71 protein-coding genes are annotated in these 54,259 nt (G+C 42.2%); 15 read left to right on the top strand and 56 right to left on the bottom strand.

The window, feature by feature from the left end; genetic code table 11:
- Positions 1-13: 13 nt before the first annotated feature.
- Genes WC407_RS13465 through WC407_RS13420 form a run of 10 tightly spaced genes read right to left on the bottom strand, consistent with a single transcriptional unit; the run spans position 14 to position 10,401 of the window.
- Entirely contained in the window at positions 14-1,750 is a 1,737-nt protein-coding gene (locus tag WC407_RS13465; RefSeq protein ID WP_373023194.1) for an ATP-binding protein, read from the bottom strand.
- Positions 1,747-3,282, bottom strand: coding sequence for a long-chain-fatty-acid--CoA ligase (locus WC407_RS13460; protein ID WP_373023193.1), 1,536 nt, complete (start codon positions 3,280-3,282; stop codon positions 1,747-1,749). Before WC407_RS13460 ends, WC407_RS13465 begins: the two co-directional genes overlap by 4 nt.
- Positions 3,279-4,502, bottom strand: a complete 1,224-nt coding sequence (locus WC407_RS13455) for an OmpP1/FadL family transporter (protein ID WP_373023192.1) — start codon at positions 4,500-4,502, stop codon at positions 3,279-3,281. The genes WC407_RS13460 and WC407_RS13455 overlap by 4 nt, the downstream gene beginning before the upstream one ends.
- Positions 4,503-4,505: 3 nt before the next feature.
- Entirely contained in the window at positions 4,506-5,354 is an 849-nt protein-coding gene (gene nfo / locus WC407_RS13450; protein ID WP_373023191.1) for a deoxyribonuclease IV, read from the bottom strand.
- Complete coding sequence (locus WC407_RS13445; protein ID WP_373023190.1) at positions 5,344-7,176, bottom strand: P-loop NTPase fold protein; 1,833 nt, start codon at positions 7,174-7,176, stop codon at positions 5,344-5,346. Before WC407_RS13445 ends, nfo begins: the two co-directional genes overlap by 11 nt.
- A gap of 59 nt (positions 7,177-7,235) precedes the next feature.
- Positions 7,236-7,466, bottom strand: a complete 231-nt coding sequence (locus WC407_RS13440; protein WP_373023189.1) for a type II toxin-antitoxin system MqsA family antitoxin — start codon at positions 7,464-7,466, stop codon at positions 7,236-7,238.
- Positions 7,463-7,741: a DUF4258 domain-containing protein gene (locus tag WC407_RS13435; protein ID WP_373023188.1), complete on the bottom strand. Its 279-nt coding sequence runs from the start codon at positions 7,739-7,741 to the stop codon at positions 7,463-7,465. The genes WC407_RS13440 and WC407_RS13435 overlap by 4 nt, the downstream gene beginning before the upstream one ends.
- Before the next feature lie 39 nt (positions 7,742-7,780).
- On the bottom strand, positions 7,781-8,926 hold the full coding sequence (locus WC407_RS13430; RefSeq protein WP_373023187.1) for a pyridoxal phosphate-dependent aminotransferase: 1,146 nt from the start codon (positions 8,924-8,926) through the stop codon (positions 7,781-7,783).
- Positions 8,913-9,413, bottom strand: a complete 501-nt coding sequence (locus tag WC407_RS13425) for a hypothetical protein (protein WP_373023186.1) — start codon at positions 9,411-9,413, stop codon at positions 8,913-8,915. Before WC407_RS13425 ends, WC407_RS13430 begins: the two co-directional genes overlap by 14 nt.
- Positions 9,385-10,401: an aldo/keto reductase gene (locus tag WC407_RS13420; protein WP_373023185.1), complete on the bottom strand. Its 1,017-nt coding sequence runs from the start codon at positions 10,399-10,401 to the stop codon at positions 9,385-9,387. The genes WC407_RS13425 and WC407_RS13420 overlap by 29 nt, the downstream gene beginning before the upstream one ends.
- 93 nt (positions 10,402-10,494) lie before the next feature.
- Here WC407_RS13420 and WC407_RS13415 point away from each other — a divergent pair, with 93 nt between their 5' ends.
- From WC407_RS13415 to WC407_RS13405, 3 genes are all read left to right on the top strand, one after another.
- On the top strand, positions 10,495-10,827 hold the full coding sequence (locus WC407_RS13415) for a hypothetical protein (RefSeq protein WP_373023184.1): 333 nt from the start codon (positions 10,495-10,497) through the stop codon (positions 10,825-10,827).
- A gap of 73 nt (positions 10,828-10,900) precedes the next feature.
- A complete protein-coding gene (locus WC407_RS13410) occupies positions 10,901-12,166 on the top strand; it encodes a DNA polymerase IV (protein ID WP_373023183.1) in 1,266 nt (421 codons plus the stop codon).
- A gap of 8 nt (positions 12,167-12,174) precedes the next feature.
- Entirely contained in the window at positions 12,175-13,080 is a 906-nt protein-coding gene (locus WC407_RS13405; RefSeq protein WP_373023182.1) for a DUF234 domain-containing protein, read from the top strand.
- Here WC407_RS13405 and WC407_RS13400 read toward each other — a convergent pair.
- Together WC407_RS13400 and aguB are read right to left on the bottom strand one after the other, a co-directional pair.
- Positions 13,063-13,851 carry a J domain-containing protein gene (locus WC407_RS13400; RefSeq protein WP_373023181.1) on the bottom strand — a complete coding sequence of 263 codons (789 nt, stop codon included), beginning with the start codon at positions 13,849-13,851 and terminating at the stop codon, positions 13,063-13,065. The two genes, WC407_RS13405 and WC407_RS13400, sit on opposite strands and share 18 nt — an antisense overlap.
- Before the next feature lie 59 nt (positions 13,852-13,910).
- Complete coding sequence (gene aguB, locus WC407_RS13395) at positions 13,911-14,756, bottom strand: N-carbamoylputrescine amidase (protein WP_373023180.1); 846 nt, start codon at positions 14,754-14,756, stop codon at positions 13,911-13,913.
- Positions 14,757-14,865: 109 nt separating this feature from the next.
- On the opposite strand from aguB, the gene WC407_RS13390 reads away from it, so the two are divergent.
- Entirely contained in the window at positions 14,866-15,612 is a 747-nt protein-coding gene (locus WC407_RS13390; RefSeq protein WP_373023179.1) for a flagellin, read from the top strand.
- A 23-nt stretch (positions 15,613-15,635) separates the two neighbouring features.
- Here the strand turns inward: WC407_RS13390 and argS are convergent, their stop codons facing one another.
- From argS to WC407_RS13370, 4 genes are all read right to left on the bottom strand, one after another.
- Positions 15,636-17,216: an arginine--tRNA ligase gene (gene argS, locus WC407_RS13385; RefSeq protein WP_373023178.1), complete on the bottom strand. Its 1,581-nt coding sequence runs from the start codon at positions 17,214-17,216 to the stop codon at positions 15,636-15,638.
- A 3-nt stretch (positions 17,217-17,219) separates the two neighbouring features.
- Complete coding sequence (gene tatA / locus WC407_RS13380) at positions 17,220-17,459, bottom strand: twin-arginine translocase TatA/TatE family subunit (protein ID WP_373023177.1); 240 nt, start codon at positions 17,457-17,459, stop codon at positions 17,220-17,222.
- 98 nt (positions 17,460-17,557) lie between these two features.
- Positions 17,558-18,181, bottom strand: coding sequence for a guanylate kinase (gmk, locus tag WC407_RS13375; protein WP_373023176.1), 624 nt, complete (start codon positions 18,179-18,181; stop codon positions 17,558-17,560).
- Positions 18,178-19,632, bottom strand: a complete 1,455-nt coding sequence (locus tag WC407_RS13370; protein ID WP_373023175.1) for a hypothetical protein — start codon at positions 19,630-19,632, stop codon at positions 18,178-18,180. Before WC407_RS13370 ends, gmk begins: the two co-directional genes overlap by 4 nt.
- Positions 19,633-19,711: 79 nt before the next feature.
- On the opposite strand from WC407_RS13370, the gene WC407_RS13365 reads away from it, so the two are divergent.
- Entirely contained in the window at positions 19,712-20,194 is a 483-nt protein-coding gene (locus WC407_RS13365; protein ID WP_373023174.1) for a hypothetical protein, read from the top strand.
- On the opposite strand, the gene fliR is transcribed toward WC407_RS13365, so the two are convergent.
- The 4 genes from fliR to rpsB form a co-directional block, all read right to left on the bottom strand.
- Complete coding sequence (gene fliR / locus WC407_RS13360) at positions 20,186-20,950, bottom strand: flagellar biosynthetic protein FliR (RefSeq protein WP_373023173.1); 765 nt, start codon at positions 20,948-20,950, stop codon at positions 20,186-20,188. The two genes, WC407_RS13365 and fliR, sit on opposite strands and share 9 nt — an antisense overlap.
- Positions 20,951-20,952: 2 nt before the next feature.
- Entirely contained in the window at positions 20,953-21,594 is a 642-nt protein-coding gene (locus tag WC407_RS13355; protein ID WP_373023172.1) for an ABC transporter ATP-binding protein, read from the bottom strand.
- A gap of 92 nt (positions 21,595-21,686) precedes the next feature.
- The gene (gene tsf / locus WC407_RS13350) at positions 21,687-22,754 is read right to left on the bottom strand and encodes a translation elongation factor Ts (RefSeq protein ID WP_373023171.1); all 1,068 of its coding nucleotides are present in this window, start codon (positions 22,752-22,754) and stop codon (positions 21,687-21,689) included.
- 2 nt (positions 22,755-22,756) lie between these two features.
- Complete coding sequence (rpsB, locus tag WC407_RS13345) at positions 22,757-23,524, bottom strand: 30S ribosomal protein S2 (protein ID WP_373023170.1); 768 nt, start codon at positions 23,522-23,524, stop codon at positions 22,757-22,759.
- Positions 23,525-23,827: 303 nt separating this feature from the next.
- On the opposite strand from rpsB, the gene WC407_RS13340 reads away from it, so the two are divergent.
- Complete coding sequence (locus WC407_RS13340) at positions 23,828-25,366, top strand: DUF3373 family protein (protein WP_373023169.1); 1,539 nt, start codon at positions 23,828-23,830, stop codon at positions 25,364-25,366.
- A gap of 42 nt (positions 25,367-25,408) precedes the next feature.
- Here the strand turns inward: WC407_RS13340 and WC407_RS13335 are convergent, their stop codons facing one another.
- From WC407_RS13335 to WC407_RS13315, 5 genes are all read right to left on the bottom strand, one after another.
- On the bottom strand, positions 25,409-25,876 hold the full coding sequence (locus WC407_RS13335; RefSeq protein ID WP_373023201.1) for a peroxiredoxin: 468 nt from the start codon (positions 25,874-25,876) through the stop codon (positions 25,409-25,411).
- A 13-nt stretch (positions 25,877-25,889) separates the two neighbouring features.
- Positions 25,890-27,305 (bottom strand): aldehyde dehydrogenase family protein, encoded by a 1,416-nt coding sequence (locus WC407_RS13330; protein ID WP_373023168.1) that lies wholly within the window; start codon positions 27,303-27,305, stop codon positions 25,890-25,892.
- Positions 27,306-27,370: 65 nt separating this feature from the next.
- On the bottom strand, positions 27,371-28,051 hold the full coding sequence (locus tag WC407_RS13325) for a hypothetical protein (protein WP_373023167.1): 681 nt from the start codon (positions 28,049-28,051) through the stop codon (positions 27,371-27,373).
- Positions 28,052-28,128: 77 nt separating this feature from the next.
- The gene (gene purE / locus WC407_RS13320) at positions 28,129-28,623 is read right to left on the bottom strand and encodes a 5-(carboxyamino)imidazole ribonucleotide mutase (RefSeq protein WP_373023166.1); all 495 of its coding nucleotides are present in this window, start codon (positions 28,621-28,623) and stop codon (positions 28,129-28,131) included.
- A gap of 35 nt (positions 28,624-28,658) precedes the next feature.
- Positions 28,659-29,042, bottom strand: a complete 384-nt coding sequence (locus WC407_RS13315) for a DUF4440 domain-containing protein (RefSeq protein WP_373023165.1) — start codon at positions 29,040-29,042, stop codon at positions 28,659-28,661.
- Between the two features lie 179 nt (positions 29,043-29,221).
- On the opposite strand from WC407_RS13315, the gene WC407_RS13310 reads away from it, so the two are divergent.
- The 6 genes from WC407_RS13310 to WC407_RS13285 all read left to right on the top strand — a co-directional run bounded on the left by WC407_RS13310 (position 29,222) and on the right by WC407_RS13285 (position 33,536).
- Positions 29,222-29,668 carry a globin gene (locus tag WC407_RS13310; protein WP_373023164.1) on the top strand — a complete coding sequence of 149 codons (447 nt, stop codon included), beginning with the start codon at positions 29,222-29,224 and terminating at the stop codon, positions 29,666-29,668.
- 95 nt (positions 29,669-29,763) lie between these two features.
- On the top strand, positions 29,764-30,684 hold the full coding sequence (locus tag WC407_RS13305; RefSeq protein ID WP_373023163.1) for a branched-chain amino acid transaminase: 921 nt from the start codon (positions 29,764-29,766) through the stop codon (positions 30,682-30,684).
- 94 nt (positions 30,685-30,778) lie between these two features.
- The gene (locus WC407_RS13300; protein WP_373023161.1) at positions 30,779-31,819 is read left to right on the top strand and encodes a prohibitin family protein; all 1,041 of its coding nucleotides are present in this window, start codon (positions 30,779-30,781) and stop codon (positions 31,817-31,819) included.
- 3 nt (positions 31,820-31,822) lie between these two features.
- Positions 31,823-32,497 carry a bifunctional phosphoribosyl-AMP cyclohydrolase/phosphoribosyl-ATP diphosphatase HisIE gene (hisIE, locus tag WC407_RS13295; protein ID WP_373023160.1) on the top strand — a complete coding sequence of 225 codons (675 nt, stop codon included), beginning with the start codon at positions 31,823-31,825 and terminating at the stop codon, positions 32,495-32,497.
- Positions 32,494-33,009, top strand: a complete 516-nt coding sequence (locus WC407_RS13290; protein ID WP_373023159.1) for a DUF2393 family protein — start codon at positions 32,494-32,496, stop codon at positions 33,007-33,009. The genes hisIE and WC407_RS13290 overlap by 4 nt, the downstream gene beginning before the upstream one ends.
- The gene (locus WC407_RS13285; protein ID WP_373023158.1) at positions 33,006-33,536 is read left to right on the top strand and encodes a DUF2393 family protein; all 531 of its coding nucleotides are present in this window, start codon (positions 33,006-33,008) and stop codon (positions 33,534-33,536) included. The genes WC407_RS13290 and WC407_RS13285 overlap by 4 nt, the downstream gene beginning before the upstream one ends.
- Here the strand turns inward: WC407_RS13285 and WC407_RS13280 are convergent.
- The 12 genes from WC407_RS13280 to WC407_RS13225 form a co-directional block, all read right to left on the bottom strand.
- The gene (locus tag WC407_RS13280) at positions 33,533-34,495 is read right to left on the bottom strand and encodes a TIGR01212 family radical SAM protein (protein WP_373023157.1); all 963 of its coding nucleotides are present in this window, start codon (positions 34,493-34,495) and stop codon (positions 33,533-33,535) included. The two genes, WC407_RS13285 and WC407_RS13280, sit on opposite strands and share 4 nt — an antisense overlap.
- Positions 34,496-34,504: 9 nt before the next feature.
- Positions 34,505-35,854: an amidophosphoribosyltransferase gene (gene purF, locus WC407_RS13275; protein WP_373023156.1), complete on the bottom strand. Its 1,350-nt coding sequence runs from the start codon at positions 35,852-35,854 to the stop codon at positions 34,505-34,507.
- Positions 35,855-35,863: 9 nt separating this feature from the next.
- Entirely contained in the window at positions 35,864-36,634 is a 771-nt protein-coding gene (gene dapB, locus WC407_RS13270) for a 4-hydroxy-tetrahydrodipicolinate reductase (protein ID WP_373023155.1), read from the bottom strand.
- A 72-nt stretch (positions 36,635-36,706) separates the two neighbouring features.
- Positions 36,707-37,642, bottom strand: a complete 936-nt coding sequence (locus WC407_RS13265) for an NAD(P)/FAD-dependent oxidoreductase (protein WP_373023154.1) — start codon at positions 37,640-37,642, stop codon at positions 36,707-36,709.
- Between the two features lie 178 nt (positions 37,643-37,820).
- Positions 37,821-38,138 (bottom strand): thioredoxin, encoded by a 318-nt coding sequence (gene trxA, locus WC407_RS13260; RefSeq protein WP_373023153.1) that lies wholly within the window; start codon positions 38,136-38,138, stop codon positions 37,821-37,823.
- Positions 38,139-38,241: 103 nt separating this feature from the next.
- Positions 38,242-38,712, bottom strand: coding sequence for a PAS domain-containing protein (locus tag WC407_RS13255; protein ID WP_373023152.1), 471 nt, complete (start codon positions 38,710-38,712; stop codon positions 38,242-38,244).
- 82 nt (positions 38,713-38,794) lie between these two features.
- The gene (locus WC407_RS13250) at positions 38,795-39,127 is read right to left on the bottom strand and encodes a YraN family protein (protein ID WP_373023151.1); all 333 of its coding nucleotides are present in this window, start codon (positions 39,125-39,127) and stop codon (positions 38,795-38,797) included.
- A gap of 4 nt (positions 39,128-39,131) precedes the next feature.
- Positions 39,132-41,207 carry a molybdopterin oxidoreductase family protein gene (locus WC407_RS13245; protein WP_373023150.1) on the bottom strand — a complete coding sequence of 692 codons (2,076 nt, stop codon included), beginning with the start codon at positions 41,205-41,207 and terminating at the stop codon, positions 39,132-39,134.
- Positions 41,208-41,232: 25 nt separating this feature from the next.
- The gene (locus WC407_RS13240; RefSeq protein ID WP_373023149.1) at positions 41,233-41,985 is read right to left on the bottom strand and encodes an SDR family NAD(P)-dependent oxidoreductase; all 753 of its coding nucleotides are present in this window, start codon (positions 41,983-41,985) and stop codon (positions 41,233-41,235) included.
- Complete coding sequence (locus WC407_RS13235) at positions 41,985-42,290, bottom strand: CcdB family protein (protein WP_373023148.1); 306 nt, start codon at positions 42,288-42,290, stop codon at positions 41,985-41,987. The genes WC407_RS13240 and WC407_RS13235 overlap by 1 nt, the downstream gene beginning before the upstream one ends.
- Positions 42,290-42,535, bottom strand: a complete 246-nt coding sequence (locus tag WC407_RS13230) for a type II toxin-antitoxin system CcdA family antitoxin (RefSeq protein WP_373023147.1) — start codon at positions 42,533-42,535, stop codon at positions 42,290-42,292. Before WC407_RS13230 ends, WC407_RS13235 begins: the two co-directional genes overlap by 1 nt.
- 139 nt (positions 42,536-42,674) lie before the next feature.
- Positions 42,675-43,679: a hypothetical protein gene (locus tag WC407_RS13225; protein WP_373023146.1), complete on the bottom strand. Its 1,005-nt coding sequence runs from the start codon at positions 43,677-43,679 to the stop codon at positions 42,675-42,677.
- A 39-nt stretch (positions 43,680-43,718) separates the two neighbouring features.
- Here WC407_RS13225 and WC407_RS13220 point away from each other — a divergent pair, with 39 nt between their 5' ends.
- The 3 genes from WC407_RS13220 to WC407_RS13210 are packed head-to-tail and all read left to right on the top strand — an operon-like array spanning position 43,719 to position 45,106.
- Entirely contained in the window at positions 43,719-44,558 is an 840-nt protein-coding gene (locus tag WC407_RS13220) for a S1 RNA-binding domain-containing protein (protein ID WP_373023145.1), read from the top strand.
- A complete protein-coding gene (locus WC407_RS13215; RefSeq protein WP_373023144.1) occupies positions 44,548-44,763 on the top strand; it encodes a hypothetical protein in 216 nt (71 codons plus the stop codon). The genes WC407_RS13220 and WC407_RS13215 overlap by 11 nt, the downstream gene beginning before the upstream one ends.
- 28 nt (positions 44,764-44,791) lie before the next feature.
- Complete coding sequence (locus tag WC407_RS13210) at positions 44,792-45,106, top strand: pyrimidine/purine nucleoside phosphorylase (RefSeq protein WP_373023143.1); 315 nt, start codon at positions 44,792-44,794, stop codon at positions 45,104-45,106.
- 24 nt (positions 45,107-45,130) lie between these two features.
- Here WC407_RS13210 and WC407_RS13205 read toward each other — a convergent pair whose 3' ends face one another.
- The 19 genes from WC407_RS13205 to rplV form a co-directional block, all read right to left on the bottom strand.
- The gene (locus WC407_RS13205; protein WP_373023142.1) at positions 45,131-45,814 is read right to left on the bottom strand and encodes a tetratricopeptide repeat protein; all 684 of its coding nucleotides are present in this window, start codon (positions 45,812-45,814) and stop codon (positions 45,131-45,133) included.
- Between the two features lie 13 nt (positions 45,815-45,827).
- Entirely contained in the window at positions 45,828-46,448 is a 621-nt protein-coding gene (gene upp / locus WC407_RS13200) for a uracil phosphoribosyltransferase (protein ID WP_373023141.1), read from the bottom strand.
- A gap of 77 nt (positions 46,449-46,525) precedes the next feature.
- Positions 46,526-46,744, bottom strand: a complete 219-nt coding sequence (gene infA, locus WC407_RS13195; protein WP_013459075.1) for a translation initiation factor IF-1 — start codon at positions 46,742-46,744, stop codon at positions 46,526-46,528.
- Between the two features lie 11 nt (positions 46,745-46,755).
- Positions 46,756-47,514, bottom strand: coding sequence for a type I methionyl aminopeptidase (gene map, locus WC407_RS13190; RefSeq protein WP_373023140.1), 759 nt, complete (start codon positions 47,512-47,514; stop codon positions 46,756-46,758).
- Positions 47,515-47,516: 2 nt separating this feature from the next.
- Entirely contained in the window at positions 47,517-48,779 is a 1,263-nt protein-coding gene (gene secY, locus WC407_RS13185) for a preprotein translocase subunit SecY (protein WP_373023139.1), read from the bottom strand.
- Positions 48,779-49,177, bottom strand: a complete 399-nt coding sequence (gene rplO, locus WC407_RS13180) for a 50S ribosomal protein L15 (RefSeq protein ID WP_373023138.1) — start codon at positions 49,175-49,177, stop codon at positions 48,779-48,781. Before rplO ends, secY begins: the two co-directional genes overlap by 1 nt.
- A 3-nt stretch (positions 49,178-49,180) precedes the next feature.
- The gene (gene rpsE, locus WC407_RS13175) at positions 49,181-49,624 is read right to left on the bottom strand and encodes a 30S ribosomal protein S5 (RefSeq protein ID WP_015652609.1); all 444 of its coding nucleotides are present in this window, start codon (positions 49,622-49,624) and stop codon (positions 49,181-49,183) included.
- Positions 49,625-49,634: 10 nt separating this feature from the next.
- Positions 49,635-49,991: a 50S ribosomal protein L18 gene (gene rplR / locus WC407_RS13170; RefSeq protein ID WP_373023137.1), complete on the bottom strand. Its 357-nt coding sequence runs from the start codon at positions 49,989-49,991 to the stop codon at positions 49,635-49,637.
- 11 nt (positions 49,992-50,002) lie between these two features.
- On the bottom strand, positions 50,003-50,539 hold the full coding sequence (gene rplF / locus WC407_RS13165; RefSeq protein WP_373023136.1) for a 50S ribosomal protein L6: 537 nt from the start codon (positions 50,537-50,539) through the stop codon (positions 50,003-50,005).
- Between the two features lie 9 nt (positions 50,540-50,548).
- A complete protein-coding gene (gene rpsH, locus WC407_RS13160) occupies positions 50,549-50,944 on the bottom strand; it encodes a 30S ribosomal protein S8 (RefSeq protein ID WP_373023134.1) in 396 nt (131 codons plus the stop codon).
- A gap of 41 nt (positions 50,945-50,985) precedes the next feature.
- Positions 50,986-51,171, bottom strand: a complete 186-nt coding sequence (locus WC407_RS13155) for a type Z 30S ribosomal protein S14 (RefSeq protein ID WP_041666707.1) — start codon at positions 51,169-51,171, stop codon at positions 50,986-50,988.
- Complete coding sequence (rplE, locus tag WC407_RS13150) at positions 51,171-51,716, bottom strand: 50S ribosomal protein L5 (protein ID WP_373023133.1); 546 nt, start codon at positions 51,714-51,716, stop codon at positions 51,171-51,173. The genes WC407_RS13155 and rplE overlap by 1 nt, the downstream gene beginning before the upstream one ends.
- 2 nt (positions 51,717-51,718) lie before the next feature.
- Positions 51,719-51,949, bottom strand: a complete 231-nt coding sequence (rplX, locus tag WC407_RS13145) for a 50S ribosomal protein L24 (RefSeq protein ID WP_373023132.1) — start codon at positions 51,947-51,949, stop codon at positions 51,719-51,721.
- Positions 51,949-52,317: a 50S ribosomal protein L14 gene (rplN, locus tag WC407_RS13140; protein ID WP_373023131.1), complete on the bottom strand. Its 369-nt coding sequence runs from the start codon at positions 52,315-52,317 to the stop codon at positions 51,949-51,951. Before rplN ends, rplX begins: the two co-directional genes overlap by 1 nt.
- Positions 52,314-52,565, bottom strand: a complete 252-nt coding sequence (rpsQ, locus tag WC407_RS13135) for a 30S ribosomal protein S17 (RefSeq protein WP_373023130.1) — start codon at positions 52,563-52,565, stop codon at positions 52,314-52,316. The genes rplN and rpsQ overlap by 4 nt, the downstream gene beginning before the upstream one ends.
- Positions 52,566-52,575: 10 nt before the next feature.
- Positions 52,576-52,761 (bottom strand): 50S ribosomal protein L29, encoded by a 186-nt coding sequence (rpmC, locus tag WC407_RS13130; protein WP_373023129.1) that lies wholly within the window; start codon positions 52,759-52,761, stop codon positions 52,576-52,578.
- Positions 52,748-53,173: a 50S ribosomal protein L16 gene (gene rplP, locus WC407_RS13125; RefSeq protein ID WP_373023128.1), complete on the bottom strand. Its 426-nt coding sequence runs from the start codon at positions 53,171-53,173 to the stop codon at positions 52,748-52,750. Before rplP ends, rpmC begins: the two co-directional genes overlap by 14 nt.
- Positions 53,174-53,175: 2 nt before the next feature.
- Entirely contained in the window at positions 53,176-53,886 is a 711-nt protein-coding gene (gene rpsC, locus WC407_RS13120) for a 30S ribosomal protein S3 (RefSeq protein ID WP_373023127.1), read from the bottom strand.
- 2 nt (positions 53,887-53,888) lie between these two features.
- Entirely contained in the window at positions 53,889-54,206 is a 318-nt protein-coding gene (rplV, locus tag WC407_RS13115) for a 50S ribosomal protein L22 (RefSeq protein ID WP_013459059.1), read from the bottom strand.
- Between the last annotated feature and the right edge of the window lie 53 nt (positions 54,207-54,259).

Here is a 54,259-nt window from a genome sequence, read left to right as displayed (position 1 = left end):
AAAAATTTGACGATTAATTATTTAAAAATCCCACCGACTTTTCCCCTTCAAAGTTCCCTTGACGTTCTTTTTGAATTTCCGAGACAAAGTCACCAAGACGAAATGTCCCATCTTCTCGGGCAGCAACATGATAGGCAGTGTTTTTGACGATCAAATTTATCTGGCCCCCTGTAAGCGGATAGGAAGTAAGTTTTTCGAGATCAAATCCCTCTTCATAAGGAGCATTTACTGGAAGCATCATTTTCCATAACAAAGCACGTTGCGGTTGATTCGGTTTTTTGAATTCAATTTTATAGTTGAATCGACGTGAAAATGCCTGATCGATATTTTCGAGAAGATTCGTCGTCGCAATCAAAATCCCCTGAAACTTCTCGATCTGTTCCAAAAAGATATTTTGCATCTGATTATGCATCTGATCGGCGGAAGAACCGACTCCTGCAGAACGGGCGGAGAGAAACTGATCGGCTTCATTGAGCAAAAGAATCGGCTCCGTCTTGGTTTGCTTCGTCAAATCCGTATAGGTATCGAATATTTTGCGAACATTTTTCTCCGACTCTCCAACGTACATGGAGAGAATTTTGGAACAATCAAAACTCAGCACCTGCCGTTTCAACGAACGGGAAAGCGAATGGGCGGTAAGGGTTTTGCCGGTTCCCGGAGGACCGTAGAAAATGATCCGTGCATCCAATCCGGCTTTTTTATCCTTGACTCCCCACGCATGAAGGCGGGTGATCACTTCACGATCCAATTGGCGCATAAGGTTTTGCAACGTCTGCTCCGTAGCCGGATTAAGAACCACGTTCTCAAGCGATGTTGTAGGCTCAATCAACTCAAAAATTTCCTGCTCTTTGATGAGCATATCGAGTTTGAGTTTGCGTACTTTTTTCTTTTTTTGCGGATGCATAATCGACTGAAGGACCTCATCAACAATGTAAAAAGCGCGGCTTATACCGCCAAACGGATTAAGCATCTCCTCATAATCGATCACCTCTTCATTGATAAGACGGGAACCGTCTTCAAGAAGAGCGCGATTTTTGATCCGTTCGTAGTCATCAAAACTGATAAGATCGATAAGGGTATTCATCTCCCGCAGATTCCCCTCGGTTGCACTGTATTCTTCTTTGAGGAGAGCAAGGAAAATAACCTGTTCTTTAGGCTCTAGCTTTTTTTGTTTGAAAAAACGATCCAGTACAACATCCTGAGAGGTTTGAGCGATTCGCTCATCAATTCGCTTCTCCAGTAGATCAAGCTTATTTTGAATACGGTTAATTCCCAGTGAATGTTCGTTTCCGTGATGGCGGATAACACTCATCTTTTGATACAGCTCGATACGAAAGAACTGATCTTGCAGGTACTCCAAATGATCGGCGTAAGGTTTAATATCTGGAAGCGTCATTTCCAGTGATCCCTCTTCGAGGAGTTTCATAAAGACCGACGTAAGCGCGACCGGAGTGTTATAAAGTTCCAATTGTGACATATCGCTGATCTTGATCGGGGTGAATGAGTGATGGGTAATCCACCCCAATTCTAAAAGCGTTTTTACTTCCCCAAAATGGCTCAAATAGGAGTAATCATCCGCTCCATAAAGCTCTTGTAAAAGTTCAGCAACAATAACATCCTCTTGGGATTGTAAAAATTTACGCGTCAAGAGCTGCAATACTTTTGCTTCATCGACAGTACATTTCAGCTGAGAAAAAATATGCGATTTTTCAATGGTAGAATTTTCTAAAAAGTCGATTAAATGTTTCAATGAAGTCCTTGTTTGAGAATGCGTTTAAGCACTTTACCTGTGGCTGTTTTCGGTAATGATTCTACCACGGTTATGGTTTTAGGGATTTTAAATGCCGCTAAATGTTCTTTGAGCTGTAATTTAATAACGGCAGGGCTTGTATCTTCATACCCCTCCTCAAGTTCGACAAATGCAATCGGCACTTCTCCGCTATGAGGATCACTCTGCGCAATAACCGCCGCTAATTTGATCTGAGGAAGGAGCATCATCTGCTCTTCAATCTGTCGGGGATAGATATTAAGCCCTTTGGAAATAATCAAATCTTTGATCCGATCAACGATATAAATATACCCCTCTTCATCAACTTTTGCAATATCTCCGGTACGGAGCCACCCGTTTTGGATACATTCTCCAGTCGCTTCGGGGTTATTTAAATACCCTTGCATTACACAATCACCGCGTACAATCAGCTCACCCGATTCCCCTATAGGAAGTTCGACCATTTCATCATTCACGATCTTCACTTCATAACCGCTCAGCGCTAATCCGACGGAAAGAGTTTTTTGTTTTTCAAGCGGATTAATAGCTACAGCAGGGGAGCATTCGCTCAAGCCATATCCCTCTAACATCGTGGCACGTTTAAACGTTGAACGAAATCGGTTGAGCGTGTCTTCATTGAGCGCGGAACCACCCGAAACGAAAATGCGGATACGGTTGAACCACAAAAAATACCATGGCAATTTAGCACGGATTAAGGCACTGTAAATATCAGGAACTCCCATAAATACCGTTACCTGTTTTAGAAGTGTCTGCTTGATAATAGTATGAAACGGCAATATGGAGGGAACAATTACAAACGATGCACGGACAAAGAACGGTAATATCACCATAGTCGCAAAGGTAAATGAATGAAACATCGGCAAATAGACAATAAATCGATCCTTTTTGTTCAATTCAAATCGTTCGCGTGCCGCCACAAGATTGGAAAACAAATTGCGGTTACTGATCATTGCCCCCTTGGGATGCCCTGTTGTCCCCGACGTATAAAAGATAACCGCCGTATCATCGAGTTTAGCGAATGAAACAGGCATATGGGTATGCAAATGATCCGAAAGAATCTCCTCCAAAACCAAATGACGAGCATCTTCAACAGGGGCTTTGTCAATCCAAATGGTATGTTCGACCGAGGTAAGGTTATTCACCTCTTTGGCAAGTTTAGAACCGCTAATCAATACTTTCGCACCGCAATCCGCCAGAATATACCGATACTCTTCATTTTTCAGCATCGTGTTAATCGGCACCGTAACTGCACCCAATTTACTGATCGAAAAAACGCTCATCACAAACTCAATCCCGTTAGGGCAGATGAGCGCAATTTTGTCTCCCTTCCCCACACCGATAAGCTCTAATGCTCTCGCAAACCGATCTACTTTTGAAAGAAACTGCCGATAGGTATAACTCTCCTTCTCGATAAAAATAACTTTTTTGTTCGGCTGCTCACTCGCTACACTGGCGAGCATTTCATAGAAATTTTCAAACGGGTAACGGATCAAAAGCGATACTCGATTCCGGCCGTAACCAAATACGCCCTCGCATTGCTAAACGTACCATTTACAGGATTCGTTCCGCTAATTTGATGCACTTCTCGATCTTTTTTCATATCCACCAATCCCGCTAAACCAATATTCCACGATTTATTCAGTTGGTAACGTCCCCCGAGAGAGACAATAACGGCATCTGAATCAGGAAGTTCATATCCGAGTGTCGATTCCGGAACCGGGGTCTGATCATATGCCACCCCTGCCATCGCCGTCCATTTATCGACTTTTTGGGTTACTCCGAGACGATAAGTATTGGTGTCTTTCCAGTTTTTGCTGATAGGGGTACCAAACGCAACGGTCGCAGCATTAGGAGTTCCACTGTAATCAAAATCAAGATATTTGTACGCTGACCAATAGGTTCGTTCATAGAGTGCTTCAATGGTCGTGCCCGTATCAAAGGTATATGCAACAGCAAGGTTTAATGCCGCAGGCAGCGGAACCGTAACACTACCAGAACCGTAGTACAAACCGTTCACACCGTAAAGAGACGGAAGATAGCTTAACGTCGCATGTCCCTCTTGCGTCAAATTAACTTTAGACCGATAGGTAGCTGCCGCAGTAAGATTACTTATAGGTCGATAATTAAGAGCCAAGTTATATCCGAAATTGATCGAATCTCCTGACATATCTCTGGAAACTTGAGTAGCTCCCGTATTGCTTTTAACTACCCCCTCACTTCGAACGATTCGAAATCCGGCCCCAAAACTGACCGTATTGCTCAACGCTACCGCCATAGAGGGGTTGACTTCTATCGTTTGGAGCGTAAACTCTTCGGCACTTGATTTTGCCGGCTGTGCATCCCATCGTTTTGACAGTCCCCCCGGTGCAACGATACTTAATCCAAAACGAGCACCATTTTCCCCCAATTTTTTAGAGGTATAATAGAGTGTCGGAACAAAAAATGATTCGCTTTTTGAGTCAATATTCGTTGTCCCGCTCGTTGATGTGTAATTAATCTTTGAAAGCCCGATATAGGTCGCATCGACTTCCAACAATGCCGTATCGTCGTTATACACCATTGCCGCAGGATTGTAATACGCTGCGTCAGCTCCATGTGCAGCAGCCACATAGGCTGCACCAAGCGCCGTCGCATTGATTGAATTTTCAGGGATTGCATATCCCCCTGCCATAAGCATGGCTGAAGCAACAGCCGAAATCAAAATAATTCTCATCCTCTACTCCTGCATTGAATATAATAAAGCTATCTCCTGCGCCCAAATCGTCTCATCGATCGTTTCCAAAACGAGCGGGATATCATCCATGCGCGGGTCATTCATAATATAACCAAACGCATCAAAGCCGATTTTTCCTTTTCCGATTGAATCGTGTCGGTCAACATGACTCCCCAAATCAGGTTTGGAATCGTTGATATGCATCCCTTTGAGATAGTTAAACCCTACTATTCTATCAAACTCTCCCCAAGTTGCATCATACGCCTCTTTCGTTCGGATATCATATCCGGCCGTAAACATATGGCACGTATCAATACACACACCAACCCGTGATTTATTTTCGATACGCTCAATAATGGCTGCCAGATGCTCAAATTTCCATCCGAGATTGCTCCCCTGCCCTGCCGTATTTTCGATGGTGAGATTAACCCCTTCGACTCTCTTAATCGCTTCGTTCATGCTCATCGCGATCCGATCGATACACTCTTCTTCGGTGATTTCTTTGAGGTGGCTGCCGGGATGAAAATTCAACCGATCCAATCCCAATTGAGAACACCGATGCAACTCATCAATAAAAGCATCGAGCGATTTTTGCCGCTTCTCCTCTTCGGGATGCCCCAGATTGATCAAATACGAATCGTGCGGAAGAATGTGTTTAGGGAGGATTCCGCTTTTTGCGAGGTTCGCTTTAAAGAGTGCAATCGTCTCCTCTTCAAGAGGTTTTGCCGCCCACTGTTTTTGATTTTTGGTAAAGAGGGCAAATGCCCTCGCGCCGATCGCCATTGCGTTTAGGGGAGCGTTAAAAACACCGCCTGAAGCGGAGACGTGAGCACCGACAAATTTATTTGACATTATTTTTTTCCTTTTCCATGTGCTGTATTTGTTTTTCAATTTTTCGAATGATTTTTTCTTCAATATTTTCATTCAAGTACTTTAACCAAGTCACTTTTATAGTTATTGGTTTATCTTCCATTTCGTCCCTGATAATCTTACAAACTCTTTTCCAAAAACTTAGTTCCTCTAATAGAGGAAAATATACACCCCATCCAACTTGATCATAACGTATTAAAAGAGTCTTCACTACATTACGAAAGTGCTGATTTTTGACGTGATACAAAGTCTCAACAAAATCTTTCGGATTCAGATTTTGAAATACTGGTAAACGATAGAGAATATCATTTCTTGTTTCTGAAAGCATTCCCATGAACATGCTAATATTATTCTCTTCCAAATATTTTAAAAGTTTCTCACTTTGTACCGATAAATCTTCGTAAATTGTCTCTTTGGCTTTTTCTAAAAGATAATTTTTTACCTCTTTAAACTCATCCGTTTCTTCACTCTGATATCCTAACACAAACGCAGATTGTTCAATACGAAAATCATCCACAGTATAGATGTCATCCCAATTTTTACGATTGTGATCAATATATGCCTTCATGATTTGAACAATGTCAGCCTCTGTATTCTGATACAGTCCATTAATACTTAAACGCAATAATATTCCTGTTATATGCATCACAATTTCAGGATCCGAGTACTCATTTCGTTCCAACTTATCGAGTGTACTTTTTAACGCTACTTGAAATTCTTCCTCTTCAAGTTCTCGAAAGTACCATAAATTGATCCATTCTTCCCGTTCTTCTCTAAAAAAATAGCGGCTTCTATTGAGATCATCCGAGATTCGTTTAGACGTTAATATACCTAACGTAAAAAGATCAATCCAACTTTCCATAGACAATAATAATTCATACGACAAAAAACTGTATTTATGAAAAACTTTTTCAATCGGTGTTAATTCATCATCAGATTTTTCTTCGTTCAGCATCCTGCCTACACGCAGCATTGTCATCTCTTGAAGTGTCTGGATGTCAAGCTTTCCACTTTTTATCTCAAACGTAAAAGCAAAAAAGATTTGAATGATCTCTACCATCAACTCGGAATGATTTTGAAACTTTAGCTCAAAAAGGATTACCAATCGATCAAAATCTAGTATCCCTTGACGTAGACTACGCAGGTTTTGGTAACCAGCTGTATCAAAAACAGATTTGATGATTGATTGATTACTATTCAATACCTCTTTTGCATTTTTTAACTCATTCGTAAATGTTTTAAATGCAGTTTCAAAATCTTGCTCGATGCCAAACGTTTTTCCTACGGTTTTTTCTTTAAAAAGAACATATTTTTCATCTTCTTTTAGTTTATCTTCATCCGCAAGGAGAATAACTTTTTGTTTGTGTATCTCTGTCAATCCATTAATATAACCATGCAGTTCTAATAATTCTATACCTGCTCGTTCCAAATCATCAAATATGAAAATTACATTTTGATTGCCTTCTTGTTTTAAAGCCCACCCCATTGGCATATCAGACAAATTAATGCCTGTGAATTTTTTTAGAACTTGCCCCACTAATTTTGCTGTCACACTTATGTCATGTGTATCATCTATGTTAAATAGTTTTAAAAGAACCTGCTTATGAATGTCCTCTTTAGATTTCAATCCGAATAAACTAACTTTGACAATATTTTTTGTATTCTGATATTCCTCAATTACCTGATTAATGAAAAAAGTTTTTCCACTTCCCCATTTCCCAGAAAGTAAAACGGCATACTGAGGCTCATTCAAATTTAGGTAGTAATCTAAAAACTCATTGATGTGCTGATTTACAATTGCCAAAATATACCTTGCTTTAATGGAAGCTAGATTCCAGATCAAGTCGGGAATGACGAGAAGAATTACGCCGCGCTTTGATACTCGCGAATATCGACTTCGACACCATTTTTAATAATCTCTTGTGCTTTTTTCAAAAGTTCAGCGGTTACAGTGTCATCGACGTATTTTTCTCCGCAGTTATCACATACATGAGCGGGAACGTGTTTGAACACAATCGTAGAACCATTTTTTTCAAGCGTTACTGTTGTGTCACCCAATTGAGTCTCACCATGTTTACAAATCAAACATTTCATGATAATTTTCTCCTCGTTTTTAAATCTTCTAACCATTTTTCAAGTGTCGGTTCATATACTGTAATCACAATAATAGTTTCATTCTCATCTTTTGCATAGACGATATGAAGCGCTCTTTTATCTATATACCCCAATACCAAAAATGAAGGATACGGTTGATCATCAGGGTAATTTTCTATAATCTCACCCGTTTTTACAACGTATTCAACATCTGCTTCATTTACATCACGTTGAAACATTCTCTCGATCGCATGAACTCTGTAAACAAAATTCAATTCCCTACCTCTCTTCTTTCAACAACTCTTATTATTATATCACAGTCGTCGAATTCTCTCTGCCGCCTCTTCGAGTACATCAAGAGGTTTAGAGTAACAAAAGCGAACCATATTTTTCCCTGCATCGTCATGATAAAATGCCCGTCCCGGAACCGAAGCAACCCCTGTTTTTTCTAAAATTTCCATCGCTTTTTCAAAATCATTATTTCCTGCTACACTGCTCACGTCGGTCATGACATAATACGCACCTGATGGAATACTGGGAGTCAGTCCCGCAGCGCGCAGTGCATCACAGAAAAGATCACGTTTGTGTTCATGGATACGGGCAAGTTCGGTGTAATAGCCATCCCCCAAACTCTCCAGCCCGACCGCCGCCCCGATCTGAAGCGGTGCGGGGGCGCAGACATATATAAGATCATTGAGCTGCGCCATCGCCTCGATAACATTCACTGGGGCTATCGCGTATCCCAATCGCCATCCCGTAATGCTGAATACTTTTGAAAACCCTGATAATACAATGCATCGTTCTTTTAGACTTGGAACGCTGAGTGCCGTTACGTGCACCGCATCGCCGTACAAAAAGTGCTCATACATCTCATCGGCAAAGACAATCAAATTGTGTTTTTCAGCAAATTGCCCTATTGATTCCAACTCTTCACGGGTATAAACTTTACCGCTCGGATTGGCGGGATTGCAGATCACCATCGCACGGGTTTTGGATGTTACAACCGCTTCGAGTGCTTCTAAATCCAGTTTCCACTTGGGTGCTTCGAGACGAACAAACGTTGGTACCGCACCGAGTGAGGTTAAGGTAGATCGGTGATAACCGTAGTAGGGTTCGAACAATATCACTTCATCCTCAGGATTAAGCAGCGCCATACACGCCGTATAAAATGCCCCCGTTGCTCCATCCGATACAAGTACCTGTTCAGGAGCTATCTCCACATCATAAAACCGTTTCATCTTATCCGCTATCGCTTGACGAAGTCGTGGCAACCCTTCTGTCGGGGTATAAATATTAATCCCCTCGTTCATCGCCGCATACGCCCCCTCGATCACCTCACGAGGAACTTCAAGATCACAAACTCCTTGCGCCATATTAATCCCGCCCAATGCATTGCAGGCTCGTGTCATCGACCGAATATGCGATTGCTCGATGGTTCCGCTGCGTTCACTCAGTTGCATTATTCTCCTTTACATCAGCAATTTTGATCATAATGCCGTTAAGACGATCTTTAAAATAAATTTCCGAGGGTTTACGCCGATAAACAAAATCAATATCCTCATTTCGGATATACTGATAAAGGGTTCCGTTACACATTTCACTTTTCCCTTGTCCACCAAATATATCTTTTCCCGAAATAATATTGCGCATCGTATCGGCAGGATATCCTTCATAAAGATAATCATGGACAAATTTTTCTTCGCTCATGCACCCCGAACTGACACATACCTGCGAATCAATCGAGATTTTCTCCACCGCTACTCCGGCAGTAAACAATTCCACTTCAACCGCATCACCCTCACGGCGAACATATCCCATATCGGAAAACTTGAGTTTCGGACTTTTAATCGTGATAATCTTGGGTTCGCTGATGGAGTAGTGTTTTGACGAACACCCTCCAATCAGCAAAACAAGCGCACTAACCCATAGGATAGAGAATTTTTGCATGTACACCGTCTAAAGCCTTTAATACCTCAGAAGTGAGGGTTAGATTCATCGCCGCTAAGCTCGCATCCAATTGTTCCGGAGTTGTTGCTCCAATGATCGTTGAGGCAACAAAATCAAACTGCTTGCTCCATGCAATCGCCATCGTCACAGGATCTAATCCTGCTTCATGAGCGATGCGGAGATACTCCTGTGTTGATGCAAGGGTCTTGTCATTTAAAAATCGTGATGCCATAAGCCGCTGACGTTGGTTAGGTGATTTAACGTAATCGCTAAATCGCCCCCCTTCATTGCTGTTTTGATTATACTTTCCGCTGAGTACCCCACCTGCCAAAGGTGAATAGGGGAGCAGTGAAATCTTCTCTTCGCGGCACAATGCACCGATCTCGGTCAAATCTCGTCGGTTCAACAAGGAAAAATTGTTTTGAATGGACTCAAAGCGAGCCAGTTTTTCATATTGGCTCACCATCAGCGATTTCATTGTTCCGCGCGCCGTGTCATTAGATGTACCGATATAACGTACTTTACCGCTTTGCACCAATGCATCAAATGCCCTCATTGACTCCTCAATGGGGACAATCGTATCGGGCCAATGCATCTGATACAGATCGATATAATCGGTTCCGAGTCGTTTTAATGACCCCTCAATAGCCCGCTCAATGTGAAATCGATCAATAGCGGTCATCCCGTAACGAATCGGTGGGACAAACCATCCCGATGCCGCACCGGCGACCTTGGTTGCCAGTATCAACGAATCACGCGGTTTGGTTTTAAGCCAACGCCCCACCATCTCTTCGGTCAGACCGGCCAGCTTTTCTTCCGGCGGTACCGGATAAAGTTCAGCCGTATCGAAAAAATTGACTCCGGCGTCATACGACTTGTCCATGATAGCAAATGCATTTTTTTCATCGCATTGGCTCCCGAACGTCATTGTCCCCAAACAAATCGGCGATACGCGTAAACCGCTGCGTCCGATATAGCGATAGTTCATACATTCTCTTTTAATAGCATAATTAATTTGTAATTGTATTCTACCTTTTTTTGAGCTACAATTAAGCTCAGATAATTTAAACGGGAGGAAACCATGCTCGATATTCTTCGTGAAGCACAAGGACGATTTAAAGAAATTCATACTTTGCTCAACAACAATGAACCCCAAAGTGGCGAGTATTTCGAACGACTCAATGAATCAACCCAAAATGCCTACGTCTTGATGAATGAGGGGATGTGTGCCAATACAACCGTCTGTCATCAATGTGCTGAACACCGTGACTTTTTACACTCCATGATCGGAATGTTAGAAGATTTGGAATTAGGGACTCCTATTTCCAGTATCTACCGAGAAAAGCTACAGAGCTATAATGCTAAAGTGACTGAAATTCTCACAAAAATATCCGACGTACTCAGCTCTTTTTAAAACGACGGATGCGCAATAGCGCAATCTGTCATATTTTCTCTCCTCTTTATTTATTCCTACTACACTGCATTGTATGAAAATACACATTGACCTTGATTGCTTCTTTGTCTCCGCAGAGCGGACCCTCGACCCTACACTGCTTGGCAAAGCGGTAGCTATCGGAGGACGCGGTGATCCCTATATCTTTTCCAAAGATCGTTCCAACCAAGAACTTCTTCTCGAAAACGGTGGCTCCTTTGTCGGAAGTTTTTTTCACCGTTATCAGGGAGATGATTTGGGACAGTTCATCGATCCTGACGGAAGAGTACGGGGGATTCTAACCACTGCAAGTTATGAAGCACGTGCTTATGGGATAAAAACAGGAATGAGCATTCGTGAGGCATTAACACTTTGTCCACAACTTATCATCAAAGGTCCGAATATGGGACTGTATCACCGCTTGTCTCATGCATTAAAGCTATTTTTACAAGAGCGTATTCCGTTGATCGAACAGGCAAGTATCGATGAGTTTTACGGTGATTTAGAAGGGTGGATAAGTGATGATGAAATTCCGGAGTTTATCGACTCGCTCCGCCATGCCATCAAACGTCATCTTAATCTCCCCGTTTCCATCGGAGCGGCCCATTCCAAAACCATCGCCAAGCTTGCTACCGATACCGCCAAACCGTTCGGATGCCGTACCCTTTTAGCGCACGAGGTCTACCCTTTTATACGCAATATTCCCGTTGCGAAGTTTCCCGGCATCGGTCGAAATATGGCTCGCCGTTGCGGTGAATATCATATCAACACATTGGGTGATCTGCTCCGCGCCCAATCCCTTATCTGTTCTTGGGGCCCTTATGCTACCGCATTGTACGAAACGATTAGCGGGCGAAATCTAGGAGAGCTGACCCTCAACGCCCCACGCAAATCGATCGGAATATCTCGAACATTCGATCCGATCACCGATCGTTCGGAGGTACGACGCCGAATTTCTATCCTCGCACGTCATTTAGCCTATGCGATTAAGCGGCTTGAAGTCTATCCGACCACCTACACTCTCAGTATTTATTATCTTCAGTATCCAAAATCCCATCACAGTATCACCGAACTCCGTCTTTTCAACGAACAGCGGTTTCGCCACCTTTGCTTAGAACTTTTCGGCTCTGCGGATCTCCATCGTAGGGGGGGAATAACCCATCTTGGGATAAGTGCATCCCGTTTCAGTACCCATACCCACCAAACCTTTTCCCTTCTCGATTACGAATCGGATCGTGCCCAGCATACTTTTGATAGTGCCACCCGAAAAATTCGGGATAAATACGGACTGGATAGTTTACGATGGGGAAATGAGTTATAATCTATCCAATGGATAGAAAGCTCTTTAGTGATTTTTTTCACCGCAACCTTCCCAGCGATATGGAACAGTGTATCGATCTCTTTGCCATCTTCGGAGGGTTAGATGATCCCATCAATACCGATGAGGATATCGAAACGCTGATTATTAAACATATACTCGAACCGTTTGAAAAACATCAAAAGGATATTTTTGAGCTGTTAGGAGATGATCTGCTGTATGGCAAACTGCTGCATGCTATCAGTATCGGAGATCGACGGCTTGATTCAGCCTATCGCCGTGCCCGCATCGGAAAAGAGAGAGGACGCGAAGCCTTTGAATTTTTACTCCGTATCGGTTATCTCTCCATAGAACACTCCCGTGAAGTACCACTCCTTAAAATTCATCCGAAACAACGGTTCAAAAAAGAGATCGAACGGCATAAAATATCCCATAAACTTCGCTTTCATAGTCCATTTCTCCGATTTTGGTTTGCCTTTGTCGAACCGTTTAGGAAAAGTATACACGAACAAAATTATTCACCGATGATGGAGCATTTTCATACTCATCATAATGAATTTGTCGGATTTATTTTCGAGGAGTTATGCGGCCTCTTTATCCATGAAATACTGAGTTTGCGTTTTGAAGATACTATAATAGATTCCGGCAGTTATTGGGATCGAGAGGTAGAAATTGATCTATTAAGCGAAACAGCACGGGGAGAACTTTGGATCGGAGAGTGTAAATGGACCAACCATAAACTCAACAAAAAAGAGCTCCATAAACTCGAAGAAAAATGGACTAAACTCTCGCTCGCCCCCGATAAAATACTCCTCTTTTCGAAGAGAGGATTCTCTAATGAACTCCTCGCCCTAAAAGAGCGTCGGCTTTATCTCTATAGCGCAGAAGATTTGGAAGGATTAACTCGCCGCCTTTAATGCGTCATAAGCTTCTTGAAGAAGTTGAAATCGTTGGGTATATTTATTGACAATCTTAGGCCCTTTGGTCTGAACTCGATCGGGATGATACCGTTTTGCCAACTCACGATATCGCTTTTTTAAATCATCCGACGAAGCTCCAACCGGAATCTCAAAAATCGCATGATAACGCATCATTTTATTGATTGCATCATTCCCAAATACCCACCCTCGATAATTACTGTATAAGCGGCTCATAAAATCATCATCGAATTTGTAATTGATACTAAAATGGAGTACATCACGCCGATTAAGAGTTTTTTCCAAACGCATTTTGGCCTGCGGAGTACTCACATCGATATCAATCGTACTGATGGTTGAACTCACCACCAACGTCGAAAGCTGCTGTTTGAGATAACGCATTATCCATCGATTTGAACTCAAAATTGTAAACTTTACACGGCTCGGACTAAGGGCATAGAGTTCGATATCAACGGTTTCACTTTTGCGATACGGCACTTCAATCCGTACCGCTGCCGTTTTGCACCGTTTTAACGAACGGCGATAAAAAGGGCTTGAGAGGTCATTTACACGGGTATAACAGTCGCTGAGAGAATCTAAAAAAGCCTCTTTTTTATCCGAAGAGGCTTCGTTGTTTAACACTAAAACCCCATTATCCAAAAACAATGTATTATGAATATGATGATCGAAAAACTCGTCCATCCATGATTCTTCGAGAGTATTAGAACTCCCTTGAACAAAGATAGCATTATTGCGTAAAACAACTCTCACGGATACCCCCGGTTAGTGATTCATTACCTCACTAAAGCAAAAGGAGTTCCATAAAATTATTATTTTACAATCTCTCTGTAACACTCAGCACGGCGATCGCGGATAAGCCCCCAATAGTGACGGTGTTCCCGTATGGCTAACGGATCAAACTCGCTATACAAAATCTCTTCTTTGTCGCGAGATGCTTCTGCGACTTTTGCGCCCGTATGATCCGTGATAAACGAAGAACCGTAAAACGTCAAAGTACAACTCTCTCCGATCTCTTCGCCGATGCGGTTGGCGGCGATAACGGGAATGATATTCGCTGCTGAATGCCCCATCTGAACCCGCTGCCAGTGTGACGCTGAATCGACACCGATCTCAGGCTCGCTTCCGATCGCGGTAGGGTAAAAAATCATATCGGCTCCCATCAGGGTAAGGCAACGCGCCGTTTCGGGAAACCACTGATCCCAGCAGATACCGACACCGACGTTGCCGTAACGAGTTTTCCACACTTTGAATCCCGTATCTCCCGGCTCAAAATAAAATTTTTCTTCATATCCGGGTCCGTCAGGAATATGGGTTTTACGGTAATTTTCCATCACCGTGCCGTCCGCATCGATCATTACCAATGAGTTAAAATAACGATCCCCCGAACGTTCAAAATAACTGATTGGCAATACGACACCAAGCTCTTTCGCCAACGCACTAAAATGACCTATTAGTGGATTGTTTTCAAGAGGTTGGGCCCACTCAAAATATTTTTTATCCATATCTTTGCAAAAGTAGTATCCTTCAAACAGTTCTGGGATCAAAATAATGTTGGCACCGTTGCCTGCCGCTTCACGCACCATCATTTCAGCTTTTGCAATGTTCGCCGCTTTATCCCTGTCCATCTGCATCTGTATTGCCGCTACTTTGATCATTATAATATCCTCACAAAAACTCTTTCTAAAATTATAGCCAAGCACTTATAAAACCTTAAACTACTACGTGCTATTCTGTTATATAATGATATCGTAGAAGGGGGATCTTATGAAACTCGACACACAATACAGCGCACTCCCACAAATGAATGCCGAATCTACCAAACGTGACAAGACACTCGAAAAAATTGCTGCCGCTCAGCAACTCAATATGAGTGACAGTGCATCACAAGCAATCGCATCTATGATGCAAAGTGACATATCGGGTATGTCACAGGGGCTATCGAATGTAAATGACGGCATTTCAATGATGCAGATTGCAGACGGAACGCTAAATGGCCTCAGTCAACAAACGCAAACATTAAATGATCTTAGCGTTCGCTACAACAGTGCATCACTCAATGAGAGCCAAAAACAAGGACTGCAAAGTGAATTCAACAAAACGGTTGATTCCATGCAGCAATCCATCAACACGACTACCTACAATGGGCAATCTCTCTTCAATACTACCAATACTTTTTCTTTAGGAGACGGTTCCACTAGCGTCACATTAGGAAATGTATCCCCCAATGGGTTATCAATTGATAATCAAGCAGGGATTAGTGACTATGCTAAAACACTTTCTTCTGTCTCGAGTGATATCGGTTCAGCAAACAATGGATTTATCAGTGCTTCCAATACCTTATTGAGTAAAATCACGGAGACTTCTGCGGCAAAAAGTCAAATTGCTGATACCGATTTAGCCAAAGCGATCAGTGATTTCCAGCAAAGCAACAGTAAATTAAATATGGCTCAAATTGCAATAGCACATCAAAATGATGCACTTCGCCAAACAATAGGGAGATTGTTAGGCTAAAAACTAACAAACGACCGAAAGAGTTACATTCGATCCTTAGCGGCAATTCCGAGAAGAGAAAGGCCTGTTTTAAGAGAGAGGGCGACAACAAGAAGTACTTTAAGCAGTTTTGCTTCATCTTCATTACCGATAATACGCGTATCGTAATAGAATTTATGTAATTTTGCCGCTAATGCTTTGAGGTAATCAGGGACTTTTTGTGCCTGACGTGATTCAAAAGCATCTTCAATAATTTCAGGAAGCAACAGCGCTTCAAACAACAATCCGTCGGCATCCGCACTCAATCCATGCAAATGTGAACCCATGATCTCTTCCATGCTTTTTTCGCTTTTAGCAATAAGAGTCTGTATCCGTGCATGCGCATATTGGACATAGTAAATCGGATTGGAGCTGTCTTGGCGTTTAAGCTCTTCAATATCGAATTCGAGTGCCGTATCGCACTTTTTACTTGCAAACATAAAGCGTAACGCTTCCGCACCGATCTCTTCGACGACATCACTCATTAAGATGACGGTTCCGGCACGTTTAGACATTTTAAACGGTTCACCGTCTTTGAGCAAACTCACCATCTGCGAAAGAAGCACTTCAAGTTTGTCTGAATCGTACCCTAAAAAAGTAATGGCCGCTTTCACACGGGCAATATAGCCGTGGTGATCCGCGCCCCAGATATTGATGTAATCATCATATCCACGCTCAAACTTTTGGTTATGGTAGATAATATCTCCCGCAAGATAGGTCGGACGACCGTCTTCACGAACGACGACACGGTCATGATCGTCACCGAGATCGGAGGATCGGATAAAGGTTTTACCCTCATTTTGGTAAACACCATTCCCCATTTTTGCCATAACGCGATCCCACTCATTATAGAGGGATGCCTCACCTACAAATGTGTCAAAATGGACATTAATGGCTTTGAGATCATCAACAATAAGGGCCAAGATTTTATCTTTCGCCCAAAGGGCAAGCTCTTTTTGTCGGCTCTCATCACGTAGGACCTCTTCTCCGAAACGTTCGACAGCCTCCGCAGCCAAATCACTGAGGTACTCGCCGCGATAGTATTTTTCAGGCCATTCAACACTCTCGCCTAGCAGGCTGCTGCGGCCTTCGAGCTGAAGGGAAACACCGAGTAAATCGATCTGATTACCTGCATCATTGACATAATACTCCGCAGTAATATCGTATCCCAAATGACGACCGAGGCGTAACATAGTATCACCGTATACCGCACCACGTGCATGTCCGATATGAAGCGGTCCTGTCGGATTGGCACTCACGAATTCAAGGAGGATAGAACCTTTTTTATCACTGCTGCCAAATTGTGTATCGTGAGACAATGCCCATGAAGCATATTCGTCCAAGAATGATTCGGAAAGGCGAAAATTGATATACCCTTTGACCGATTCAACCGCACCGAAGATATCACTCTCATTGAACGATGTCGCGATCTCTTCAGCAATTACCATAGGAGATTTTCGAAGCTCTTTAGCAAGGGAAAAAGCAATAGGGGTAGCAAAGTGGCCGAAAGAACGATCTTTCGGTTTTTCGAGGATAACATCACAATTGAATTTCTCGCGCAACAGCGCACTGACTCGCTGCTTCAAGGCTTACGCTTGCGTAGTGGTTTTGGTAGCTTCAACCGTTGTTGTAGCGGTTGGTTCAACTTGCTTTGGAGCTTCGACGATAGTAGCTTCTGATTCTTCCGCTTTATCCTCTTTCATCTCTTTTTTAAAGTTGCGTATACCTTGACCAAGCCCTTTTGCAAGATCCGGTATTTTCTTCGCTCCGAATAATAAAATTATAATTCCAAAAACTATTAACCAATGACTTGTGCTAAAACCACCCATAGGTACATTTCCTTTTATATAAAATACTTGCAAGCAGTATAACGGCTCATTGCTGTAATCGTCCTTATGAGATCAAGGCATATATTTTAGTTATATCTCTAACTTTGGGCTTCCCAATGCTGAACAAACTCATTAATTTGAAGGGTTGGTATTTTCATACGTGCCGCTTTGGCAATGGAGACCAATATGTCGGACGCTTTCTCTATGTCATCATTGACCACCAAATAATCGTATTCGCTTATCCGCTGCACTTCACGTTTAGCCATTTCAAGACGTTTATTGATAATCTCTTCACTGTCGGTAGAGCGGTTATGAAGCCGCCGTTTCAACTCTTCGAGAGAAGGGGTTGTGATAAAAACCGACGTAGTGATATCTCCTAGACGATTTTGCACCGCATCATGCCCCTGAACATCAATATCAAAAATAACCAGTTTTCCCTCTTTAAGCGCTTGTTTTACCGGGCTTAAAGAAGTACCGTAATAATTCCCGTGCACGAGTGCATACTCTAAAAACAGTTCTTGCTCAATCTCGCGCTTGAACTCTTCTTGAGAAACAAAATGGTAGTGTATACCGTTTTCTTCTCCGGCTCTGATTGGCCGTGTGGTTGTTGAAATCGAAAAGTAGGTAGGGCCGATATGATCGATAATCTTAGCGATTATTGAACTTTTTCCTGCCCCGCTTGGACCGGATAAAACTAAAATTGCACCACTCAAAGCATTCACTTGCTATCCCCGAAATTAATATTGATGCTGATATTCAGTCCTTTGAGGGACTTGGCAACATCTTCATTTGCCAAGGCTTTTAGGAGCGTTTGCAATGCTTCAACCCCTTCAGCATGCGTGGCTTCTTGTGTCACGGAAGGAGCTTCTAGCGATACCTCTTCAGAAAGCTCAATGGCTTCATCTAAGACCTCCGTATGCTCGCTTTCCTCAACCCCATTTTCAGCTTCTTCCTCCTCAACCTCTTCACCGATGGCTAGCTTTAGTTCTCGTTCATTGAGCATATCAAATTCACCCAAATTGTCTAGACCTTCAAACGCATCAGATAATGACGCAGGCTCTGTTTCTATCTCCAGTCCATCAAGCATGCTATCATCAAACTCCATATCAAGATCATCCGGTTCTAATTCTTCCACCGCCTCTTGAATTTTAAGCTCGAGATCGTCCAATCCTTCATCACTTAACGGCTTTTCATCCTTTATAGTGCTATTCTCTCTCTCTTCAGAGAGATCCAATTCGCCAAAATCAAAATCTTCATCGTCTATCTCTTCAGCCACTGCTTTTGGAATTGGCACTTCATCATCCATATCAAGACTTTCGAAATCATCTAACGCCGTGTCAGTTATACTCTCTTTCTCCTCTGGCATGTCTAAATCGCCAAAATCAAAATTATCTTCGTCTATTTCTTCACCTGTAGGTTCTCCGGCTGTGAGAGGTTCCACCCCTTCATCCATATCAAACCCTTCAAAATCATCTAACACCGTGTCGCGTGAAGGTACATTTTCCTCCGACAGGTCTAAGTCACCAAAATCAAACTCATTTAACACATCAGAGGACATATCTTCATTGTCTATCAGTTCATCATTTTCAGTATCTTCGAGCAATCCTCGGACTTCAGCAACCTCTTCGTGATCTAAAATAGCAGGATGATGCTCTTCGTTCTCAAAAGAAGTTAGCTCACCGGAGAGATCATCTAAATCAAGATCATCAGAATTATCCCTTACATCGTGTACGTCATGCACCGTTTCAAGATCCAAAAGCGACTCTTCCAAATCAATGGCCAAATAGGGATCTTCTTTGGGACTTTGAGAAACTGTTTCGCCTAAATCAATCACTTTTTCAGAAACTTTTGAGGAGAGTCCCGCATTAATCTTAGCAAATAAATCGACCAAGTCGGTCGGCAAAAAAGGTTTATTTATAACGTGGTCAAATCCTACTGGAATAGCATTTCCACGTGTTGCCATAAGAAGGGTAACGTTAAATGAAACAGCCTCTTTAAGTGATGCAAACATTTCATCGCTATAGAGGGCATCATCAATAATTAATAAATCATATCCACTCTCCTCAATCTCTTCCATCGACCAAACAACACTAAGATTATCTCTTGTTTTTTGTGCGCTTAAAGCTACCAGTTTTCGGACAACGGGATTATCGTTAAAAAGTAAAATATTCATGATCGGTACTGCCCCTCGTTTGCTCGGCTCTTGATGAAGCGAAAGCTAAATGGTATCATTGTAACTAAAAAAGAATAAAATGATAAAATTTCTCCCTCTTCTTTTTGTTTTTTCACTTACCTATGGAAATACTATTGATTATCTCTTGCCCGATTCCGGTGCCGTTTTTTCCCATACCTTGGAAGGGATATTAAAACATTCCCGCAGTGAAATTTTAATTATTTCTCCCTCTTTTAACCACGTTTCACTGAAACGTGCGTCACTGGAAGCGGTTAAACGAGGTTCGCATTTGACCCTCATTGTCCAATCCCTTAAAGGTGACCCTTTATCTGTTGCTCAATATGAGCGGGTTGATGTCCGTACCCTGATCGGCAGACCCCTTGAGGGGAGCATCATTATTATTGATAACCAGCAAGTATGTACGTTCTCAGCTTCTATCGATTCAGAAAGCTTTATACAAAATACCTCTATCGTACACTGCAGTGATGATGCTGTCGAACTCAGATCTTTACAAACAATATTCTTACCTCTCATTAAGCGCTCTAAGGCGTATTTAGAATAATTTGTCCAAAAAATTATACGCATCTTGGGTCTGTATCGTGACGATCTGTAAGGTCGCAGCTAATGTCACCATCAATACGACAAAAGCAATAGCAATCTTAATCGGTGTCCCGATAACCAATAAGTTAAATTGAGGCATCGTTTTCATTAACATACCGAAAATAACATCGGCTAGCATAGATAATGCCGTTATCGGAAACGCAATCATAAATCCGACCACAAACATATTACCGGCTGCATGAATAATATAGCTAAACAACGTAGGTGTCACCATAAATCCGCCCAACGGTACATGAGCAATTGATTCAGAGGCATAAAGCAGTATCCAATGGTGCAGATCAAACATGAGCAGCGTCATTAAAGCCAATAACGATAAAAACTGGCTTACAATCGGCATCGAAATACCTGATTGAGGATCAATTGCCGACGCCAGTGAAAAACCCATCATAAACGAAATTTGTCCACCGGCAAACGTAATAACATTATACGCCAGTTGCAAGACGGTTCCTACGGCCAATCCGAAAAGCATTTCACCCAATATAGCTACGGTCAAGCTTAAACTATCGGTGGGAATATTCAAAGCTGGAACAGCTCCGAAAAAAAGTATCGTAAAGAAAAAAGCCATAGCCGCTTTGATCGATACAGGAATATTGGCATGTGAAAATATCGGAACCGCCATAAACAGTGCACTAAAACGGGTAAATAGGAGGATAAATGCGACTGTTCGCCCTTCGCTGAATATCTCTGCCCACTCCATCTCTACACCTCTACCAAATGCCCTTCACGCATCCGATACACCCGATTACATTGTTTGGCAAGTGCCTCATCATGGGTTACAAGAACCATTGCGGCATTGTGATTTCGGACATAATCATGAAAAATATGCATCACCTCTTCCGCAGTAGCGTGATCCAAATTTCCGGTCGGTTCATCGGCGAAGATGATTCGTGGTTTTTTCGACAATATTCGCGCTATCGAAACGCGCTGCTGCTGACCTCCGGAGAGTTCCGTCACTTTTTGAGTAATCACATGCCCAATTCCGAGGCGTTCAAGCAGTATAGGGTCGATGCTTTCTCCCGCCAAAATTGCTGCTACTTCGAGATTTTCGTATGCGCTAAATCCCTTGAAAAGATAGTGACTTTGATAAATAAGTCCTAAATCATTCCGTCGTAATCTCACCAGCTTTTTATCATCCAGAGTGTAAATATTTTCACCGAACAATTCAACACTCCCCTCATTCGGACGTAAAAGTGAAGAGAGGATGTGGAGCAGCGTCGATTTACCGCTGCCGCTTACTCCGACAATCGCGATGGTTTCTCGTTCATTGAGCTCGAGGGAAACATCACTCAATAGCGGATAATCAAAACGATGAGATAGTGAGGTTGCTTTTAAAAGTGTCATAAAAGAATTATAAAGGATATAGGATTAAAAAAGGGAAAATCGAGGAAAGTTCCCCGCAAAAAGCGAGAATCAGAGAAAAGAGGAAAAACCTCTTAACTCATTTGTGCAGCGACTTCGGCAGCGAAGTCGTTGACTTGTTTTTCGATACCTTCGCCGACTTCGTATTTTACGAATTCAACGATTTCAGCAGTACCGCCGTGAGCCGCAGCCTCTTTGGTCAATGCCTGTGCTACGGTCAAAGAATCGTCCATAACATAGTTTTGATCCAACAATGCAAGCTCTTTATCCAATGTAGTATTGTCCGCTACGAAACGAGCCAATTGTCCAGGGATGATATTTGCCCAGATTTTCTCCGGTTTACCGTCCGCTAGCAACTTTGCTTTGATCGCTTCTTCAGCAGCAGCCATAACCTCTGGAGTCAATTGCATCATAGAGATGTATTGAGGAACATTTTTAAGAGGTTTTTTCAAACGTCCAAGCTCTTCATTTTCCGTTTTGATCGCTTCGATACGACCAATGGTCTCTTCTTCAACAAATTTAGGGTCGAAATCTTTGTAACTGAGCGTTGTAGGTTTCATTGCCGCTGCGTGCATCGCGATGTTTTTGATCATCGGTGCAATCGCTTCAGCCGTTTTTTTACTGTCGCAATTAACTGCAACCAAAACACCTACACGGCCATTTGAGTGAACGTAACCGTTAACGCATCCGTTTTCACCCGCATTGAGGGTTACAAAACGACGAGTTACGATTTTTTCACCGATACGAGCTACTTGTGCCGTAAAATACTCAGAGAAAGTCCCTGTTTCATACGATGTTTCATTCAACTCTTCTACCGTGCTAACACCTGTAGTAAATACGTGTGCCGCAGTGTTGCCTACGAGGTTAATGAAACCGTCATTTTTTGCAACGAAATCGGTTTCAGAGTTAATTTCTACCAACGAAGCAGAAGCGAAAGTTTCAGCAACTTTAAGACCCAAAAGTCCCTCTGCCGCTACACGATCCGCTTTTTTAGCTGTTTGAGCCATACCGCGATCACGTAAAAATTCTTTCGCTTTTTCCATATCACCATCACACTCAGTAAGGGCTTTTTTGCAATCCATCATAGGTGCATCAGTCGCCGATCTGAGATCTTTTACCATAGCTGCTGTAATTTCTGCCATGATTATGCTTCCTCTGCTACTTCTTCAGATGCCGCTTCGAAAACTTCTTCCGCAGTTGCTTCTTCCGCTACCGCTTCGTCGTTTCCGCCGTTGCGAAGTGCTTTACCTTCGTTGATCGCTTCAGCCATTTCTTTACAGAAAAGTTGGATAGAACGGATCGCATCATCATTTCCAGGGATTGGAATATCGATAACGTCTGGATCACAGTTGGTATCAAGTGGTGCAACAACTTGGATTCCAAGGTTACGCGCTTCTTGTACCGCGATGTGTTCTTTAACCGCATCGATAACAAACATCATGTCCGGCAAAGTTTTCATATGACGGATACCGCCAAGGTATGCAATCAATTTGTCTTTTTGACGATCCATCATCAACGCTTCTTTTTTAGTCAAAAGGTTGATTTGTCCGTTTGCTTGCATCTCTTCGATGATATCAAGTTTACGGATTGATTTTTGGATTGTAGGGAAGTTAGTTAGCATTCCACCCAACCAACGATTATCAACGTATGGCATACCACATTTTTCAGCCGCTTCACGGATCGCTACGCGAGCTTGTTTTTTAGTTCCTACGAAAAGAACGGTTTTACCTTCAGCCGCAGCATCAAGAACGATTTGGTAAGCACCGCGAAAATAACGCAATGTTTTTTGAAGGTCGATGATATAAATATTTTTACGAACACCGAAAATGTATTTTTTCATTTTCGGATTCCAACGACGCGTTTGGTGACCGAAGTGTACACCACATTCGAGAAGGTCTTTCATTGTGACCATAAGGGACTCCTGATAGAGAAATATTATGTTCTTCGTTTACTTGGGCGAGCGCAAACAGAGCCGATGAAACATCGGATGCACGAGAACAGCACGATTCGCTTGCGATTTTTTTCTTACGTCATCAAATGAGGAGAGAAAATCGGGCGGATTATACTGAAACGGCACTTAATTGTAGCTGTATTTAATATGGGTTAAATCTCACGTTTTTATCACACAAATTTTGTTATATTCAAATTACTTTTATATAATTTTTGCTAATATCATTGACAAGAATGCGATGGCATTAATTAAAGGAGTAACTTGATGAAAACACGATTTTTAGGTTCAGTCGTCGCTGCTGCACTACTTGCTACCAGCGGCATAGCGGATGATACTCTCATGCAACGGTTTGAAAAGATGGAGAGTGAAATGGCCGCCCTCAAAGCGGAAATCAACGCGCTTAAAGCCGAAAAAGCGGCAGCCGCTCCTAAAGCCGACACTGCCCCTTCCAAAGTCGAAGTAGCTTCATCCGATGGGGCTAAAGACGTATCAGAAACCCTCGAAGACATCCAAGACCAATTAAGTAATCTCAATAAGAAGACCAACGGTAATAATCTCAAATTCGGGGTAGATTTCCGCACCAGCGTCGATAACTTAAGTTATAAAATGGCAGATGGAAGCAAACAAAAGAATGATGCCCTTTTCAGTAACCGTTTATGGCTCAATATGAGCTATGCCGCAACTAAAAATCTTAGTTTTGTCGGTCAACTCGCCTATAATAAAATCTATGGTCAACGTTCTACAACCGGAAATACCTCTACCGGAATGGAAGGATTTGACTGGATAAGCAGCGAAGCCGCCTATAATGATATCCTCAGGGTCCGTTCCGCTTATTTCTTTTACACCAATGATGAACTCTTCGGCGCCGATATCCCATGGACATTCAGTATCGGTCGTCGTCCCTCTACCGGAGGACATCTTGCTAACCTTCGTGAAGATGACCAGGCTTCATCGCCCCTCGCACACGCTATCAATGTTGAATTTGACGGTGCGAGTGCTAAATTCGGAACCGAAGGGCTAACAGGACTCACCGGATCCTATTTCAAACTTTGTGCAGGACGCGGAATGAGTAATGCCGAACCGCGATTCAGCGCTGCCCCTTACAGCACTCAAGACGCTAAAACAAACAATATCGACATGGCGGGAATCATTCTTGTCCCTTATGATGATAAACAATACAGTACCGGAATGCAATATACCTATGCCAATAATCTAATCGACAATGTTAATGCCGCTAATCCGGCATTAGGGATGGAAACGGTTGGTGGACTTCATACCGCAACCGCTTTTGTAATGGCCAATGGAATCGGTGATGGATGGAGCGACTATCTAGATGGTACTACTGTTTTTGTCAGTGGTGCCATGTCTCAAACGGATCCTTATCATGGACCTCTTCAGCAAGGTATGTTAGGTTCAATGGAAAATAAAAGAGGTTACAGCTATTGGATCGGCACTCAAATGCCCTCTCTCATCAGTGATGAGGGAAAATGGGGTATCGAATTTAATCATGGAAGCCAATACTGGCGTTCAATTACTTACGCTGAAGATACTATGATTGGATCAAAAATTGCAACACGCGGGGATGCCTACGAGCTCTATTTCACAGAACCGTTGGTTGATGACATCCTGACCTTCCAACTACGCTATACCTATATCAATTACAATTATAGCGGTAGCAATGGATTCTTCGGTAGCCAATCAGGAACGCCAATGTCGATGGGGGATGCTCTAATAGCTGGGTATGGAAGCCAAATCGTAGATAAAGCACAAGATATCCGTGCGTATATCCGTTATAGATTTTAATTTTCTATTTTCTTAAGATTCCCCTAAAACGGGGATCTGTGCTCATCCTTGTAACGTAACCAATTCTTCTTTCACTTTTTCCACATGATCTTTTACTTTGACATTGCTCCATGCCGCTTTGATAATCCCTTTGGGATCAATAATATAGGTTGAACGGACGATACCCATATACTCTTTGCCATAATTTTTTTTCATTGCCCATACAGCATAGCTTTGCATCATTTGCGTTGTCGGATCACTCAACAACGTAATAGAGAGCGATTGTCTCTCAATAAAATTACGATGCGATTGCGTACTGTCGGCACTCACACCCAAAATAATTGCCCCAAGATCATCATAATCATCCATTGCGCTGGTAAACTCACAGGCTTCCGTCGTGCATCCGGGAGTCGAATCTTTCGGATAAAAATAGAGTACAATCCACTTTCCACGTAAATCACGCAAACAAATCTCTACATCGTCTTGGTTACTTAAACAAAAATCGGGAGCTGTGGTTCCTACTTCTAACATCATTAATACCTTTTTATAAAATTACGATTGATTTAATTTCGGTAAACTCTTCGATAGCGAATCGTGGCCCTTCACGTCCTACACCGCTGAGTTTCACACCACCGTAAGGCTGAATATCAAAACGGAGTGTCGGCATATCATTGATCACGACCCCTCCTGCATCAAGTTCATCTATGGCCTTGATTGCGTGAGCTAGATTGTTGGTAAAGACTGAAAATTGCAACCCATAGGGTGAATTATTCATCCGTTCAATTGCATCATCGATTCCATCAACCCGAACCAGACTAACAATAGGGGCAAAAACCTCTTCACACACAATTTTCATGGACTCCGTTACATCCGCCATGACACAGGGGTAAAAAATTTGCCCCTCACTTTTTGGCACCATAAGGGCTCGTGCACCTTCTGCTATTGCACTCCCTACCCAACTCATAGCTCGCGTTGCAGCTTCTTCATTAATCAACGGCCCTAAAAATGTAGCCTCATCATACGGTGAACCGACAATCAGTTTCTCAGTCGCTTCCGCCATCTTAGCGGAAAATGAGTCGTAAACGGCACTATCAACGTAAATACGCTGCAATGAGATACATACCTGCCCCGAATTGACAAATGCCCCTATCGCACAACGTGACGCCGCATACGCCAAATCGGCACTCGCATCGATGTAAGTCGCCGCATTACCTCCCAGTTCAAGAGAGACTTTTTTAATCCCGGCACTGCGGGTAATGATATTTCCGACACCCACTGATCCGGTAAAACTGATAACACGGGGAATGTCACTGCTCACAAGTGCACTACCGACTTCCGCATCACCATAAACGACACTTAATGCATCGGGGATAGCATAAGGGCTTTCGATAAAAAGTTTTGCCAGTTTATAGGCACATAAAGGGGCTTCCGGAGTTGGTTTGAGTACCACTGCATTTCCCGCTACCAGTGCGGGGGCAAGCTTATGTGCTACAAGATTAAGAGGAAAGTTAAACGGAGTAATAGCGACCACAACCCCAACTGCCTCACGTCGCCAATACGCATGAGCCGATCTACCACTTGGCATCGCATCGGTATTGATCGTCTCTCCGTGCATCGTGCGCATTGTCTCGGCAGAGAGAATAATCGTTTCGATGCATCGATCCACTTCAATTCGGGCATAGGTGATCGGCTTCCCCACCTCATCACACAATACACGTGCAAACTCTTCGCGTTGTTCACGTAACGTTGAAGCAACATCTAATAGCCATGCACATCGTTGATGCAGCGGAGATTTACGGGCAATTTTTGCCGCTTTTTGTGCAATGCTTAATGCTGCTAAAGCATCTTGCGCACTACAGACCGCAGCATACGAGACAATTCGTCCGTCATACGGGCTAAAACGCTCGCTATAATTTAGGGCGTGTATCTCTTCCGATCCCATCCAAATATGTGCTTTCATATTTCTCTCCCCTATATTCAACAATATTCAAAATTATACAAATCATGACATAAAAAAATTTGGTGTTATTTTTTCTTGCTTCTAACCTTAGAAACCCTTTTAGGATTTACTTTGTATTTTTTCTCTTTGAGCTTTTCGACGATGCCCACAGAAATATTATGCATATCTTCAATAATCCCATCATTGGTCTGTTCAAAATATTCTCTATTGGTTTCAAATTTATCAATTAATAGGGCAAAGTCAATTTCTTTTAAAAAAGGATAAAGATGTACAGACTTTTCCTCTTCAAGTATCCAGTGGCTTAGTATACAAATAACTAAAAATTCGGGTATAAATGAAGGCTTATCGGAGAAATGGCTAACCACTTTTTGCGCCATTGCATTATAATAATCTTTCAACGGCTCTTCATATTTGGCTAATTTTTTGAGGTGTGGATATTTATCAGCATATTTAGCCAATGTAAGCAGATAATCCACGTTTACAACACACTCTTGAAGCTTGTCTCTCAAATCTCTTAATGTATCATAGACATACTCCGTGTCCGCTTTCGTCCCAACCGATAAATCACACGCACTCTCTTCTGCTTGATAAAAATACCGTTCTAACGCAGTTCTGGCAAAAACCAGCAAGGCTTCCGTTTTAACATCTCTTAAAATCGTAGGCTTTACTCTCTTTTTACAATTGTCTTTCAAAAAACACTCAATTGAAAGAGCATTATCTTCAACCACTGAAAAATCTTGCAGCATTATCTCTTCCTTGGTTATGTGAGTTGGATCTCAAAATTTTTATCCGATACAGGACAAAGGCTGACGTGTTTGTGATGTTACAGTTTAGTTTCAATCCCTAAAGAATCCGTCTCAACTTGTCGTGCTTTAGCAACTCTGTCTTCGAGAAGCTTTTGGTGTAACGCTTCATTTTGAAGTGCTAAAATTTGAATTGCCAAATAGGCTGAGTTAATAGCACCTGCTTTTCCGATAGCCACTGTAGCCACTGGCATTCCGGCTGGCATTTGAACGGTCGAAAGAAGAGCATCAATACCGCTAAGAGCCGATGCACTCATCGGTACCCCAATAATAGGTTTCGTCGTTTTAGATGCCAAGACTCCCGCCAAATGCGCTGCCATTCCAGCTGCTGCTATAAAAACCTGCGCCCCTTTTTTTTCTGCCTCTTCGATATAATTTTTAGTTCGCTCCGGTGAACGATGCGCTGAAGAGATGATTAGTTCATATGCAACCCCAAAAGACTCTAAAGTTTCTGCACACGACTTCATCACTTCATAATCACTTTTACTACCCATTACAATGGAAACAAATTTCATTTTTACCCCTTTTTTTTACTTTCTGATAATTTGCATTACAACATGCGTGGTACTTGAGAAGAATGATGATGCATGATTGGTCTTGGCTTAGAAATATCTAAAATATAACTAAACCTAGCTTCAAAATTGAGCATCTCTCCTTCAACATCAAAACGCCAATTGTAAATACCGCTCAAACTACAAATCTCATCTTTTATAGGCTGAACATGCAATGTTTTTTCATGCAATGCTATACTTAGCCCTTCACGATTCCCAAGTTTTTCAAAATACTCGCGAAGATTATCCGGTGTATTCGGCAATTTATTTGAAAACGTTGGAATTAAAACGGCCTTCTCGTCATATAAAGATAAAAGAGCCTCAATATCACCGTGATTAACGGCATCCATCCATTCCATAAGGATCTCTTTTGGAGTTCTCATTGTCCTTACCCCTTACATATTATTAAGTTATGCTATAATTAACAACTCTGAAATTTTTTAAAAATATGTTTCAATTATACGTATTATTACTAGAATATATACAAAAAAGATGATTTTAAGCATTTTCTTTCTGCAAAGTCTTTAAAATATGTCCTAAAACTACACAAAGGATACATTACATGGAACTTAAAATCACCGACGGTGTTTTAGGCGTACGCCCCCCGGTTACCAAACCCCATCCCGGATTTTTTTTCCAAGTAGGTGAAGAACGATTCCGTAAATTAGTTGATGATCATTACGAAATGATCCGCAACAGCGATATTTCGTTTTTATTCCCTGTCAATGATGAAGAAGATTTCACGGCAGCGAAAAAACACGCTGCCGATTTTTTGATCCAAATCTGTGGCGGACCCGATTATTTTGCCCAAACGCGCGGTGAACCTCGCATGGTTGGACGTCACGCACCTTTTCGTATCGATGAACATGGACGCCGACGATGGCTCGAATTTTATGCCGTCTTGCTTCCTAAACTGGAAGAGGAAGGGATTAATCCTGAATATATCCAATCCTTCTGGAATTACCTCGATGTTTTTTCGATTTGGATGATCAACACCCCTTCACATTAATCTTTCCCGCGATTGCGGGAATTATCTCTATCTTAATAAACATTAAACCCCTTTCACGCTAAAATCACTGAATTTTTCTTTTGGAGAACTTCCCTATGAATGAAGCCAAATACATTTGGATGAACGGCAAACTGCTCCCATGGAGTGAAGCAAAAATTCACGTCCTTTCCCACACACTGCACTACGGTAACGGTGCCATCGAAGGGACTAAAGCGTATAAAACCCCGAAAGGGTATGCAATTTTTCGCTTAAACGACCACACTAAACGTTTGATTGAATCGGCGAAAATGACCCTTATCACCGTTCCCTACACGGTAGAAGAGTTAAACCAAGCACAAATCGAACTTTTGCGTGCTAATGAATTTACCGGAGAGAATGTCTATCTCCGCCCGATCGTTTACCTTGGATACGGGGTAATGGGTGTTTATCATAAAGAAGCACCGGTTGAAGTTTCGGTTGCCGCATGGGAATGGGGTGCATACCTCGGTGAAGAGGGGATGAAACGGGGAATTCGTCTTAAAATTTCGTCATTCAGCCGCCCAAACAACAAATCAAATATGGGTAAAGCCAAAGCGGTAGGAAACTATCTCAACAGCCAAATGGCAAAATTTGAAGCGGTTGAAGCAGGTTATGATGAAGCATTGCTCCTCGATGATGAGGGATACGTTGCTGAGGCGAGTGGTGCTTCTTTTTTCCTTATAAAAGACGGTGAACTTATCACACCGCCTAATGACAATTCGCTTGTTTCTATCACTCAGAAAACGGTTATCGAAATGGCAGAAAACATGGGTATCAAAGTAACGCGCAGAAAAATCACACGTGAAGAGATTTACGTTGCGGATGAAGCGTTCCTCACCGGAACTGCTGCTGAGATCACTCCGATTCGCGAAGTAGACGCACGTGTGCTCGGTGCAGGAGGACGCGGACCGTTGACTGAAAAAATTCAAGCTGCTTATTTCGATATCGTATGCGGACGCAATCCTGCTTACGATCACTACCTTACCTATATCAACTAAAAATTATGGGCTCGTCTTTCGAAGTGAGCCTTGTGATAACATAGCCAATCGGGATATATTCCGATGGCTTTAAAATTCTAAAAAGGCGCATTCAATGGCGAGTGATATGAACGACTATTTTAATAAAAAGAAAAAAGAAGAGCAAAAGGGGGGGGGATTTAATACCTCCAAACCTCCAAAGTTTGATTTGAATATGAACGGTAACAAGGCCGGAATGCTTTGGCTTATCGGGGGATTCATTTTACTGCTTGTTTTAGCTAAGCCGTTTGTTATAATCACCGAAGGAGAACGCGGAATTTTATCGACAAATGGAAAGTATGAAGATCAAGCACTGATGCCAGGGCTCCATTTTCTTATTCCTCTGATTCAAAAAATCTATATTGTCGATACCAAAGTACGTATCATCAATTATGCCGATAAAATCGACCGGGCTTCAACTGCAGGAGATGGAATCTTGCTCAAACCGGCAATTACCGTTTTGGACAAACGCGGTTTGCCGGTCTCGATCGATATGACTGTTCAGTACCGTCTCAACGCCCATCTTGCGGCACAAACCATTTCTAACTGGGGATTTAGCTGGGAAGACAAGATTATTGATCCGGTAGCACGTGATGTCGTCCGTAATGTCATCGGCCAATATGAAGCGGAATCCTTACCCATTATGCGTAACGCTATCGCTCAAAAAATCGAAGCCGGTATTCGTACTACGGTAGAAGGGCAAAAAAATGCCCCTGCACAGCTGGAGTCAATTCAGTTGCGAGAAATCGTACTGCCGCAAAAAGTAAAAGACCAAATCGAGCGTGTACAAGTAGCAAAACAAGAGGTAGAACGTGCTCAACAAGATGTTGAACGTGCTAAACAAGAAGCTTTTAAAAAAGAAACGGAAGCACAAGGGGTAGCGAACGCTATGACGATTGAGGCTGAAGCCAAAGCTAAAGCAAACCGTCTTATAGGGAATTCACTAACTCCTGGATTGTTAAAACTTGAGCAAATTCAAGTTCAAGGGAAATTTAATGAAGCGCTCAAAGAAAATAAAGATGCGAAGATTTTCCTCACTCCCGGAGGTTCTACCCCGAATATTTGGCTTGATACCAAAGCAGGTGATTCACAAAAATTAAGTTCTACAGGTAAATAACCCATGAATCTCGATCACATAGATTGGCAAAAATCAGAGCTACTTCCCGTTATCGTCCAAGACTCCACCACTTTGGAAGTGCTGATGATGGCTTATATGAACCGTGACGCGTTAGAACTTTCTCTCTCTACTCGTATTGCTCACTATTATTCCCGTTCTAAACAGCGTCTTTGGAAAAAAGGGGAGAGCAGCGGGCACGTGCAGCATATTGAACGGTTTTTACTCGATTGCGATAACGATACCTTACTCATCATCGTTCGTCAAGAAGGGGTAGCGTGTCATACAGGACGTAAATCATGTTTCTTTACCGATTTGCAAAACGGTGAAACAATCAGTAAACCTCAAATGGAGACCGCGAGTATGTACGGCATCATTGACGAGTTGTACCATACAATCCTTTCGCGAAAAAATGCTGATCCAGAGACATCATGGACAGCTAAACTTCTCTCAAAAGGGGATAACTCTATTCTCAAAAAAGTAGTTGAAGAGGCGGGAGAATTTAGTTTTGCCATCAAAGACGGCAATGAAAATGAAATTATTTACGAATGTGCCGATCTAGTCTATCATGTTCTCGTCGCACTGGGACATAAAAATATCTCTCCCGATCGAGTCAAACAAGAGCTAGCGCGGAGGTTTGGTACGAGCGGCATCGCGGAGAAAAACTCTAGGGACCAATGAAAACACTGATTATCGATTTTATCCATCATCTTATCATTTATGATTATTTCCTCTTTGGGGGAATTATCATTCTCTTTATTCTTCTACTTATTCTTGCCATCATTTTACGTCATAAAATAGGAATAGCCATTTTCTTTGTACTGGTCGCTTTTGGAGTTTTGACGGCGGGTCCCGTAGGAGGTTACATTGCATTGCACCAGTATCTCTTTAAACATACAATTATCATTCGGGAAGTCAAAGCCCTCCAGTTTACGGAAGCACTTCTCATTAAGGGGGATATTAACAATACCTCAAAACGCCCTTTTAGCGAGTGTACCCTTCATGCTGGAGTCTATAAAGTTTCCCACAATCAATACCTTGATAAAGTATATCCATATATCCCCTTCAAAAAATCTTCTTTGAAAATTCAAAAGCAACTGAAACCGGGAGAATCTGAACCGTTTAAACTTTTCGTCGAACCGTTCCGATATTCAAAAGACTATAATATTACCCTCAAGGGAGAGTGCAGATGAGCCCCTTAACCTACTGGCATTATTTGCTCATTGGAGCGATTGCCCTTCTTTCACTATTAGCGACCGCTTTAGCGTTTCGCAGCGATTCGAAATGGTCTATCTTTATCAGTATAAATTTAATGCTTGCCCTTATCATGTTCTTTGTATGGGAACTCATCAATCAGTCGGTGTATCAGGTTGAAGTATCACAAGTTGAGGATAAGCATCTCTATCAAACAGAACAGCTTATGATTAAAGGGGTCGTCCGAAATACCGGCAAATTTCCCGTAGCCAATGTCATCGGTGTCATTAAATTAATCAATTCAAGCCATGGCAGAGATAAAAAACGACAGCAATTCAACCAACCGACCGCTTTTGCCGAAGTGTACAAAGGGGACAACCCCGGATCAAAACCTCAAAATATTATTTCAGAACATGTTATTGCCGATTATTTGGATCCTGGAAGTTCCAAATCATTTATCATCTACTTGGATTATCCCCCCTACTTCACCAACGGTTATTATGAAGTCAATGGAAAAGTGTATTAATATTTTAATCCCACTTCTTTAAGCGCACTATTTAAAATCCGCAATTGGACATTTTTATCTTTGCACCATTGCGGTGCTATTAGCGATTCATCATCAATACCGGCACTGATACGCTGAACACTAACATGGGAGGGTTTTAAGAGAATGGCTTCGCTAAGCACCTCAGCATACAACTCTTGCGTAATAGGGGTAAACTCCCCTCGGGCATATTCATTGGCCAAAGCGGTTCGTTTAACTACATAAAGAGGATGATATTTGACCGAATCAATCCCAAGTGTATAAGCCCGCTTTGCCGTTTCAAGCATCATGACTTTGTCCTCTCCGGGAAGTCCGAAGATTAAATGACCGCATACATTCAAACCGTATTTTTTTGCTTTTAGAATTGCCGCTTCAACATTCGCACTGTCATGTCCGCGATTTACCCGTTGCAACGTTTCATCAAAAATTGACTGTATTCCAAACTCAATCCAAATTTCTGTTTTTTGAGAAAGCTCTGCTAGATATTCGAATGTCTCATCACTAATACTGTCTGATCGGGTACCGATGCTGAGTCCAACCACATTATTGAAAGAGAGCGCTTTCTCATAAAGGGCTTTAAGGGTACTCAGTGGGGCATAGGTGTTTGTAAAACTTTGAAAATAGACAAGGTAACGTTCTGCGCTGTTTTCATCTCTTAATCGCTTAGAGAGTGCATCAAACTGCCACTGCAGCTGCTGAAGCTGTTTATCCAAATGGGGATTTGAAGCGGAAGATAAATTGAGGAAAAAACCTTTTAGCTCTTTGGCTCGATCCAAACTGGGGCTAAAAGAGTCATTTTCGCAAAAAGTGCATCCCCCTTTTGCTACGGTTCCATCGATATTAGGACAGGTAAATCCGGAGATTGAGACAGGGACTTTAGAGACTTTGCCCCCGAATTTACGGTGCAAATATTGCCCGAAGGTAAAAATTTGCTCCCGCATTCTTATCCCTTAGATAATGTATTTGCCGGTAAAACAGGCGGTACAGTAATTCTCTTCCTTGCCGTTGACACTGCTCAACAACGCTTCATTGCTCAAATAGCCAAGCGAATCGGCTTCAATAAACGCACAAATCTCCGCATTGGTCATATTCGCTGCGATCAGTTTCTCTTTATCCGGCGTATCCACGCCGTAGTAACACGGATCGGTTGTCGGAGGGCTGGAGATACGCATATGGACTTCAGCAGCCCCTGCCGCTTTCAGCATACGAACGATCTGACGGCTGGTCGTTCCACGCACAATAGAGTCATCAACGACGATAAGGCGTTTCCCACGAATAAGATCATTAATCGGAGAGAGCTTCATTTTAACTTTAAGATCACGCATCTCTTGAGTCGGCTCGATAAATGTACGACCGATATAGTGATTACGCATAATTGCCATCTCGAAAGGGATGCCGCTTTGCTGTGAATATCCGATTGCCGCAGGAACGCCGCCATCCGGAACAGGAACAACCATGTCCGCTTCAATCGGCTGCTCTTGTGCAAGTGCTTTTCCCATCGCTTTACGCATTTCATAGACGTTTTGATTGTAAACATTCGAATCCGGACGGGCAAAATAAACATACTCAAAAATACAATGTTTCGGAGTCGGTTCAAATACTTTGATTGACTTCGGCGCTTTTCCTTTTTCGAAAATGAGGAGTTCCCCCGGTTCAACATCACGGATATACTCCGCACCGATCAAATCAAACGCACACGTTTCCGAAGCAACTACGTATCCGTCTCCAACACGTCCGAGGCTCAAAGGACGGAAGCCATGCGGATCACGCATCGCGAACATTTTAGAACGACTTAGGAAAACGAGAGAATAGGCCCCCTCAATTTTTTTCACTGCATCAATAATACGATCGGTCAAATGGTGCTGATCGCTTTTAGCAATCAAATGGATCAAGTTTTCCGTATCCATATACGTCTGAAAAATCGCCCCTTTTTTGATCAAGGCATCACGCACGACTTTGGCATTGGTAAGATTTCCGTTATGAACAATCGACATCTCGCCCAAATCATAGCGGGCAAACACCGGCTGTGCGTCTAAAATCGAGTCATCCCCTGCTGTTGAATAACGGGTATGCCCTATGGCCATATTCCCTTTGAGGGTATTCAGCTTTTGGGTATCGAATACTTGCGTAACTAACCCTCGATCTTTAATCGTGAAAAGTTTTTCACCATTACTCGTACTGATCCCGGCAGCCTCTTGTCCACGATGTTGTAAGGCGTGAAGAGAGAAATAAGCCAGTTTAGAGGCCTCAGGATGATCAAAAATACCGACTACCGCACATTTTTCATTTAAGCTACGCACAAAAAATCCTTACTCAATATCTAAACAATCGCTAATCGCGTATAAGCCGTTTGGCTTGCCTACCAACCATTTTCCTGCACGAATCGCCCCTTTGGAAAAGGTATTGCGACTTGTTGCGGTGTGATGCAGTTCAATAAACTCACCGTCATTATAGAACCCGACCGTATGACGCCCGACGATATCCCCACCGCGCAATGCCATAACAGCTATCTCATCTTGGGAGCGCTCACCGATATTGCCGTTACGTCCGCTAACACGAACCTTATCCAAATCCAAGTTACGTCCCGCTGCCGCCGAGTGAGCCAAAGTTAACGCCGTTCCGCTTGGGGCATCTTTTTTGTGACGGTGATGTTGTTCGACAATTTCAATATCAAATCCGCTCAACGTTTTGGATGCGGCATAGACCAATTTATTGAGTAATGCAACCCCTAATGACATATTGGTCGCATACAAAATCGGCATTGATTCACTTGCCGTTTTAAGCAAATTCATCTGATGTTCATCCAAACCGGTTGTCCCTATAACCAACGGTTTAGGATGTTTGATTGCTTCTTCAAGTAAAATTTGTGTTGCTTCAGGAAGGGAAAAATCGATAATAACATCCGAGCCTTTGAGCAACGTGGCCATATCGTTGGTCACCAAAACTGATGGATCAATTGAGAAATTAAGCTCATTACGGACATATACAGCCCCAAGTGAAATCTCGCTCTCATGGCGCAAATCCTCAATCAACAATCGACCGACACGACCGCCTGCACCAAATACTCCTGCTCTAACCATCTCGCAGTTCCCCATTCTCTATTATTCTAAAGACATTTTATCGTTTTAGTGTTTAAAAAGTACGTAAACGTATTAATGTCCATCCACATAAGCAATTGCCTGCAATGCCGCCACGGCACCATCACCCGCCGCACACACCACTTGTTTTGGTGCTTCTGCACGCATATCCCCTGCCGCAAAAAGACCCGGAACCGAAGTTTTCATACTCAAACCAATTTTAACTTCACCCCAAGGGGTCATATCACATAAGAAACTGCCGTCTTCTTGAATAAGAACTTGGTTATTGACATTGTTTCCGACAAAAACGAATACCCCCAGTACATCAATTTGACGTATAGACCCATCCGTAAAAACAACACGAATACCGGTAACACCCATTTTATCGCCAAATACCTCTTCAGGAACGGCATTAACTACGAGTTCAATATTGGCAGTATTTTTTACCCGCTCAATGGTATTGGGAGCGGAACGGAAGGTATCACGTCTATGGATCAAATACACACGTGAGCATATTTTTGCCAAATAGAGCGCTTCTTCCAATGCCGTATCACCACCGCCGATCACTGCAACCTCTTTTCCCTTATAGAAAAAGCCGTCACATGTAGCACATGTACTAACACCCCGTCCAAAATAAACATCTTCACCGGTAAAACCGGCCCGTTTTGGAGTCGATCCGGTGCAAACAATGACACTTTTGGCTTCATCAGCAGTACCATCAGATTTTTGTATAGTAAAGACTCCATCTTCGCGGCGAGAAACACGGGTCACTTCAGACATCTCATGTTTAAGCCCAAAACGTTGACATTGTTCGGGCCAAGGAATCATCAAATCCATTCCAGTTATATGGCCGGTAACTCCTGGATAGTTTTCGATTTCGGAGCTCATCGTAATCTGTCCGCCGGGCATACCTTTTTCGAACATAGTAACATTATCCAATCCCCCACGTGTGGTATACAAACCCGCAGTCAATCCTGCCGGTCCTCCTCCGATAATTGCACAATCCAACATTCAAAACTCCTGTTTTCAAAAAAACTTATTTAATAGAATATGATACTGTGTAATAAATAAAGAGGTACTTTTAAGGGATGAGGGGTAAAAAAATTAAGGTCATATTTATAATTAAAATAAATACATCAAATAAATAGGAGGGATGAAAGAGGGTGAAACCCTCTTTCACAGTAACGAATTATAGAAGTGCGTTCAGTTTGTCAGCAAACGCTTGCTTAGAAGCAGCACCGACCATTTGCTCAACCACTTCACCGTTTTTAAAGAAAAGAATTGTAGGGATAGAACGGATACCGTATTTAACTGCGATATCTTGCTCTTCATCTGTATTTACTTTACAGATTTTAGCTTTGCCTTCAAACTCATTTGCCAACTCTTCGATAACTGGAGCTATCATACGACAAGGCCCACACCAAGGAGCCCAAAAATCGACTAATGCGACACCTTCTTTGGTTACTTCTTCAAAATTTGATACTGTCAATTCAGTGTATTTACCCATTGTACTTCCTTGAGTTCTGTTTATTGTGAGGACATTATAACGCCCCATTCTTTAAAACGACTTATTACTAAAGTCTCACATTTTTTCTCAGCACAATCACTTTTTATCCGTTTTGTACCTCATTAAAAATTTCAGGAATATAGTTGCTTTTTTCTTGGCGGCATACTTCCAATTCCATCATTTGCATGTATTTGGTTTTTATCTCTTCGAGTGTCAATTCTCCCGGTGGTTTCCTCACGGCAATAAATCCGCATAATTTTCCACTTTCATCATATTTTGGCGTTACCGTAACAACGACCCAATAAAAGGCTCCATCTTTTCGTAAATTTTTAACATACCCTTCCCATGGATAGCCTCGTTCAACCGTTTCCCACATAGACTGAAAACAGCATTTAGGCATATCCGGATGCCGTATAAGCGAGTGAGGCTTGCCAATTAACTCCTCTTTTTCATACCCTGACATTTGAATAAATAGACGATTCACATACGTTATTTTGCCATGAAGATCGGTTTCTGTGATCATATTACCGCCTTCAAACTTGACCTCAACATCGGTAGGAATTGGTCTTTGCATAAAGCAACCTTCTATAACCAAAAATAATTTCGCAATCATTATACCTATTTGACGAATCTAATGTAAATAAAAACACTGAATTTTAGAAAGTTATGTTTTCTATATGATCAATAGCCTCATCGGTAACAATAAGAGCATCAATGCAATAAGCTAAATCAAGACGTTTTTTTTGGAGATAGGTTTGGATAGTACGGTTTAGTTTTTGAAGTTTTGCGCAGGTAATGTTACCAACAGCTTGCTCATAGCTTTGAGCGCTTTTCACTTCGACAAAATGGATCACATTATCTTTGAGGGCAATAATATCGATCTCGCCAAAGCGATTGTAAACGTTGCGGTCGATAATTCGATATCCGCGTAATCGGAGGAAATCACATCCGCGCTCTTCGGCAACATTACCTTTGGCACGGGTGTGCACGATTTTAGTCCAAATAGTCGGGTTTGATCACCTCGACTTTAATCGATTTGAATCTTGCCGTTTTGATCAATTCATCAGCCTCATCCCCAAAAAGAAAATTGATTTGGCTTTTGGCGTGATGAAAGGTCGTAAACAATGTCCCTTTTTTAACGGTCGAACTCACTTTTACTCGAAGCGGCGCGCTTTGCCCATACTGGCTTTTAAGGACAACAAAATCTTTGTACTCAAAAAATTCTTCATCCTCAACACTCACAAGCAACGTATCTTCGCTATGACTCCGGCTAAGTTTCTCGCACGCATTCGTTTGTGCAGCGTTATTATAATGGACCAGCACCCGCCCTGTCGTAAGATAATATCCCTCATGACCTTGAGTGCTCAATAACTCTTCAATCTGACCGCGAGGTGCGTATTGGTGGTAGTGAAACGACCCCTTTCCGTCTTTCGTTCGAAAAGTTCCGATATGCAGTACCGGTAAATCTTCTTCTTGAACCGGCCATTGAAGCCCCCTCAACCGGTTAGCTTCAAGCTTTTCGTAACTCGCTCCGCCAAAACGGAGGGGAGCATCAACACGAACTGCTTCCCAAACGTCGTAAGAGCTTTTTAAACCTAAATCGGTGCCATAACGTTTGGATATCTCAGCTATGACTTCCCAGTCATCGGGCATAGTAACGTTAATCAGCGGCTGAGAGAGATGAAGTCGCCGTTCTGCATTCACATAAACACCTGTTTTTTCATAGGCACTTTTTACCCCGAAAATGATGTCGGCAAATTTGGTAATCTCATTATCAAACAGTTCATTGACAATAAGGAGATCAAGATTTCTGAGGGCCGTATGTATTTTGGTTTGGTTAGGGTGAATATGGGCAATATCTTCACTGATATTAAACAGTGCTTTGATTTTTCCTTCCACCATCGCATCGATCAGATCAGGGGTCATCATCCCCACCTCTTTGGGGGGTTGATAATCGGGAGCATAGTAAGGGAGCATCCCCACATCGCATGTCCCTTGGACATTATTTTGCCCTCGCAGTGGCATCAATCCTGCTCCTCGTTTTCCGATGTTTCCCGTCAACATCGCGAGATGGGTGATTGCCATCACCGCATATGAACCGTCCAGATGCTCCGTAATCCCTAGACCCCAGAAAAAAAGGCTTTTTCGTGTGGCATATTTTCGTGCAACAATCCGAATCTCTTCTACGAGCGATTCATATCCTGGGATTTGTAACAAAAATTCAGGATTGGCATACGGGTCATTCACAATAGCTTGTTTGTACTCCTCATACCCTTTGGTTCGAGAAGTCACGAACTCCGCATTAACCAAATTTTCCTCGATGATGACATATGCCATCATGTTCAAGATCATAAGATTGGCTTCGTAGGGGATACTCAAATGATGGGTTGCCGATTTGGAGAGCTGAATACGGCGTACATCGAGAACCGCAAGTTCAACCTCTTTTTGTTTGATCACATCCAGCATGCGATTGGCAACGATAGGGTGCCCCTCGCTCGTGTTTGAACCCATTACCACCATAAATTCGGTCTCGTAAATATCATCAAACGGGTTCGTCATGGCCCCTTCTCCGATGGTCGTACGCATCCCTTTTAACGAAGGAGCGTGACATACACGGGCACAGTTATCGACATGAGGAGAACCAACCACGTGACGGGTAAAGTGCTGAAACAAATACGAACCTTCGCAGCTTGTCCGTGCTCCGCCGATCGCGGCAAAACTGTGTGCACCGTGTTCATTCGTTATCGACTTGAGTTTACGAGCAGCAAGTTCATAAGCACTCTCATAACTGATTTCGTAAAAATCGTTTCCAATCGGCTCTAGATAGTCCATATCCAGATCGGCAAATAACGATGCATTGGCATTCAAAAACGACTTGCGGACGCGCGCGTTGCGAAGACGCTTTGGATGGGTAACAAAATCCCATCCCTGCTTTCCTTTAATGCACAGTCTCCCCTGAGATACGGTACCTTCTTCTTTGGCAAAGATTTTTTGGATTTTATTATCTTCCACTTCAGCGGAAATATCACACCCTACGCCGCAATAGGTACAAACGCTGTCGATGATCATAAAGATATTTCCTTGATAGTACGGGTTATGCACCCTTTTTAAAATTAGTGAAGTTTACAATTTTGTCTCTTAAGGACTGCGGAAGTAGCGTAAGAATTCGAATCATTAAGGTAAATCTAAAAGGAAAAGCATAGCGTATTCTTTTCCGTTCAATCGCATGGGTAATCCTCTCTATCCCTTTGTCGGTCGTCATCAAAAACGGCATTTTAAAGCGGTTCTTCTGCGTCATCTCAGAATCGATAAATCCGGGCATGATCGTCATGACGGTAATGCCATGCGGTTTTAACTGATAATGCAGCCCTTCAGAATAGGCATTAAGTGCCCGCTTGGAACTGCTGTACGCAATCGAAGTCGGCATCGTAAAGAGTGAGGCAAGAGACGAAATGAAAACGATCTCTCCTGATTTTTGCGCCATTAGTTTAGGGATGATCGGTTCTAAGAGGGCATGAACACTCAAAAAGTTGGTGCCAAACAGACGATAAAAATCTTCAAACGGAGTTATTCCCCCTGCATGCCCTGTTGATACTCCGGCATTAAGGATGATTCGATCGATCGGCTTTTCTATTAGTCTCTTACCAATCTCACCCATAAGTAAGAAGTTATTTACATCTGCAATGATGGTTTTGACCTCAGCTCCTTTTTCACGGCATTTTTGCGCTATATCGTTTAAGCGATTTTCTCTACGGGCGATCAGCACTAAATCATTTTCGTTTGTCGCATAATAAAGTGCCAATGCCGCACCTAAACCGCTGCTTGCTCCGGTAATGATTATACGCATTAAAACCCACTCACTAAAAAATCAAGTGCGGCAATAATATCACTCCGTTGTTCTTTTAATGAACCAACTTTTTCTCCTAAAATAGAGCGTTCCATCCCAGCCATCTCTTGTGTTAGCATCGCTACGTTTTCTCCATTAATCTCAAAAATGGGATTCAAGTGTTTCATAAACTTCCCTTCTCGTGCCAAAGGGACAACAACACACGTAGTTAATGCACTTAGTAAATCTGTCTGAATATTAAGGAGATAAGGGATTTCGGTATTACTCTCTATATTGTTATTATGATAAACATCAAATTGTGCCATTAGAACCGTCTCAATCCGCTACTAAATACACCCCGTTTCTGAACACGTTGGTTATAGTCGTCAATCGCACTTTGATTCTCACTCAGCCACATTTTTTCTTTTTGCTCAACAATTTTTTCTGCCAAAGACTCTTCCAATGATTTTGAAAGATTTATTTTCAACTCTTTTGCTTGCTGTAGTAAATCACTGTTGATACTTAAATTCGCCGATTTTTTTGGGGCATTTGGATTATAAATAGCTGTCATCACATTCTCCATGCGTATTAATTATGCGCATTATAACATGATATAAATATAGATACCCACTAAAATTTGGAATGACAAAGCATATTTATTTGAAGTTAAAAACGATAATATGAAATTTTTCTTGATGAGCCTAGACTCCTTATGCTACTGAATTATCTAAATTTGATAGTATATTGATTAACGATGAATAGTAATATTTACAAGGATTACCCATCATTTTTGTTTGATATATATTACTAACTCCAGCATTTTTTTCAAATTCACGCTTGTATTTTAGGGAGTGATAGTATTGTTCATCCATATACAATTCAAATCCTATATGTATCTTCTCTTTAATAGCTTTCCGCGCTGTTTCTTCTATATCCTTCAGCTGTGCAAATGGAATTCCCAAACTGTTTAGTGAAATGTGATTACAAGATTCGGAAATATGCAACAGTGGATCATCATAATATTCATTACTTCCTTGAGCTATAACAGTATAGGTACTAAGCCCCAATGTAGTTTGATAAATTGTATTAATTTCACTCGCAAGTTGAATAAAAACTTCAGGTTGATAGTCGCTTTGGCTGTTGCTTTTGAAATACCTAACTGACCAGTTACTTTTTAGTAAAATACTATCAGCAAACGATATAAACGAAATCTCTGGATATTTTGCCGATAAGGTATCAATTGCATTCCTTAGCGCAATTAGTTTATCTCTTGTCATTTCACCGCGTTCGAGTGCAATTTTGACATTTACTGCATCTATGAGTGCAAATATAGAGTATGATCGTAAATATAGATTCTCTAGCCACTTACTAGTAACAAAAAGACGTGGCTTTTCGTCGTATTTCTCACTGCCAACACAAGCGATAAATTGATTTTTTGGCAAAGTTATTGTAACTTCGTGAAATCGATCATTACCATTTGGGTACCAAGATAATTCTATTGTGTTTTCAGTTATTACCCTCGCAGCAATATAACCCACCTTACCAACATGCTGATATTTTTTTCCATCGAATACTTTTAACATCGCATTCTCGTACTGATGCAAATAGCATTCATCAATTAAAAATAAATCACGATCTAGTGGTATTTCTTCAAATTTGTAATTATCAAAATCTTCATGTTGAAACAAAGCTCGACCTCCTGTTTTTAATATCATCCTATCTCCACACAGTCAATCTCAGCTATAATTATACCTATGAATGAAACACTAAAAATCGGGGAGATTAATATCCTCGTTATCGATCGGGATACGACACCCGGACTTTTTTTACGCGCCTTAGATGAGAGCGATATTTTATTGCCCAACCAATACGTCACGGACACCATGCACATCGGCGATACCATAGACGTATTTGTCTATACCGATTCCGAAGATCGCCCCGTCGCTACGACCTCAACACCCAAAGCAATGGTGAATGAAATCGCCTTTGTCGAAGTTGTCGATACTACGGCTATCGGTGCGTTTATCGATTGGGGATTGCCCAAAGATCTGTTTATCCCGCGTGTCTACCAAAAACGTCCTTTTACCCTCGGTGAAAAACGGCTGATACGTGTCATTTTAGATGAAAAGACTAACCGCCTTGTCGGGACGGAAAAAATAAGCGGGGCTCTCATCGATGCGCCCAAAACCTTTTACCCCAATACTCCGGTAGAGTTTATAATCATTGCCAAAACGCCGCTGGGGTACAAAGCAATTATTGATCACCGTTATGAGGGTATGATCTACGCCAATGAAGTTTTTGAAACGGTTCGCGTCGGCGATATAAAACACGGGTTTGTTAAACAACGCCGTGATGATGGAAAACTCGATCTTTCCCTCCAAATGATCGGTAAAGCCAAAGCCTCCAATGCGGCGGATAAAATTTATGAGATGCTGGCCAAAAACGGGGGAATGCTCCCCTATAACTATAAAAGTGATCCCGAGGTTATACAAAAAATCTTTGGACTTAGTAAAAAGAATTTCAAGAGTGCCTTGACCCAATTGGTCGATAATAAAAAAATTACAGTTCAGGAGAACGGAATTTATGGGATATAGACCAAAGAAAAGCCCTTTCAGTCATCTAAAAGCGCGCAATCTAAGTTATAAAGAAGATGATCAAACCTTTACCCTTATCAGTTTTAATCGTGACTCAATGCTCTTGGAAGTTCATATCAATGACGGGAAAGAGACCAAAATCGTGACCGATTTTCCCTTTGCCCATCTCCCTAAAAAGATTAAGCAAGAGCTCAATCCGCTATAATTCCACTACTATTTTTTAAAGGATTTGAATGTCTCAATTTATCAATGTAACCGCAGATAAAAAAGCGAACGTCTATTTTGATGGGAAAGTAACCAGCCGGACTCTTCATTTTGCGGATGGAAGTATCAAAACACTAGGAATCATGTTACCGGGTGAATATACCTTTAATACGGGTGATAAAGAGATCATGGAAATTATGTCCGGAGAAATGGACGTTCAGCTTCCTGCTTCGGAAGAATGGATCAGCATTACAGGGCCACAAAGTTTCGACGTTCCTGCAAACAGCGCGTTTCACTTGAAAGTTAAAACCGTTTCAGACTACTGCTGCAGTTTTGTAAAATAGCAGTTAGGGAGATATCCTCTCCCGCTAGCGTACCTCTACCATCGATGCGCTTATCCACCCCTCTTTCTCAAACGCTTTCCACCCTTTTTCCATTATAATCCCGCTTATTTTATAATAACTGCCTCGTTTGCTTTTGGCTGTAAAAGTCGTTTTTACTTTATAATGGGTGCAATCCGTTCCTCCGGGTTGTGTACAGACAAGATTGTCTTCTTTACATGAAAATTTTACAGGAACTATCTCTTCTATATCACCCGTTGCCATTAGAGCTTCCGGCTTGTTTTCTACTTTTTTATCCAATTTATTATCTATAATCCCCAAAAGAAGTTTTCGCGCCTCTTTGTCCCCTTGTTTTGCAGCAAGCGATAGCCACATCATCGCAAAACCGTCATTTTGTTCAACGCCGCGTCCCGATACATACATAATTCCAATATTATACTGCGCGTCAATGTGCCCTTGCAACGCCGATTTTTTGTACCACTGCGCCGCTAATGTATCATCTTTTTCCACTCCAAGACCCCGTTCATAAATAACGCCTACTTGAAATTGGGCAACCTTATCTCCCCGTAATGCATCGGTATAAAGCTTCCAGAATTCCTCTGTATACTTGGATTCATCCAACGTATTAAGAATATCATCTGCATAGCTGTATATACTATTTCCCATTATTAATACAAGGACTATGATCCATTGCAGAAGTGTTTTTTTCATTATCAAATCCCTTTTACAATGTATTAAAAGCTCTATCTCCGGCATCGCCCAGCCCGGGTATAATAAATTTGTCATTCGATAGATTCGCATCTATTTGCGCAATAACTATCATAACATCCGGATGAACGGCTTCAACGGTTGCAATTCCCTCAGGCGAAGCAATAATATTGAGAGTAATAATTTTTTCTGCACCTTTCTCCTTGATTACCCTTATAGCATCACATAACGAGCCTCCGGTAGCCACCATAGGATCGACCAGAATCACTGTTTTACCTGTACAATCACCGATCCTGTCATAATACAAAACACTTTCATGGGTGTATTCATCCCGTTTCATCCCCAAGAATCCTGATACTGATCCTTGGAGCATTTCTATCAAAGCTTCATGCATCGGTAATGCTGCTCTCAAGACAGATACAACCATAATGGAAGACTCGTCGATAAACTCAAACTCATTTGTCCCTCTCCAGGTTTCAATCCGTTTTAACATCAAATCAATTTCACTTAGCCCTTCATACGCCAGTAATTTTGTGATTTCATGAATCGTATGTCGAAAAACGAATGGTGAGAGATTAATATCCCGTAATGTGTTGACCAAGGAAGAGAGTAAAGGGTGTTGTGGTGAGATGTGCATTGTCCCTCTTTTGAGTAAATGCACTATTATAGTAGATTATTTTATTTTGATCCACCGCCTGCAAAGCGCAGGGGGAATTATTTATAGCGGTAAGTAATACGGCCTTTGTCCAGACTATAAGGAGTTAGCTCGATTTTAACCGTATCTCCCGGTAGAATTTTAATGTAGTGCATTCGCATTTTACCTGCGATATGACACAAAATTACATGCCCGTTCGGCAACTCAACACGAAACGTTGCGTTTGGTAGTGCCTCAATAATCTTTCCGTCAACTTCAATGACATCATCTTTTGCCATAATGATCCTTTTTACGCGATTGATAATATTTCAGCTCTACCGTTGATAATCGCAACCGTATGCTCATAATGAGAGCCTCTCAGCCCATCCGTACTCACGACATCCCAACCATTTGCCAAAATTTTGGATTGCCCCTCTTTTTGACAAATCATCGGCTCTAGACAAAAAACCATTCCGTTTTTTATCTTGGGTCCCGCTTTGGTATTGTTCCCATCTAAATAGTTGGGAATTTCAGGTTCCTCATGCGGTTTTTTACCGATCCCATGACCGCAAAAGTTTCTCAACGGGACAAATCCCCGTGAAAGGATAAATTGTTCCATTTCGTATGAGAGCTCTTTAAAACGCATTCCGTCTTTGATAATATCGATCGCAAAATAGAGGGTATCTTTAGCACATGCAATCAATGCTTCGTCTTCGGGAGTTATCTTCCCTACCCCAAGCGATATTGCAGCATCACCGAAATACCCCCCTTTTTTCGTTCCGACATCAAATCCAACAATATCACCCTCACATAGAGCGTAATCGGTCGGAATACCGTGAATAATCACCTCATTGACAGAAGTACAAACGGCACTGGGGAAACCGTAGAGACCTTTGAAAGAGGGGATGGCACCATGCGAGCGAATATACTCCTCACCCATAGCGTCAAGTTCCTTCAAGGTAATTCCCGGTTTTGCGTGTTGAGCCAATAGCTCCAGCGTCCCCGCCACAATTTGATTGGCGGAACGAAGGAGTGCTATTTCACTGTGTTTGCGTAGCGCAATCGCCATTTTTAAAGGCCAACCGCGCTAAGAGTTTGGTATTTGCTCATGTATACTTGCGCTTCAATACGACGCATAGTATCCAATGCAACTTGAACAACGATCAATACGGCTGTTCCACCAAAGTAAAATGGAACGCCCATCGCTTTTACAGCTACCCATGGAAGTGTCGCAACCAATCCCAAATAAATGGCACCGGTGAACGTCAAACGGCTTGCTGTTTCATTCAAAAACTCTTTGGTTGAATCACCCGGTCTTACACCTGGGATAAATCCGCCTTGACGCTTTAAATTATCGGCAATATCTTTTGCATTAAAAACAATTGATGCATAAAAATAAGCAAAAAAGACGACAAACAAAAATTGTAAAAAGTTAAAGAAATAGTGATGTGGATTAAGAACATCCGCAATCGCTTGTATCGTCGGATTCGTACTGGACGAAAGGACTGTCATCGGAAACATCAAAATGGCCGAAGCAAAAATGACGGGAATAACACCCGCGAGGTTTACTTTGACCGGAATATAGTTCATAACCCGTTTATTCTGATTTTGAAGCATTGTCTTTTTGGCATAGGTTACCGGAATACGGCGTTCCCCAAGCTCAACATAAATAATGACCAAAATAGTAGCTACAATCAAGGCGACAATCGCTAATACAGCAATAAAACTCATTGCTCCGGTATTAACCATAGTAATTGCTTGACTGATACCGCTTGGAATAGCCGAAACAATCCCTGCGAAAATAATCAAAGAGACACCGTTACCGATACCGCTTTGGGTGATTTGCTCCCCGATCCACATCAACAACATGGTTCCTGCCAACATTGATACCGTTGCCAAAAGGATAAATGTCGAATGATCGACCAAAATCGCACTTCCGCCATCTTTTCCTGTCATGCTTTGAAGACCGATACTCACGCCGATTGCTTGTACAATCGTGATCACAATCGTTGCATAACGGATTATTTGCATGTATTTCACCATACCGTCACGCTCTTTTTTCATTTGACCTAATGTAGGAAAGGTCGCAGCAAGAAGTTCCATGATAATTGAAGCAGTGATATAAGGCATAATACCAAGAGAGATAATGGAGAGGCGTTCTACGGCTTTACCGCTAAACATATTAAACAAACCTAGCGCGTCTGCTTGGTGAGAATCAAAAAACGAAGCGAGGACGGCAGTGTCAACACCCGGTACCGGCACGTATGCCAGTAGTCGGTAGATAAAAAGAAAACCGATCGTTATTAAGATCTTGTTTACAATTTGTTGGTTCATTATTTACCAGTAGTTGTAACGTTTTCGTCTTTGATTTTAGATGCTAAGTTGATAGCGCTTGCGCCGACAAGTTTAACACTTGTGACCGATTTTTTCAAACGGTGTACACTACGGATTGTTTCCATTGTGATCTCTTCAAGTGCAGCAACTTCCGCTACGCGCTCTACATTGATAACATATGGTTTTACAACACGTGATGTAAATCCGATTTTTGGCAAACGGCGAGCAAGTGGTTGTTGTCCACCCTCAAAGTTACGTTTTTCATTGTAACCTTTACGAGCTTTTTGACCTTTATGACCTTTACCCGCTGTTTTACCTTGTCCACTACCTTGACCACGGCCAAGACGTTTTGTGCTGTGGGTTGACCCCTCAGCAGGTGTAAGATTTTCTAATGCCATCACTTATCCTTTGATGCGTGAAAGTGCGTCAATTGTCGCACGTACCACGGTGTTTGGATTGTTTGAACCCAAAGACTTCGTAAGGATGTCTTGGATCCCGGCAAGCTCAAGTACAGGACGTGTTGCGCCACCGGCGATAACTCCCGTACCTTCAGATGCAGGTTTAAGCAAAATGCGGCTTGCATTGTATTTAACTTCGATATCGTGAGCGATGGTAGTCCCTTTGATCTTCACGTTAGTGAGATTTTTGAACGCTTCATCAACCGCTTTACGAATAGCATCGGGAACCTCTTTGGCTTTACCGACACCGTAACCGACAGTCCCTTTTTTGTTACCTACGACCACAAGAGCCGTAAAGCGGAAACGACGTCCACCCTTTACAACTTTTGTAACACGACCGATATTTACGATCGCTTCTGAGAATTCTTCTCTGTTAATCGGATTCATCCATCAGCCCTTAAAACTTAATTTCATTTGCACGAAGTGCATCGGCAAACGCTTTTATAACACCGTGATACAAAAATCCGTTACGGTCAAATGTAACTTCATTGATGCCGGCATCTTTGAGGGTTTGAGCAAAGGTAGCAGCCGCTTTTTCAGCACTTTCTTTGTTTGCTTTAAGACCCAAAGTTTTTGAGTGTACCGCTGCAAGGGTTACCCCAAGATCATCATTAATTGCTTGCGCACTGATGAAACGGTTCGAACGAAATACAGAAACACGTGGCAAAGCCGCGCATCCTGAGATTTTAGAGCGAATACGGCGTTTACGCTGAAGGCGTTTTGCCGATTTTATTTTAAGTGTTTTACCTGTCATATCATCGCCCCTTATTTCTTAGATGTCTTACCGGCTTTACGCAGGATAGTTTCATCAGAGTATTTAACACCCTTACCTTTATAAGGCTCAGGTGGACGGAATGATCGAATCACAGCCGCAACTTGCCCAACTTGTTGTTTATCGACACCTTTGATGCTGATAACGTTTTTCTCAACTGAGATGTTCATTCCAGCAGGAATATCGAAATTGATATCATGGCTAAATCCAAGTTGAAGTTTCAAAATAGCACCTTCAACCGATGCACGATAACCAACACCGTTGATCTCAAGTTTTTTCTCAAAACCAGCCGTCAAACCAGTTAGGATATTTGCTGCTAGTGCACGGTAAGTACCCCAGAAAGCACGATCCGCTCTGGCATCAGAGTTTGTACTGAACGTCAAAGCGTTGTCTTCAAATACAACACCGCAGTTACCACGAGTATCAAGAGTTTGAGTTGTAGAACCTTTCACAAAAGTGAGTACTGTTCCGTCAATAGTTACGTTTACATCGCTAGGGATAGAAATAGGAAGTTTTCCAATACGTGACATCTTATCTCCTTACCAAATCGTACAAAGGACTTCGCCGCCAACGCCAAGCTCGAATGCTTTATCGTTAGGAAGAACCCCTTTTGAACTGCTGACGATGATGGTACCGTAACCGTTTTTGAAACGTTTAAGTTCATCTTTGCCTTTGTAAACACGGCGACCCGGTTTAGAAACACGTTTTACCTCATTGATAACCGTGCGGCCATTGTCATTGTATTTTAATACAACGTTAATAGTCTTTTTTACACCGTCTTCAACAACGTTAAAGCTCTCAATGTAACCTTTGTCTGCCAAAATAGCAACAACGGCTTCCACTACTTTAGAGTGTACTAATGTTGTTACATCTAATCGACGCATTGCTGCATTTCGGATACGAGTCAACGAATCCGAGATCAAATCATTAATCATTTATTTTCCTTATCTTAGTCGTAAGTAGTATCGAGCTGGGATTACCAGCTTGACTTTCTAACGCCTGGGATTAACCCTTCGTTTGCCATTTTACGGAAGCAAACGCGACAAATTCCGAAATCGCTGATAACAGAGTGTGGACGACCACAGATCTGACAACGAGTGTATGCACGGACGGCAAATTTTGGTGTGCGCGCCGCTTTAGCGATCATTGACTTTTTAGCCATTATTCTCTCCCTTTAGCAAACGGCATACCGATCATTTCAAGAAGTTTGAATGCATCTTTGTCCGCTGTTGCAGTCGTTACCACAGTGATATTCATCCCGTGGATTTGCATGATTGAATCATAATCAACTTCTGGGAAAATCAACTGCTCGGTAAGACCGAAGTTGTAGTTTCCGCGACCGTCGAAACCATTACGTGGAATACCACGGAAGTCTTTCATACGTGGAAGTGATACAGAGATCAATTTATCCATGAAATCGTACATTTGAGCACCGCGAAGTGTTACTTTAACACCGACCGGCATCCCTTCACGTACTTTAAATCCTGCAACAGATTTGCGTGCAACAACAACCGAAGCGCGTTGACCGGCAATATTGCTGATCGTGTCTTGGATGTTTTGGACCAATTTATTGTCTTTCATTGCAAAACCACAACCGACAGAAATGATCACTTTTTCAAGTGCAGGAACTTGCATAACGTTTGCAATTCCAAGTGCCGTTTGAAGCTCAGGTTTGAGAGCCAAATATTTATCTTTTAGTCGTGCCATGATTACGCCTCTACTTTGCGGACATTCGATGCGTCAACCGGCATCTCTTTGCTCATAAATCCGCCTTGTGGATTTTGCTCGCTAGGTTTGATCGCTTTTTTAGCAATACGAACACCCTTAACGATCACTTTGTTTTTCTTAGGCATAACTTGAAGCAATTCTGCTTTAGTACCTTTGTCATCGCCGGCGATCACTTCAACAATGTCGCCTTTTTTAAAATTAAATTTTGCCATCATACAACCTCCGGAGCAAGTGATACGATTTTCATGAAACCAGCGTAACGCACTTCGCGGCTAACAGGTCCGAAAATACGTGTACCGATTGGCTCACGTTTTTTGTCAAGAATAACCGCTGCATTTTCATCGAAACGGATCAAAGAGCCGTTATCACGGTGAACCTCTTTTTTCGTACGAACAACAACTGCAGTAACTACTTGACCTTTTTTGACCTTACCGGTTGGAGCCGCTTTTTTAACTGAAGCGATGATAACATCACCAACAGTTGCATAACGACGCTTAGAACCGCCAAGAACCTTAATACACATAATCTCTTTTGCCCCTGTGTTATCGGCTACGGCAAGACGTGTAAAACTTTGAATCATGCGTTCGCTCCTTTAACCAGAGTTTTGAGGCGGAATGATTTGCTTTTAGAAAGCGGTCGGCACTCCATCGCAATGACTTCATCACCAATTACTAATTGGTTGTTTTCGTCATGGATCATGTATTTTTTGAAACGTTTTACCGTTTTGTGGTAACGTGGGTGCATAACGCGGCGTTCAACAACGATTGTTGCTGTTTTTTCGCCGGCTTTTGAAACTACGATACCTTGAATTTCACGTTTATGTGTCATAGATCAGCCCTTACTTCACTGCGCTTAACGCGGTGTTGATGCGTGCAATGTCTTTTTTTGCCGTGCGAAGTTCGCTCGTATTGGTCAATTGCATCATTTTTTGCTTAATTTTCAAAGTGAAAAGCTCAATCTTTTTCTCTTTGAGCATACCTTGAAGTTCAGCTGCTGTTTTTTCGCTAATATCAGAATATTTCATTGCTCATCTCCGCAGTTACAATTTTGGTTTTGAACGGGAGTTTTTGCATTGCAAGCGCAAGTGCTTCACGTGCAAGAGTCTCTTCGACACCGCCCATTTCAAAAATAATACGGCCCGGTTTGATGTTCATAACCCATTGATCCACAGCACCTTTACCTTTACCCATACGCACTTCAAGTGGTTTGGCAGTCAAAGGTTTAGCTGGGAATACACGAATCCAGATTTTCCCGGTACGTTTAATGTGACGGGTTGCTGCGATACGTGCCGCTTCGATTTGACGAGAGTTAATACGTCCCGCTTCCGTTGCCTTGAAGCCGATAGAACCGAAATCAAGTTTGTTTGCTCTTTGAGCGTAACCGCGGTTACGCCCTTTCATCATTTTACGATATTTCGTACGTTTAGGCATCAACATGATTAGTTAGCCTTTCGTCGTGGACGACGTTGTTGATCTTCGCCACGCTCTTCTTTAGTTTCTTTAGCTTCTGGTTGGATACCTTTGGTGAGAACCTCACCTTTGAAAATCCAAACTTTGATACCGATTACACCGTAAGTGGTGTGCGCTTCAGCAAAACCGTAATCGATTTTTGCACGAAGGGTATGCAACGGTACGCGACCTTCAAGGTACCATTCCGTACGAGCGATCTCAGCACCGCCAAGACGACCTGCTACGGATACTTTAATACCTTTAGCTCCTGCACGTTGTGCATTTTGCATAACTTTTTTCATTGCACGGCGGAAAGCAACACGTTTTTCAAGTTGAGTAGCAACGTTTTCTGCAACAAGTTGTGCAGAAGCTTGTGCTTTTTTCTCTTCTTTGATATTAACGGCTACCGGTTTACCGATTAGGTTTTGGAGAGACTCTTTAACCTTCTCGATATCAGAACCTTTTTTACCGATGATGATACCAGGACGAGCCGCAATGATAGTAACGCGAAGACGTTTCGCAGTACGCTCGATTACGATGTTGCTCACACCCGCGTAGTAGAGTTCTTTTTTCAAATAGGTACGGATTTTGTGATCTTCGCCTAAAGAAACCGCAGCTGTTTTAAAGTTAGGGAACCAACGAGATTCCCAGTTGCGGTTAATACCAAGACGAAGTCCGATAGGATTAACTTTATGACCCATAATTATTTACCCTCTACTTCTACCAAAATGTGTGCTGTCGGCTTACGGATTCCAGAAGCGGTACCACGTGCACGTTGAGTGAAACGTTTAAGTACCGGACCGTTATCAACGCGGCATGATTTGATAACACAATCTTGCGCATCGATACCGCTGTTAGCCACTGCTGACGCAACCACTTTAGCGATGATTTTTGCCGCTTTGTTTGGAGTAAACTCCAATGCAGCCATTGCTTGCTCTGCATTCATACCTTGAACTTCGCGAGCGATCAAACGAGATTTAGTCGGAGATACGCGAACGAATTTTAATAGTGCTCTTGCCATATCTCTTCCTTATTTCCCGATTTTCTTTTGTACAGAACCTTTATGGCCCTTAA

Source organism: Sulfuricurvum sp. (genome assembly GCF_041651515.1).
Lineage (GTDB): Bacteria > Campylobacterota > Campylobacteria > Campylobacterales > Sulfurimonadaceae > Sulfuricurvum.
This window is presented reverse-complemented; position numbering and strand designations above follow the sequence as displayed.

What these genes read in the sequence shown, in the direction of transcription:
- WC407_RS13455 (WP_373023192.1), bottom strand. Translation starts at nt 4,502, where the DNA reads ATGAGAATTATTTTGATTTCGGCTGTTGCTTCAGCCATGCTTATGGCA.
- nfo (WP_373023191.1), bottom strand. Translation starts at nt 5,354, where the DNA reads ATGTCAAATAAATTTGTCGGTGCTCACGTCTCCGCTTCAGGCGGTGTT.
- WC407_RS13440 (WP_373023189.1), bottom strand. Translation starts at nt 7,466, where the DNA reads ATGAAATGTTTGATTTGTAAACATGGTGAGACTCAATTGGGTGACACA.
- WC407_RS13430 (WP_373023187.1), bottom strand. Translation starts at nt 8,926, where the DNA reads ATGCAACTGAGTGAACGCAGCGGAACCATCGAGCAATCGCATATTCGG.
- WC407_RS13425 (WP_373023186.1), bottom strand. Translation starts at nt 9,413, where the DNA reads ATGCAAAAATTCTCTATCCTATGGGTTAGTGCGCTTGTTTTGCTGATT.
- WC407_RS13420 (WP_373023185.1), bottom strand. Translation starts at nt 10,401, where the DNA reads ATGAACTATCGCTATATCGGACGCAGCGGTTTACGCGTATCGCCGATT.
- WC407_RS13415 (WP_373023184.1), top strand. Translation starts at nt 10,495, where the DNA reads ATGCTCGATATTCTTCGTGAAGCACAAGGACGATTTAAAGAAATTCAT.
- WC407_RS13410 (WP_373023183.1), top strand. Translation starts at nt 10,901, where the DNA reads ATGAAAATACACATTGACCTTGATTGCTTCTTTGTCTCCGCAGAGCGG.
- WC407_RS13405 (WP_373023182.1), top strand. Translation starts at nt 12,175, where the DNA reads ATGGATAGAAAGCTCTTTAGTGATTTTTTTCACCGCAACCTTCCCAGC.
- aguB (WP_373023180.1), bottom strand. Translation starts at nt 14,756, where the DNA reads ATGATCAAAGTAGCGGCAATACAGATGCAGATGGACAGGGATAAAGCG.
- WC407_RS13390 (WP_373023179.1), top strand. Translation starts at nt 14,866, where the DNA reads ATGAAACTCGACACACAATACAGCGCACTCCCACAAATGAATGCCGAA.
- tatA (WP_373023177.1), bottom strand. Translation starts at nt 17,459, where the DNA reads ATGGGTGGTTTTAGCACAAGTCATTGGTTAATAGTTTTTGGAATTATA.
- WC407_RS13370 (WP_373023175.1), bottom strand. Translation starts at nt 19,632, where the DNA reads ATGAATATTTTACTTTTTAACGATAATCCCGTTGTCCGAAAACTGGTA.
- WC407_RS13365 (WP_373023174.1), top strand. Translation starts at nt 19,712, where the DNA reads ATGATAAAATTTCTCCCTCTTCTTTTTGTTTTTTCACTTACCTATGGA.
- fliR (WP_373023173.1), bottom strand. Translation starts at nt 20,950, where the DNA reads ATGGAGTGGGCAGAGATATTCAGCGAAGGGCGAACAGTCGCATTTATC.
- WC407_RS13355 (WP_373023172.1), bottom strand. Translation starts at nt 21,594, where the DNA reads ATGACACTTTTAAAAGCAACCTCACTATCTCATCGTTTTGATTATCCG.
- tsf (WP_373023171.1), bottom strand. Translation starts at nt 22,754, where the DNA reads ATGGCAGAAATTACAGCAGCTATGGTAAAAGATCTCAGATCGGCGACT.
- rpsB (WP_373023170.1), bottom strand. Translation starts at nt 23,524, where the DNA reads ATGGTCACAATGAAAGACCTTCTCGAATGTGGTGTACACTTCGGTCAC.
- WC407_RS13340 (WP_373023169.1), top strand. Translation starts at nt 23,828, where the DNA reads ATGAAAACACGATTTTTAGGTTCAGTCGTCGCTGCTGCACTACTTGCT.
- WC407_RS13335 (WP_373023201.1), bottom strand. Translation starts at nt 25,876, where the DNA reads ATGTTAGAAGTAGGAACCACAGCTCCCGATTTTTGTTTAAGTAACCAA.
- WC407_RS13330 (WP_373023168.1), bottom strand. Translation starts at nt 27,305, where the DNA reads ATGAAAGCACATATTTGGATGGGATCGGAAGAGATACACGCCCTAAAT.
- WC407_RS13325 (WP_373023167.1), bottom strand. Translation starts at nt 28,051, where the DNA reads ATGCTGCAAGATTTTTCAGTGGTTGAAGATAATGCTCTTTCAATTGAG.
- purE (WP_373023166.1), bottom strand. Translation starts at nt 28,623, where the DNA reads ATGAAATTTGTTTCCATTGTAATGGGTAGTAAAAGTGATTATGAAGTG.
- WC407_RS13315 (WP_373023165.1), bottom strand. Translation starts at nt 29,042, where the DNA reads ATGAGAACTCCAAAAGAGATCCTTATGGAATGGATGGATGCCGTTAAT.
- WC407_RS13310 (WP_373023164.1), top strand. Translation starts at nt 29,222, where the DNA reads ATGGAACTTAAAATCACCGACGGTGTTTTAGGCGTACGCCCCCCGGTT.
- WC407_RS13305 (WP_373023163.1), top strand. Translation starts at nt 29,764, where the DNA reads ATGAATGAAGCCAAATACATTTGGATGAACGGCAAACTGCTCCCATGG.
- WC407_RS13300 (WP_373023161.1), top strand. Translation starts at nt 30,779, where the DNA reads ATGGCGAGTGATATGAACGACTATTTTAATAAAAAGAAAAAAGAAGAG.
- hisIE (WP_373023160.1), top strand. Translation starts at nt 31,823, where the DNA reads ATGAATCTCGATCACATAGATTGGCAAAAATCAGAGCTACTTCCCGTT.
- WC407_RS13290 (WP_373023159.1), top strand. Translation starts at nt 32,494, where the DNA reads ATGAAAACACTGATTATCGATTTTATCCATCATCTTATCATTTATGAT.
- WC407_RS13285 (WP_373023158.1), top strand. Translation starts at nt 33,006, where the DNA reads ATGAGCCCCTTAACCTACTGGCATTATTTGCTCATTGGAGCGATTGCC.
- WC407_RS13280 (WP_373023157.1), bottom strand. Translation starts at nt 34,495, where the DNA reads ATGCGGGAGCAAATTTTTACCTTCGGGCAATATTTGCACCGTAAATTC.
- dapB (WP_373023155.1), bottom strand. Translation starts at nt 36,634, where the DNA reads ATGGTTAGAGCAGGAGTATTTGGTGCAGGCGGTCGTGTCGGTCGATTG.
- WC407_RS13265 (WP_373023154.1), bottom strand. Translation starts at nt 37,642, where the DNA reads ATGTTGGATTGTGCAATTATCGGAGGAGGACCGGCAGGATTGACTGCG.
- trxA (WP_373023153.1), bottom strand. Translation starts at nt 38,138, where the DNA reads ATGGGTAAATACACTGAATTGACAGTATCAAATTTTGAAGAAGTAACC.
- WC407_RS13255 (WP_373023152.1), bottom strand. Translation starts at nt 38,712, where the DNA reads ATGCAAAGACCAATTCCTACCGATGTTGAGGTCAAGTTTGAAGGCGGT.
- WC407_RS13245 (WP_373023150.1), bottom strand. Translation starts at nt 41,207, where the DNA reads ATGATCATCGACAGCGTTTGTACCTATTGCGGCGTAGGGTGTGATATT.
- WC407_RS13240 (WP_373023149.1), bottom strand. Translation starts at nt 41,985, where the DNA reads ATGCGTATAATCATTACCGGAGCAAGCAGCGGTTTAGGTGCGGCATTG.
- WC407_RS13235 (WP_373023148.1), bottom strand. Translation starts at nt 42,290, where the DNA reads ATGGCACAATTTGATGTTTATCATAATAACAATATAGAGAGTAATACC.
- WC407_RS13230 (WP_373023147.1), bottom strand. Translation starts at nt 42,535, where the DNA reads ATGACAGCTATTTATAATCCAAATGCCCCAAAAAAATCGGCGAATTTA.
- WC407_RS13225 (WP_373023146.1), bottom strand. Translation starts at nt 43,679, where the DNA reads ATGATATTAAAAACAGGAGGTCGAGCTTTGTTTCAACATGAAGATTTT.
- WC407_RS13220 (WP_373023145.1), top strand. Translation starts at nt 43,719, where the DNA reads ATGAATGAAACACTAAAAATCGGGGAGATTAATATCCTCGTTATCGAT.
- WC407_RS13215 (WP_373023144.1), top strand. Translation starts at nt 44,548, where the DNA reads ATGGGATATAGACCAAAGAAAAGCCCTTTCAGTCATCTAAAAGCGCGC.
- WC407_RS13210 (WP_373023143.1), top strand. Translation starts at nt 44,792, where the DNA reads ATGTCTCAATTTATCAATGTAACCGCAGATAAAAAAGCGAACGTCTAT.
- WC407_RS13205 (WP_373023142.1), bottom strand. Translation starts at nt 45,814, where the DNA reads ATGAAAAAAACACTTCTGCAATGGATCATAGTCCTTGTATTAATAATG.
- upp (WP_373023141.1), bottom strand. Translation starts at nt 46,448, where the DNA reads ATGCACATCTCACCACAACACCCTTTACTCTCTTCCTTGGTCAACACA.
- infA (WP_013459075.1), bottom strand. Translation starts at nt 46,744, where the DNA reads ATGGCAAAAGATGATGTCATTGAAGTTGACGGAAAGATTATTGAGGCA.
- map (WP_373023140.1), bottom strand. Translation starts at nt 47,514, where the DNA reads ATGGCGATTGCGCTACGCAAACACAGTGAAATAGCACTCCTTCGTTCC.
- secY (WP_373023139.1), bottom strand. Translation starts at nt 48,779, where the DNA reads ATGAACCAACAAATTGTAAACAAGATCTTAATAACGATCGGTTTTCTT.
- rplO (WP_373023138.1), bottom strand. Translation starts at nt 49,177, where the DNA reads ATGGCATTAGAAAATCTTACACCTGCTGAGGGGTCAACCCACAGCACA.
- rpsE (WP_015652609.1), bottom strand. Translation starts at nt 49,624, where the DNA reads ATGAATCCGATTAACAGAGAAGAATTCTCAGAAGCGATCGTAAATATC.
- rplR (WP_373023137.1), bottom strand. Translation starts at nt 49,991, where the DNA reads ATGACAGGTAAAACACTTAAAATAAAATCGGCAAAACGCCTTCAGCGT.
- rplF (WP_373023136.1), bottom strand. Translation starts at nt 50,539, where the DNA reads ATGTCACGTATTGGAAAACTTCCTATTTCTATCCCTAGCGATGTAAAC.
- rpsH (WP_373023134.1), bottom strand. Translation starts at nt 50,944, where the DNA reads ATGATTAATGATTTGATCTCGGATTCGTTGACTCGTATCCGAAATGCA.
- WC407_RS13155 (WP_041666707.1), bottom strand. Translation starts at nt 51,171, where the DNA reads ATGGCTAAAAAGTCAATGATCGCTAAAGCGGCGCGCACACCAAAATTT.
- rplE (WP_373023133.1), bottom strand. Translation starts at nt 51,716, where the DNA reads ATGGCACGACTAAAAGATAAATATTTGGCTCTCAAACCTGAGCTTCAA.
- rplX (WP_373023132.1), bottom strand. Translation starts at nt 51,949, where the DNA reads ATGGCAAAATTTAATTTTAAAAAAGGCGACATTGTTGAAGTGATCGCC.
- rplN (WP_373023131.1), bottom strand. Translation starts at nt 52,317, where the DNA reads ATGATTCAAAGTTTTACACGTCTTGCCGTAGCCGATAACACAGGGGCA.
- rpsQ (WP_373023130.1), bottom strand. Translation starts at nt 52,565, where the DNA reads ATGACACATAAACGTGAAATTCAAGGTATCGTAGTTTCAAAAGCCGGC.
- rpmC (WP_373023129.1), bottom strand. Translation starts at nt 52,761, where the DNA reads ATGAAATATTCTGATATTAGCGAAAAAACAGCAGCTGAACTTCAAGGT.
- rplP (WP_373023128.1), bottom strand. Translation starts at nt 53,173, where the DNA reads ATGTTGATGCCTAAACGTACGAAATATCGTAAAATGATGAAAGGGCGT.
- rpsC (WP_373023127.1), bottom strand. Translation starts at nt 53,886, where the DNA reads ATGGGTCATAAAGTTAATCCTATCGGACTTCGTCTTGGTATTAACCGC.
- rplV (WP_013459059.1), bottom strand. Translation starts at nt 54,206, where the DNA reads ATGGCAAGAGCACTATTAAAATTCGTTCGCGTATCTCCGACTAAATCT.